Consider the following 57,671-nt stretch of genomic DNA (forward strand, 5'->3'; position numbering starts at 1 on the left):
AGGACACCCTTGTCTTAGGCTATGTACTTTCCGCTACTTGGACGTACTCGGGACTTTAACCCGTTAGATAATACCCATGCCGGGCGCACATAAAAAGACAATGACCTTTTAGTCATTGTCTTTTTATTTCCTTGAAATAGGATAAGTCATTGCGACATGATCGATGCCAGCATCTTTAAACACTTCTCCATAAGAAGTAAAGCCTAAACTTTCATAAAATTTAACAGCTGTCAATTGTGCATCTAGTTGAATCTCTTTAGCAGTGGTCTGTCCTTTGATGTAACTCATGGCCTCTAACATCAGATTTTTTCCAAAACCTTTTTTACGTGCCTCTTTTAAAACAGCCACACGTCCAATTTTAGCAATATCTTTATTTTTAATAATCACCCTAGCTGTTCCCAAAGCCTTTTCATCCTCATAGGCAATAAAAATAGGAACAAAACAATCATAGTCATCAATTTCCTCCTGGACTGGGACGGATTGTTCTCCAATAAATACAGTCGTACGAATTCTAAAAGCATCTGCAAAATGTTTCTGATTCGTGGCTAAAATAACATTCATGTGATGATACTATTAGGACTTGATGCCCTAATAGTCCCCTCCTCTCCTGATTTAATCTCTTATTTTTTAATTACTTGATATAGGTTTCATAATAGTTAGTATAACTTGTATTAAAAGTTACTAATGCTTCTTGATGTAATAAAGAAATGGCATTAGCTTCATCGATAGCTAAATTAATAGCCGTTACTAACTCATCTAATCTCGCTACCGGGGTTGATGGAGTAATTTCACGATAAAAAACGTTTTGTGCTTCATTTAAAGCCAATAAGGCTTCAACATACTTAATTAAACTTGTCTCATAGTTTACATATTGAGAAATTAAAGTGTTCGTTTCTGTTTTTGATTGATCATTTTTATTTTCTTGATTCTGTTTTTCTAATTCTGACTGATTCAAACGCGCTCTTAGAATACAGGCTTGATACGTTTCAAGATAAGTCCTACTTTCTTGAACAGTTGTTTTTCCCTCTTCAATTAATGGTTGAACTTGATCAAAAGGATCTAAACCTTTTTCAATAATGTCATTGTATATCGTCGTTTCCTTGCTAATCAAATCAGTCAATGTTTGATTATTGACGTTACATTTATTTTGACTAGAAATATGCTCATTTAAAGCATTAAAAATCTTCGCTTCATGTTGACTACGGCATCCACTTAAAACGACTAAAAGACCTAGTGATAGTAATATTAACCATTGCTTCACAAGTGCCACTCCTTTAAAATTTGGATATCCTTTAGTTTATCACTTTCTAACATATTCATACGTCATGAAATTGAATATATTGTAAATATTTAACTAGTACTCAAAATTTTAAAGCAAGTGATATAGATGTAAGCGCCATAGGACACTATCTCAATCATCGATTTTTATAAATAAGTAAACAAATCCATCGATTTGAGATAACACTACTCTTTTTTTGACATAAATATATAATAGGTTGATTACCTATACCAACGGTAAGTATCATCTCAAAGGGGGATTTTCATGCGTCAAGCCTTTTCACCACCTCCACCCCCTCCGCCAGCTTCTCCTTTTTTCGATGAAGGTGATATTGATGAGGGACTAGGACAAACCGAACAAAATATATCTGCAGAAGACCGAGTACCACCTGAATGCCCTCCATTTTTACCCTTTCTCCTCTCACTAGATCCTTACACCTTTGTAACACTTGGTTATATCATTGCTGTCCTGATTTCAATGGAAGCACAACGTCCAGAGGAACAAGAGGCTATCGGAAACTTTTTAGAGGTTATTGCAACTAATATTGAATATATTGCTGAGCAAGGATTTTATTTACAAGAGCTCGACGAGCGACGTCAAGACAAAATTGAGGCAATTGAAAAACAAGAACTTCGAGACGAGATTAATGAACTTAAACAAACCATTGCTGAACTTCAAGATCAAATTATTGCCTGTTGTCCAGGGGCAGCAGCCTCGTTAAGTGAAACAAATGAGGCGAGTTCAGAATAGTAAAAGGCTCAAAGAACTAAATTTCTTTAAGCCTTTTTGTTATGATTTGAAGTTGGTTAATCATTGCAATCAACACCATGGCAAGTGCTCCCCCTGAGGTATCAATTAAAACATCAGTAAATGCACAAGCACGTCCAGGAACAAAAGCCTGGTGAAGTTCATCCGTACAAGCGTATAAAAAGACACCCAATAATGCATAAAATAATACTCGTCTAAATGAAAGATAATCAATTATAACATTAAATATTAGTACATACAAAATCAGATATTCAGTAAAATGCGCACCTTTTCGAATGATGAGCTGTAATTCTATTCCAAACAGTTGGTGTGGTATAAATGGAAAAAGTGACAGCAATTGTTCTACTAAACCACTGCTTTCTGAAGATTGCTCCCCAGTCTGTGCAGAAAATAAAAAGATGACCAACATCCATACTAATAAAACTAACCATTTGATTTTACGTTGCATTTCTCATCCCTAATTTCAATCACCCCTAACCATGAGGTTAGGGGCAAATTTTTTAGTTATAATTTAAAATCGTTTCACGAATCTCATCCCAACGGAAGGCATCACGAATTCCATCTTCAATTGAGTATTTAGCTTCCCAATCAATTAAGTTTTTAGCTCGTTCACAGCTTGCATAAGCACCTGCCACATCTCCTGGACGTGGTTCAGTCTCTGCTTTATTGACTTCACGACCTAATACAGATTCAAAAATAGACACTAATTCTTTAACCGTTACACCATTTCCTGTTCCTAAGTTAATGACTAAGTAAGGATTTGATGGATCTTCAGAGCGTGCAAAGGCTTGATCAAAGTTTTCAATGGCTTTAACGTGTGCCATCGCTAAATCCCAAACATGAATATAATCACGGATTCCTGAACCATCGCGTGTTGGCCAGTTCACTCCTGTGATATTAAAGATCGCTTCCTCACTTGAAGCAGCTTCTAATAATTTAGCTAAAACGTGTGATGGGAACTGAACGTGTGCTCCAGAACGTAATTTTGGGTCCGCTCCAATTGGATTAAAGTAGCGAAGTGCAATTCCATGCATCCCATACGCGTGACAGAAATCTTGTAAAATCATTTCCATCATGTATTTTGTACGAGCATATGGACTTGATGGTTTTAATGGTGCTGATTCAGTTACTTTGAACCCTGGTACGACATCATATAATGAAGCTGATGATGAGAATACAACATTTTTGCATCCTAATTCATTTAAGTTTTTAAATAACTCTAACGATTTAGAAACATTTTCTGTGTAATATTCATATGGATTTGAGACTGAATCAGGCACCACGATTAATGCTGCAAAGTGAATACAGTGCTTGATTTCAGGATGATCAGTAAATATTTTTTCTAAAACTTGGCGATCTGCGATATCTCCTTGGTAAAAGATTTTCCCTTCCGTAAATTCTTTACGACCTGTGACTAACGAATCTAAAATGATTGGTGTATGTCCATGATCTTCTAAGGCTGATACAACGGTACGTCCAATATATCCTGCCCCTCCAGTGACTAATACTTTCATGAGTTTCATCCTTTCTTATATAAAAGTTTCATTTATTCATAGTCTACCCTAAAAAATAATTAATTGACACTCATTCAATAAATCTATTAATTAAAAGAGGATTTGACCTCTAAATTTTATCATAATTTGCCTATCAAAAAAACTAGTATTCCGTTTTTTCGCTACTATCTTTAAAAATGTGTACTTAAAGCGGTACAAGCGCACTCCTTAAATCACTCACGTTTGAATAAAATATCATGTAATACAAAACAAGTGAGGTGATCAACAAATGGCTAATTATTATGACCGTGATACTGAATCACAATCCGCTGATACAAGTATTGATGTGTTACAATCAGAATTTCAAGGAATCTTTATCAAAGATTCTAACCAAATCCGAATCAATCAAACTGAGGCTCAAGCATTGATTATCCTTCAAATTGCTTTACAAGCTGCTCTTGACGTACTTCTAATCGCATTTGACTTGGATGATAATGACGATGATGTTCGCGAATTACAATCAATTATTCAATCGATTAAAGCTGCTCAATTGCAATGTCAAAAAATTATTATTAAAGATTGCAATGATATTACATTGAATCAACAACAAATTCAAATTGATGCTTTAATACAAGTGGCACTCCAACTTCTTGCAAAACTTGAAGCAAAATTTATTGAAATTTAATGAACTTGTTATATAAAAAAGAGGATATCTAAGTGAGGTGAATTACTATGAAGTCAAACTGTTACTATTCTGAATATCAATGTCCAGACCATTATAAACAAGATGTTGATCAGACAGAAGATATGAAAATGAATGGTATTCAAAAACAAAGTCAAACTTTAGTTATTAAAAAAAGCCATGGTGTTACTATTAATCAACAAGAAGCACAGGCTTTAATAGCTCTTCAAGCTTCACTACAGGCTGCTATTGAAGCTGCTATCACGGTCTTTGATGCTCAAGATAATGCTGACACCAGTGATCTTCAACGATTAGATCAACAATTGAAAGTTCTACAACTACAAAAAGAAGTCATCGCTATTCAATGCTCTGATGATATTATTATCAATCAACAACAAATTCAGATTGATCTTGTTATTCAAGCTGTTATTCAATTATTAGCAAAAATTTCTGCAAAAATTGTAGAGATTTAATTCAAAACGTCTCATTTCATTCTGTATAACTGATTGACTGAATCATATAATAAAACACACGATCGATAAATCCAGCTCAGGAAACAGTTGATCGTGTGTTTTTTAGTACGACACTATAGTATATGCCCACTATTCAATTTGGTGATTATCTGATGCTAACGCCATTTCAATTAAAATAAACTGTGACTGTTCATGAGTTTTAATCTCAATTCGATCTTCATAAATCTCCATACCATCTCTTGAGGCCATTTCCTCATCATTAATCACAGAGCTTCCCTCTAATTGAATTAAATAAGCTTGACGGCCTTTTTTTATATCAAATTGAGTTTGTTTAAACGCTTCAAGTTCAATTAACCAGATATACGCCTCTTGATAGATTGTGATAGGCGTTGTCTCAGTGGGGGAAGCAATTAAGTGCCATTGGTTTTTGGCATGATTACTATTAAAGCTTGCATATTGAACATTTGGAGTTAATCCTTTTTCATTCGGTTTGATCCATATTTGAATCATTCGAACGGAAGTATCGCCCCAATTAAATTCACCATGGTCAATCCCGCCTCCAGCACTCATGTAATAAAGATCCCCTCGATGCAGGGTCTTTATCTCATGCTGCCTCGGGGTATGTGTTAAATCGCCTTCTAATATATAAGTTAAAATTTCTACGTCTTTATGTTTATGTAAATCATGTCCGCTCCCCGCATGTAAAATATCATCATTGATGACACGTAAGACTCCAAATGTATTTGAGGGTTGATGATAGTTTGTATGTGAAAAATGAAATAGACTTTGAATCCATGTATGATAAGCTGTTCCTAATTGTTTTTTCTCAATCTTTTTAATCATAGCTACTAACTTCTCCTTCCCTTTCTCTACCCTCTCCTTTTCATTCCCTTTAGTTCATACCTTCTTCATTGTATCATATATTCCTTTCGTTAACGCCTGTCAATTCAATACATAAATTCCAACTATTTTTGATAAAAAAAGTAATAGCATTTACACTATCACTTTTTGGGTAATTTATTAATAGACGGATTAATTGATTAAGTACTCTTTATATCGAATCAGCAACGTCCGTAACTTTCTCATCGCTTTTGCTTCAATTTGACGGATTCGTTCACGTGTGACCCCTTCAATTGCTCCTATTTCTTCTAATGTTTTCTTTTCTGCTCCATTTAGTCCAAAACGGTGAGTAATCACAAACTGTTCCCGAGGATTTAAACTTAAAATCATTTTATCCATATAGGCTTTTAAATCTTCATCCATGGCTTTTTTTTCAGGATTGTCATACATGCGTGAACCGCCTTCAGTCAGCAATTCATTTTCATTAGAAATTAAATCTTGAAGCTCAGTATCCTCATCTTCCTTTGAAACAAATCCGTTTAATGAAGTAGGTTTTAACATATAAGTCTGAACACGTTTAACTGCTTCATACTTCTCCATTGGAATATTTAATTCTCCACATAAATTAGACACATCAATCGGTTCATTTCCTTGATCTGCTTTTTGCTCATATCTCATCACTTGATTAATAGATTCAAACATATGGACTGGAATTCGGATAGTAAATCCTTCATCCGCAATCGTTCGTGTTACAGCCTGTTTCACCCAATAGGTGGCATACGTTGAGAAGTTGTTATCGTAAGTGAAGTCAAATTTTTCAATGGCTTTCATCAGCCCTTCTAATCCAACCGAGAATAAATCATCGTAATCTAACTTATGATGATAAAATTTTGTATATCGCCCAATAATCTTATGTACGAGGTTTGTATTATTAAAAATTAACCACTCTAGAGCAGACTCATCATTTTCTAAACGATATTTCTTTAAATACTCTAAATTATGCTGATAATCATTTGAATGCTTTCTCATCAATAGGTTATGTGCACTCCCTGATACAGGACTTACTGTGGATTTCGTATTTTCCATACTCATTTTGCTATTAACCTCTCCCCTCATTGAGTTATTCAGACTAGCTTTCGTCTTTCGACGATTGCTTTCTTTTCGGTTAGCAACTTCCATATGATTCATTCGATATCCCCTCTCTCTCATCGAACTTTATTCACTTATCCTATTACTCTCGTTTTTTATAATGACATTCAACCAATTGACGACTTCTCATTCTGCAACACCTTTTATTTTCCACATTTACCCTATACTTAATCCGTAACAAGTATGAATTAAACCAATCAATTGGTCTTCATTATAATATTGAAAAAAAGCGTTCATCTTCAATAACTGTTCCAATGGCTTCTTTTACTGAGAAGTAGATGATACCTTCTGATTTTAAAATCAATTTATATCTCAAATAGATGACATCTCTTTCATCAGAACCTTTCATAACGAATCACACACCTAAACTGCATCGAATTGGTTCCCAAATGCAAGTTCATGCAATCACGAATAAATAACCGGTTGTCCCAGTCATGCACTTGCATATGTCACAGGTTCTTTGACATCATCGACAGCTATCACTTAATTCCTCTATCATGCTAAAAATAAGCTATCTCGACCTGGTCAATAGCCTAAATCCAAAAGCCATCCCTCCTTTTTTACATACGGAAAAAAACATTTGGTAAATATCGTTTAAGTGTGTTTTAACCATAAAAAAAATACTCCTTTGCTCGTTGTTCATAAAAACTTAACGGCATTTTAACACCATTTCCCTTCTGATTATATTAATTTTTCTCTATAATTATCACTTTTTTCTCACATAATAATATTAAAATTCCAACACTAGATTTGGAATTTTGAAAGGAGTAATCAACAATGGGTAAAAACGAAATGGGATCTCCAATGAATGCCTCTATGCAAAGTATTAAAGATAAATCTGATGTTGAGTTCGGAACAGGAAATGTACCAGATACACGTCTTGAAGTCAAAAAATCATTACCTGAAGCCAAACGTTTTACTCAATCAGCAAAAGACCGTCGTAACACTGAACAGTTTTTAAAACGATAAATCCAATCGTCCTATCCGTTAAAGGGATAGGACCTTTTCATTTTAATCGTATAATCTTCCCTAATTTAATCCATAATAAGGTAAAAGTATAAATTGGAGGAATAAATGATGTCATCGAAATCATTAAAATCAGCACGTCAACGTATGACGTTCTTCTTTTATTGTTCGTTATTATTATCTGTCTTTTTTCTCATACAAATTCGATATACCCTAAGTTTAAGCTTCACTCATTGGAGCGCAACTCAATATACGCTGCTCTTTTTATTATTCTCTTTCATTGTGATTTGTTGTCTAAAATATTACTCCTATTACCGTGATTTAAAATCTGATTGTCAGTTCATTGACCTCGAAGAAAAAAAATTAAAGCTTAAAAAAAATACAATTCGTCAACAAGTTGCCTCAATGAATCCTTATGATTTTGGTGAACTAGTCGCCGATTTATTTCGAATGAAAGGATTTAAGCGAATCTTTTTAACCCCTCGAATGAATAAACATTTTTATGATATCGAAATGTATCTAGATGACCAAAAAGTTTTAGTCTCTTGTTTATTAAATGCACTGGATTATCCTGTTCCACAATCTTACTTAGATCGGCTTCATTTAATGATGCGAAATAATCAAATCGATCAAGGCGTTTTTGTCACACTCGGACACTTTTCAGATGACTGCTACCTCTTCTCAGAAGATAAACCTATCCACTTAATTAACGGTGAGCAACTCATTGATACCTTAATTGAAAGTTCCAATCTTTAAATTTCTTTCGTTTTAAAATAAGACTCGCAAAAAAGGCACCATTTGATTTGATACGCTTCATTCGTAATAATAGGTAAATCACGAATGTTAAACTTTTGTTCCTTCTGGCAAAAGTAAACAAAATCATCGATATAGGGTTCATACTCACCTAAATAAACATAAATTTCACTAAATCCCAATAATTCAGCTGCTTTTAGTCGAGTATGTCCATCAATTGAGATCCATTGATTTCCTTCTTCAATGATTGGAATAATAATATCTTCTGGTTTTTGAATCCACGTCAATAAGCGATTTAATTTCGCTTCATTAATATATAATTGGCTCGGTTGAATGTTTAATAATGGGACTTTCATGACTTTCTTTTTCGGTTGATGATAAATAATGGTTCCCTCTAATGTTTCAATATGATTAATAAAACCGCTATAAAATAAAAATTCTTCAATGACTTCTTGAGGACACTCATTTCCATCAGTATGTAAGATAGCTTTTTGATGATTAACAATCTCAAAATCATATTGAGTCGATTGTTTTAAGTCTGTCACTCTAAAAGATGTGTTATGATTTTGAATTCCTACATGATGATTTACTCTCTCCTCTTCACAACGCTCAATTTTCATCTTATTCCCTCCTCGTAGCGATAGTAAGTTTACTTCATTCTAGCTCCTTTTATAAAATCCTCAATTCTATTTCTTTTAAACATAATTGGTATCACACACTAATTATACTGCAATACTTTGTTGAGATTTCGACATTTTTCGTCACCATAATCGGAAATTTTATTGACTTCATTTTGTTTTTCTGATACTATAATAAACCCAATTACCTCTCATATTAAAGGAGGGACATATGATGTTCGAAGATTTAATTTTAAAAGCTACAGAAGTTCTAAACCCTCGTCAACTCTCTTCTGCTGCAGAAGCGGGAAGTGTCGCTGCTGCTCTTTTAACAAATAGTGGTCAAATATACACAGGTATTTGTATTGAAACAAAATGTTCAATGGGATTTTGTGCCGAACATGCAGCTGCAGCTGCTATGATCACTGCTGGTGAAAGTCACGTCGTTAAAATGGTAGCTATTAATAAACGTGGAAATGTCCTTCCACCTTGTGGTCGTTGCCGAGAATTTATCAGTCAACTCAATGATAAAAACATTGAAGCTGAGGTACTCATTAATCGAAAAAAATCAATGAAATTAAAAGAGCTGCTTCCCTATGATTGGCGTGAAGCAAAAATGTCCGAAATCGACTAAATGTCTTCGGACATTTTTTTATAAAATGATTTTTAAAATCTTTACTCTATAAAAAAAACAATTCAACTCGTCAGTCATCACTGACTAGTTGAATTGTTATTAAATGAGCTTTTGCATATCCGTTGGCAATGGAACCGTAATTTCTAATAGCTCCTTTGTTATGGGATGAGTCATTTCAATACGTGAAGAATGAAGGGCTTGTCGCTTAAGTGGTCCAACTTTTGCAACACCTCCATATAGGACATCTCCAAGCAATGGATGGCCTAAGTGACTCATATGAACCCGAATTTGATGTGTTCGTCCGGTTTTCAATTCTAATTCCACTAAGGCATAGTTTTTAAATTGTTTTTTTAATTGATAAAAAGTAATCGCCTGATCACCATTTTTAGCGACACGTCGTCGTGCACTATGATGACGATCTTTACCAATTGGAGCGTCAATTTTCCCTTTTTTTGTTTTTAATCTTCCCATCACTAAAGCTAAATACCAACGTCTAATTTTTTTCTCTGATAGCCAATAATCCATTAAGCTATGCGCTAGATAATGTTTTGCAAAAATAATCCCACCACTTGTATCCGTGTCTAATCGATGAATGTATCGAACTCGATGAGAGATTCCTTTTTCTTGATAATAATGAGCCACTCCATTGACTAAAGTATCCCTTCCATTCTTTTGGTCAGGGTGTACCATTAATCCTGCTGGCTTATTAATAATCAACAAATGATCGTCTTCATAAACAATATCTAACTTCATCTTTTGTGGGTGAAAATCAATTTCTTCGGCTTCAAAAACAGGAATCGATAGTTGATCTCCTACTTGAAGTTGCTCATTAAAATTTGTTCCTTCTCCATTTAACGTCACTTTTTTATCCATATATAATTCATGGATTTTCTTTCGTGATAAATGATAATTTTGCAAAAACTCACGAATGGTTTGATTCGCTTGTTCCTTTTCTATCATAAATACTAATTGCTCATTTTCGCGAGTTACTTTCATGTTACCACCACGTTACTTTCTAAATTGCTTGACCACTCCAACAACATCTTCCTTAATTCTAATTAAGCCTAATGAAGGGGAGCGTGAATCTAAGCTATGATTTCGATTGTCCCCCATGACAAAAAGGTGTCCTTCTTCCACGATTAAATCAATTTTAGGATGTCGTTTCATCGGCTCGTTAATGTAAGGTTCCTCTAGTAAAATGCCATTAATATAGACCCTTCCATCCTCCACCAAAACATGTTCATTCGGTAAACCGATGACACGCTTTAAAAAAAATTTATGTTGATTTTTTTGATGAGCTCTAAAAGCTACTAAATCATGACGTTTAGGTTCACCTCGATGATAGGCTCGACAATCTAAAATAATGGGTTGGTTATTCTTGATTGTTGGCACCATTGATTGTCCCCGTGCTAATGCAAGACGAACAAAGCGAGAAATAACATAACCCACGAGTAAACTAGCTCCCACTTCAACTACATCATCTAAAAACGTATTCTCTTCCTTCCCCACCTCAAACGACCTCCTCTACTACTAATCCTTTTCTTTTTCTATTATAACATAATGACTCCTCCCTTACATACAACCTTTAAAATGTGAACTAAATTCACTTAAAACACCCCATCATTCATTATATTATTTATGAATTCATGGTAAAATATACATAATTTAAAGTGAAGAGCACATACTAAATTGAATCATTATTGGAGGGCTTATTTATGAAAACTGTTATGGATCGTTTCTTAAACTATGTTACCTATGATACAAAATCAAATCCTGAATCACTAACAACACCTTCGACTGAATCACAGCTACTCTTTGGTGATATCTTAATTGAAGAGTTACATGAATTAGGATTAACTGAAATTGAAAAAGATGAAAATGGCTATATCTATGCGACATTACCAGGAAATGTTGAACATGATGTTCCTGTGATTGCTTTCATCTCACATATGGATACCAGTCCAGACTTTAGCGGCACAAATGTAAACCCACAAGTCGTTGACTATGCGGGAGGAGATATTGTTTTAAATAAAGAAAAAAATATCGTTTTATCTCCAACTGACTTTCCTTCTTTAAATCAATACGTAGGTCAAACGTTAATTACAACAGATGGAACAACATTACTTGGAGCTGATGATAAAGCGGGAATTGCTGAAATTATGACAGCAATTGATTATTTGAAACAACATCCTGAGATTAAACATGGCTGTATTAAAGTTGCTTTTACACCCGATGAAGAAATTGGACGCGGAGCCGATCACTTCCAAGTTGAAAAATTCGGTGCCAACTTTGCTTATACTGTGGATGGTGGAATTTTAGGAGAATTACAATATGAATCATTCAATGCTGCAGGAGCTAAAATTACAGTTCACGGAAAAAGCGTTCATCCGGGAGATGCCAAAAACAAAATGATTAATGCTGGTTTAATTGCCACTGAAATTGCGAGCATGTTCCCACGTCTTGAAACCCCACAACATACGGAACATTATGAAGGATTCTATCACTTAACAGATATTTCAGGACATTGCGAAGAAGCTTATCTAAATTTAATCATTCGTGACTTTGATACCGAACGTTTTAACTCACGCAAACAATTTGTTGAAGATTTAGTAAAAGAATTTAATCAAAAATATCCATCTAATACGGTTGAACTTGATATGCGCGATCAATACTATAATATGCGCCTTCAAATTGAAGATAAAATGCACATTGTTGAGTTAGCAAAACAAGCATTTGTAGAAGTTGGAGTGGAACCTTTAATTATTCCGGTTCGAGGAGGAACGGATGGATCTAAATTATCCTTCATGGGCCTTCCAACACCAAATCTTTTCACAGGTGGGCATAACTTCCACGGTAAATTTGAATATATTCCAGTTCCATCAATGGAAAAGGCTGTTAGCGTCATCGTTAAAATTGCTGAATTAGCCGCAAAATAAAAAGCTAGTCAAAACTAGCTTTTTTTCATTGTCGAATCAATAACAAAATCAAGCTTTTGCAAATAATCTTTATATCAAACCATATGCTTTGATGTTCAATGTAGTATACATCTAAAATAAACTTCTCCTCCCAGGTTAGGTTTTGTTGACTATGAATTTGACTCCACCCTGTCATTCCAGGACGAATAGAATGACATTTCATGTATCGTCGATTTCTCGAAGGAATGGAGCGAATCAAAACTGGTCTAGGACCAACTAAACTCATATCTCCAATTAAGACATTATAAAACTCTGGAAGATGCTGTAAATGATAGCTTTTTAAAAAACGTCCCAATTTTGTTAGACGTTGTTCCGGTGATAATAAGTTCCCTTGCTTATCTCGGGATTCATTCATTGTTTTGAATCGATACAAAGTAAATAGTTTTTGATTTAGTCCTGGATATCGCTGCTTATAAATGACTGGCCAACCTAAATCAAAAAAGACTAAGATTCCAATCAATAAATAGATGGGTGATAAGACAGTCAACATTAAAAAAGAAATCATGATATCCATCATCCGCTTCATCATTTCGCCCCCTTTTTCAATGGAGTTGTGAAATTCCCCCTTTATTTCAAGCTTAATTATGAACCCTTTCACTTTTTCTTACTATCTTATTTTCGTGGAAACTTCTACTACTACTATATGCCCTAACTAAGCTTCTGTTCAAATTAGTAAAACAATCCATTAGTTTACCTAATGGATTGTTTTTTTACTGTCTAAATTGACTATTATATAAATTAGCATAAAAACCATCGATTGCTAGTAATGTTTCATGATTTCCTTGTTCAATGATTTCTCCTTGATTTAAGACCAAAATTTGATCAGCATTACGAATCGTACTTAAACGATGCGCAATCACAAAGGTTGTCTTACCTTCCATTAAACGAAGCATTGCTTTTTGAATTTCAACTTCTGTTCGCGTATCAATCGACGATGTTGCCTCATCTAAAATTAAAATAGAAGCTTGTGATAATACGGCACGCGCAATTGCTAGTAATTGTCGTTGTCCTTGAGATAAATTACTTCCATTATCCGATAAAACCGTATCATAGCCATCCGGTAACTGCATAATGAACTTATGGGCATTCGCCATTTTAGCAGCCTGGATAACTTCTTCATCACTTGCATCTAAACGACCATAACGGATGTTTTCACGAACCGTTTCTGAGAATAAATACGTATCTTGTAAGACCATTGAAATACTACGTCTTAAACTTCCACGAGTAATTTGATCAATATTTTCACCATCGATTAAAATTTCACCCGAATCGATATCATAAAACTTTGTTAATAAGTTAATAATCGTCGTTTTTCCTGCACCTGTTGGTCCCACAATGGCAACTGTTTCTCCTCGACGCGCATGAATACATGCATCTTTTAAAATTGTTTTTCCTGTATCATACGAGAACTTAACATGATTTAAAATGACATCCCCGTCTAATTTCTCAACATCATGAGCACCTTCTCGATCTGTTTCTGGTGTTTCATCCATAATCTCAAATACACGTTCTGCTCCTGCTAATGCAGATTGAACCGTATTAAAAATATTTAAAATCTCATTGATTGGACGTGTAAAGTTTCTCATATATAAGATAAACACAAAAATATTTCCAACTGTAATACTCGTTGTTGTAAGAGCTAAAACACCACCAACAACAGCCACTAACAAGAAAGTAAGGTTATTAATAAAGTTATTCACTGGTCCCATGAATCCTGATAAAGCCTGCGCCATAATTGCACTTTTTGTTAAACGGCGGTTAATCTTTCCAAACTCCTTCTCAACTTCCTCCTCTTGTGAGAATAACAATACCGCTTTTTGTCCCGAAACAATCTCTTCAATATAACCATTGAGACTTCCTAAATCTTGTTGTTGTTTAATAAAGAAAGGCTGTGTTTTTTTCACTAAAAAACGTGACGTTAAAAACATCAATGGTGTCGTTAATAATCCTACGACTGTTAGTGTTGGACTTAAAACAATCATGGCAATCAGCATCCCAATGATCGTAATAATACCTGAAAACATTTGAGTAATACTTTGAGACAATGTCATATTAATATTATCGACATCATTCGTTAAACGACTCATTAAGTCACCACTTGAATGTGTATCAAAAAAGCGAAGTGGTAGCTTTTGCATGCTATTAAATAATTGACGACGAATTTCTGCCGTTGTTTCTTGAGATAACTTAATCATAATTAAGTTTTGAATGTAAGTGGCAATGACACTAATTAAGTAAATCAACCCGATAAAGATACAGATTGTTTTTAGCCCTGATAAATCACCGGGTACAATATAATCATCAATGATGCTTCCATAATAGTTTGTGGCTAAAACACTGACAATCGTTGAAATAATACATAAAATAAACACAATAATCAAAGCATAGACTTTATGACTCATATAAGCCAGTAATCGTTTAATAGTTGATTTTGGATTTTTTAACTTCTCAGCTTTGTGAAAACGTCCACCAGGTCCTGGTCCACCTGGTCCTGGTCCCATCGGTCTACTCATGGTTGACAGCCTCCTCCCCTAATTGTGAAATCGCAATACTACGATAGATTTCATTTGTTTTTAATAATTCCTCATGAGTTCCAATTCCTGAAATCTCACCTTGATCTAACACAATAATCTGATCGGCATCCATCACTGCTGAAATACGTTGCGCAATCATAATAACCGTACTCTCTTTCATACGCTCTTTAATGGCTCGTTGCAACTTACTTTCGGTTGCCATATCTAGTGCACTTGATGAATCATCTAAAATTAAAATTTTAGGATCACGAATTAATGTTCTTGCAATCGAAACACGTTGTTTCTGTCCACCTGATAAGTTCTTTCCACGTTGTTCAACGACTGTTTCATAACCATCTTCTTTCGCCTGGATAAACTCCATTGCCTGAGCATCTTTTGCAGCATCATCTAACTCATCTTGAGTCGCCTCATGGTAACCAAATTTAAAGTTTGAAGCAATCGTTCCTGAGAATAAAATACTTTCTTGTAAAACAACTCCAATCTTATCTCTTAACTCACTCAGGCTTAATGTTTTAACATTTTGACCACCAATTAAGACTTCCCCTTCGCTGACATCATAAAGACGTGGAATTAAATTGACTAATGAACTTTTCCCCGATCCAGTTCCACCAATAATTCCGACTTGATTGCCTTGCTTAATCTTAAAGGAAATATCTTTTAATACTTCTTCACTGTGCTCATGATACTTAAATGAAACATTTTTAAATTCGATGTCATAGTTTGTTAATTCAGCTGTTTTTTCATTTTCTTGAATACTTGAATTTGTGGCAAACACTTCATTGATACGATCAGCTGATGCTTTTGCACGTGAGAAATTCATCGAAATCATGATCACCATCATCATAGACATCATAATTTGTGTTAAATAATTAATAAAGGCCATGATTTTACCCGTTTCAAGTAAGCCATCTTGAACTAAATATCCCCCATACCACAACACACCAATGACACTAAAGTTAACCAGTAACATGACGACTGGATTTAAAATAATCATAATTTTTTGTGCACGAATACTTTGACTCATTAAATCATCATTCGCCTCATTAAAGCGATCACGTTGTTTATGCTCCATGGTGAATGCTTTAATGACACGAACTCCTAATAAGTTTTCACGCATCACATTGTTCACTTTATCAATTTTTTCTTGCATCGTTTTAAATAACGGGAAAGATTTTGACATCACGATTGCAACAAAAATTAAAATAATTGGAATCGTAATTACAAACACAATGGATAAGCTTTGACTTAATCGGTAGGCCATCCATAATCCCCCGATACAAAGTAACGGCGCACGAACTAAAATACGAAGTCCCATCATCACCATCGTTTGAACTTGAGTAATATCATTTGTTAAACGTGTAATTAATGATGATGTTTTAAAATGATCTAATTCTAAAAATGAAAGGGACTGAATTTTAGCGAATAATCCATCACGTAAATTTTGCCCTAAATTTACTGCCGCAATAGTTGAAAAAATAGAGCATCCCACTCCTCCAATTAACCCTAAAAAGGCAAATAGAATCATCTTTGCACCTGCAGTCAACACATAATTAATATCACTATTAGCAATTCCAATGTCTACAATGTTCGATAACATGGTTGGCAAGGTTAAATCCATCGCAACCTCTAGCAACATCAAAATAGGTGCCAAAATGGCATAAAAAATAGCTGGCCCCTTTAAATATCTTAATAATTTAAACATCCTATTAACTCTCCCTTCTCTTTAAATTTTCATACATTCGGTTCAGGTAACCAAGGACTTCTTCTCTTTCCTCTTTTGTAAATCCTACAAAACAACACTCATCAATTTCACAAAATGTTTGTTTCACCTGTTTTTGGGCTTCAAATCCAGTCTCCGTTAAAAAGACATTCGTAATTCGACGATCCTCTTGATTTGCTTCACGATAAATTAATCCACTTCTTTCTAAATGACTTAATAAACTCGTGGCAGTGGCCGGTTGAATATGACAATGCTTGGCCAAATCTTTTTGTGAACATCCATTATGATGATGTAAATAATCTAAAACTTTAGGTTGCCCCTCTGTCAATCCTAATTCTTGAAATCGATGTTGGCAAACTTTTCGGTGCATCTTTGATGTCCGAATAAACGCACGATGCAATGATTTTGACCTACTATCATCTAATTTTCCTTTCATGTTATCCCTCCTTTTCTTTTAAATAGTTAGATATCAAATCTTTAGATATCTAAATAATTACCATATTCACAAATAAAAGTCAATGAGTCTAAACTAAAACATAAAAACAGAGCCGTAGCTCTGTCTTTAGTCGTGACGATTATTTTAAAAACTTTGCATGTTGCCATTCATAAGGAAAGAGTGATAAATACGTGGGTTCAATATAACGTTCATCAATCATAATCACAACGCCTTTATCCTCTTCTGTTCGAATCACACGTCCCACTGCTTGCATCACCTTATTAAACCCAGGATAAAGATAGGCATATAAATATCCCTTCTTAAAAGCTTCTTCAAAATAAAGTCGACGCTGTTCAGTCAAAGGATTAATTTGAGGAAGTCCAACCCCAACAATAATAGAACCGATCAGTCGATTTCCAATAAGGTCAATCCCTTCACTAAAAACACCACCTAAAACAGCAAATGCCACCAAAGTTTCACTAGAATTGGCTTGGAATGAATCTAAAAAGGCTTCACGAGCTGACTCATCCATCTCACGCTCTTGTTTTAATAAACGTTGCTCATCGTCTATTAATTCTTTATACGCCTCATACACCATCTCTAGATATTGATACGATGGAAAGAATACAAGATAATTCCCCTGCTGGTTTCTAGTTACTTGATAAATTGTTGAAATCAGGGGGGCAAGCGTTTGATCCCGCTGCTTATACTTCGTTGAAATGCCATGATGGACATATAAATCTAAATGCTCGCGATCAAAAGGTGAGGGTAAAAAGATTTGCTCACACTCCTCATCATGAAGTAAGACAGTATGATAATAGCTCAGTGGATGTAAGGTCGCTGAAAATAAAATACTTGATCGAACTCGCTCCATTTTTTCACTTAAATAAAGGCTTGGATTTAAACAAATCAGACTTATCTTGACTTCAATCCCCGATCGTTCATAACGAACGCGAAAACTGTCATTGTAATAATCAGAAATTCGCAAAAATTGATGACAATCAAAATATAAATTCATTAATTGGGGTTTATATTCAGTCTCAGGGTGCCGATATAAATATTTTTCCAACGCCTCAAGAAGAGATTGAATCTTTGTTAAAAAAACTTTATCTATATCATCTTTAAATAAATCATAAACTTTCTTTTCTTCAAGTTCATGACGATACTCAATAAATTTCAAATTCAAAGCCCCTAATACCTTTGCTAATGGTTTATGCCGGTCTTTAAATAAACGTTTCAGCTCTTGAATCGGCGCCTTAGTTAAGGAAGCACTATACATGTCGCAAGCTCGATCATATAAATTATGTGCCTCGTCAATTAAGGCAATATGGGGTGACGGCTCATCAAAAAAGCGACGGAGGTAAGCACGTGGATCAAACATGTAGTTATAATCTCCAATCACGGCATCGCTAATCGACGCCATTGCCAACGAATACTCAAATGGACAGACGCTGTGCTTTTTAGCATAACTCACGATTCGATCACGATTAAACAGTTGTTCTGACTCAAATAGATCTTTAGTTGCTTCGTTAATTCGATCAAAATAACCTTTAGCATAAGAACAATAGCTTGGATCGCATTTTACTTCATCCATTAAACAAATTTTCTCTTTTGCCGTAATCGTTGTCACTTTGGCTTGCCATCCATTGGCTAAGCAAGTATCAAAGGCTTTTTCTGCCACGCTACGGCCAATCGTTTTAGCAGTTAAATAAAAGATTTTTTGTTCATGTTCTGTTAAGGCTTTGATGCTTGGAAAAATAGTTCCCATTGTCTTGCCAATCCCTGTTGGAGCTCGTAATAAAAGTCGTTTCTTTTGTTTAACACATTGATAAACCGCCCCTGATAATTCTCGTTGATAAGCTCGAAAATCTCCAAATGGAAACTGTAAGGTTTTAGCTGTTTTTAATTTTAACTCCATCGAACGTAATAAAATCAAGTACCAATCCAAGTAAATACGTAACGTTTCTTGAACAAACGGTTCTAACATTTCTTTCGTATATATTTGATCAAAACAACGTTGATTAATGCCCTCTAAATCGCAATAGATCAATCGAACCGTTATTTCTTCCCAGTCTAAATGCTGACATAATAGTAAATAAGCATACATCTTGGCTTGAGCATAATGAGCTGGTCGATCATTCTCTTCAATTACTTCTAGCTTGCGTGTCGTTGATTTAATTTCTCCAACAATCCATCTTCCATCTCTCTCTAGTAATAAATCCATTCGACCACTTAAATGAATCTCATGTTCATCTAATGATAAAATATGTTCTAAATAAACTTCACACTCTTCATCTAAATATTGATCTTGGATGACTTGATGAACCTCTGTTCCATACTGCGCACGATTCGCTTGAAAATATTCTAAATTTAAATCGCCTTGCTGATATACGTAACTAACGACTTCTTTGATTCCTTTACGAATAATCATCATTTCACCAAATTTCTATATAAAAGCAGATAAATATTTAACATTTCCCTGTCAATGTTAACCTCTTAAACCATCATAAGCAAAAGCTAACACTCAAAATTGATTCTTATCTATTTATCCTTTTTACCATCATAACACTTTTTATTCCTCTACTCCTAGATGATAATCCTTCCAGTTATCAACTAGCAGATAAAAACGTCTCAAAAGGAATATTCCCTCTGAGACGTTTCATTTAAACCGCTGGTTGAATTGAACCGAATTGTTTCGCACGAGATAAAATACGATAAACATAATCCTGTTCTTCAGCTAAGTGTAATTTTCCGCAAAATTCTTCATGTAACTGATAAAATTCTTCGACAATCGATTTTAAAACCTCTTCTAACTCTTTAATCGATGGACTAAATCCCCATTGTTTTAATTTGTTTTGTTGTTCTAATTTTAAAACGGATTCACTTCCCTCCATATGTGACCAATCTAAATAAACATTTGGTTTATTCCCATCTTGAATCATCCACATCGTTGCAACTAACCAACGCATAACATTTAAACAATGTCTCGCCTTATAAGATTCATCAACGTAAAAACTTCGATAAAATTCATAATAATTTGAGAAAAACTTTGTGCGCCAACTATCTAAATCCTCGAAGCTTAAGGTATACTGTAGATTTTTCGACTCTTCAGACACATAGGTCATAATCCCATACGGATCATCAACAATGATAATCTTCTTATAATCAATCGATGGTTGTATCTCTTTCACATCATGGAATGTGACGAAGACTTTCACTAGACTTTCATAATGGACAATTATTGTGCTTTGTTGCTTCATATCTTCCTCAAAAAAGAGGACTTTCCCAAAAGTCGAAGCAATAGCACGTTTATGTTGTAATGTCTCTTTATAAAATGCTGGTTGAACGACAAGATTTAAATGAAGGTCTAACTCCGAGGACCCTTCAATCAAGTCACTATAGAAAACAGAAATAATATGGGGATTTTTCTTTAACTCCTGTTTAATTATTTTTAATAAATCTTCACGTTCTAGTTCTCGGTGTACTTCATTTACATAGTATAACTCTCCCTTTTTCATCCGCTACCCTCCAGAACAACATTTATTGTCAATTTTTTACATTATATCACATTTTCAAACATTTGACCATATGCGTTCTGTTTTAAGCAATCTTCAATCATCCCTTTACAACTCTTCTCCTTGTTCAACGACTTCATATCCCTTATTTTCACCTCGTTTAATCCTCATCATCCAATGTTCTGTTTGATATTCACACTCTAGGTCATCTATTAAATTTAAATCATAATCAATTTTAACGATAAACTCTTCTATATTTCCCGATATCACTTGAATTTTCTTAATCTCAATGTGCCATTCTAACTGACCATTTTTTATCGGACTCATTCTCTCATTAATCGTATTATTAAAAAGAGAAAGCGCCACTTCCTTCATCAAGTCAACGGATTTCTGACGCCTCCGTTTATAACAAATCCCTCCAATAACCCCGACTCCTAAAACAATACAAATACTCGAGTGAACCCAAATTTTATTCCCTTTTCGTTTGATTCTTATTTTCATAGCTATCCCTCAACTTTTATTCATCTAATTCATTATAAGAGACATTAAATAAAAATATACACCTCAAATCGATCATTAATTCATGTGGTCGGCTATTATGTTCAATTAATATTTTAGACTATTTTCAAACGAGTGAGCCTAGTCTATCTTGGAAATAATTCTCTAGATCAAATTCCTTGCTTTATCTTTTAATCAGTGATCCACCCATCACCTTTATATCATTTCATCCCAAATTAATGATTCGATCTTAATCAATAAGAACGTTATCTTTTTGACATGATGTCGTTAACTTAACTCTATCAAAAAATGCGACCTCCTAACAAGGTCGCATTTTTTCACTTTATACTAAACGAGTCGTCCATTTTTCTCCGTCCCAAATATCTGTCACGACATCGCGATAGAATTCAGGCTCATGGGAAATCAGTAAGACACTTCCTTTATATTCTTTTAAGGCACGTTTTAATTCATCTTTTGCATCCACATCTAAGTGATTCGTTGGCTCATCGAGAATTAAGACATTTGTTTCACGGTTAATTAATTTAGCAAGGCGAACTTTCGCTTGTTCTCCCCCACTTAAAACCATTACTTTACTTTCGATATGTTTCGTTGTTAATCCACACTTAGCTAAAGCGGCACGAGCTTCCCCTTGTGTTAAGTGTGGGAACTCATCCCAGAACTCTTGTAAACATGTTTTATCTTTTCCACCTTTGATTTCTTGCTCAAAGTATCCGATATGTAAATGTTCACCTAATTCAACCGATCCTGAGATTGCAGGAATTTCACCTAAGATACTACGTAATAACGTTGTTTTCCCAATTCCGTTCGCTCCACAAATCGCAATTTTTTGTCCTCGTTCCATTGTTAAATTTAATGGTGCCGATAATGGTTCATTGTACCCAATCACTAAATCTTTTGTTTCAAAGATATAACGTCCTGACGTACGAGCCATCTTGAAGTTGAATTCTGGTTTTGGACGCTCAGCTGCTAACTCAATGATTTCCATTTTGTCTAATTTCTTTTGACGTGACATGGCCATGTTACGTGTAGAAACACGAGCTTTGTTACGAGCCACGAAATCTTTTAAATCAGCAATTTCTTGTTGTTGTTTTTTATAAGCAGATTCTAATTGTGCTTTTTTCGCTTCGTAAATACGAACAAAGTTATCATAATCTCCTACATAACGGTTTAACTCTTGATTTGCCATATGATAAATTAAGTTGATGACACTATTTAAGAATGGGATATCATGTGAAATTAAAATAAAGGCATTTTCGTATTCTTGTAAGTAACGTGTTAACCAAGTAATATGAGCCTCATCTAAGTGGTTTGTCGGCTCATCTAATAATAAGATATCTGGCTTTTCAAGTAATAATTTCGCAAGTAAAACTTTCGAACGTTGCCCTCCACTTAACTCCGTCACGTCACGATCTAATCCGATATCTTGTAATCCTAAACCTTTAGCTACCTCTTCTACTTTGGCATCAATGACATAGAAGTCGTTGTTTGATAAGATGTCTTGAAGGACACCGACTTCTTCTAATAAAGCATCCATTTCTTCTGGATCAACCTCGGCCATTTTCATATATAAATCATTAATTTTTGCTTCCATATCAAATAAATATTGGAATGCCGTTTTTAAGACATCACGAATCGTCATTCCTTCTTGTAATGACACATGCTGATCTAAATAACCAACGCGCACATTACGTGACCATTCAACTTTGCCTTCATCTGGTACTAATTTTCCAGTAATAATATTCATAAATGTTGATTTTCCTTCACCATTGGCTCCGATTAATCCAACATGCTCTCCTTTTAATAAACGGAATGATACATTTTCAAAAATAGCACGATCCCCAAACCCATGACTTAAGTTTGTAACGTTTAAAACACTCATTAATGGCTCTCCTTTCAAACATGAAGTCTCTTCATGTCGATTGAAATTTTTCTTCTTCGATTATATCTAACATTTTAATTAATGAAAAGAAAATTTTCATATTTTTCATCTGTTAATTTTCAACAGCACCATTGATGGATTTTGATTTCAACTGTTCTTGACGAACCGTTGACCATTTTTCATAACGTTTGTTTCGTTCTTCAAGCGTTACAATCCTGTCACTGAGTTGCATTCGTTTAAATTTCATCGGTGATAATCCATACGGACTATAAGACTTCGTATAAGGAATAATTCGAGAGACAGCATAGCTTCCACCTGAGGCATAAAGAGGAATAAAATACGCTTGATCAAGAGCATAGGCCTCAGCATCAGCATAGCGTTCATAACGCTTATCCATATCACGAACCTCTAAATTTGCTGCTTCTTTTAATTCTTTAAAAACATACAGACCGATTTGTTCCTTTAACTCTTTTTCTTCCTGACTCTGAATCGCTGATCGATTCAATCCAAAGCTTTTTAATAAATCTCCATTATCCGGATCTAAAATATCTAAATAACTTTTAGGATCGCCATAATCAGGCGACCATCCTGCTGAAAAGACCAGATCAGTATTGACTAATTCAGCTGTCTTAGAAGCTAATAAATTTTCACGAGAGCTCATAATTAAATTAATTAAAACCTCCCCCTCTAAATGTTGTTCAATACTTTGTTTTAAAGCTTGCGCACTTCGGAAACTTCCGTCACTTTCACTATTTATAATCACATCTAAATAAATGGGAAATGTCACACCTTGTGCTATCAATTCTTGTTTAGCAATTGCTAATTGCTCTTTCGCCTGTTCTGGATTAAAAAATGCCATCTGTCCATCGTCTAAGCTCAGCTGTTTAGAGTATAATACCGGATTTAGTCCCTTCAACGAGTCACTCACTAACTTACCATAACAATCACCATCACTCGTTTGAACGAACGTCGGCTGAGTTAATGTATTTCTTAATGAAATTTTTTTTAGCTCTTCCCCTACCACTTGCATATTGATTGATTCTGTATCAATCGCCCGCATAATCGCTCGACGAAATGAAGTATTTAAAATGGCTGCTTTCGTATCCGCTTTTTGCTGATTGGTTTTTGGGGAAACATCTTGACGGCTATCTAATGGCGAATGATACTGTTGGCGATTAAAGACAAAAGTTACAAACGCCACAGACCCATTAGTATCGGTGACAAAAATAGAATCCCCATACTTTTCTCTCGCACTTTTAACCAGTGGAGGATTATTCACATCTAATGGGGCAGAAACAATTTCTCCACGATCAAAGGCTAAAAATAAAGTCGTCGGATCCGCTTGCTGACAATAAATCAACTTCACATTTGGAATATAAACGGAATCACGGTCCCAATAATTTGGGTTAGCTTCATATTCAATAATTGATTTTGAAGTAAAGTTTTTTAGAAAATAGGCTCCATTATATAAAATGGATTCTGGCTTAGCGACACCAAACTGGCAACTCGAATATTCTGGTTCTCCTAATTTACATCCTAATCCTTTTGATTCTAAAAAACTTTGGTTAACAGGCAACAAAATAGAATAAGTCGTCATGGTTGGAAAATAAGGCGTCGGTTGATTCAACTGATACTCCAGTGTATACTTGTCCACCGCCTTCACCCCGACTTCACTAAACGGAATCTCTCCATTCACATAAGCGTCTAAATTTTTAATGACCGATTGAACGAGATAAAGCGTCTGCGATTGAAAATCGGCCGCATGTTGAAGGCCTGTGACAAAATCTTGAGCCGTCACCTCAGCGTATTCTTCACCTTCATCTGTATACCAATAGACCCCTTGGCGAAGATCAAATCGCCAAATCGTTGAATCTTCATTCCCTTCCCAATGCGTTGCCATCGCACCCACTAAATTTCCATACGTATCATGTTCAAGCAACCCATCAATAAAGTTAGCAAAATGTAAAGAATCCACGGTTTTATAAGTATATAAATAATCAAAGGTTTCTGGATCCATGCCATAAAATCCAACATAATCATGTTCTTGACGATCTTCTTGTTGAGCCTGTACTGGTCTCACGATACCAGCTAAACAGATACTGACTAATAATAAACCTATTAATCCTATGCGTCTCATCACATCACCCGATCCTATCAAAAATAAAAGTAGCCAAATGGCTACTCTTATTTTTCTACATTTTTCATGAGACATACATATTTAATAAGTTTCTACTAATCACTATTTGTCATCTTATCGTATATAGTCAATTTAATCATGATTACTTTATTCATCCATTTATTTAAAATCAACTTGATAAGTTAAACCATCTGTCGTCACAACTATATTCCCCTTTTCATAGGTAACGTAAACCTCATCAGTATAACGGTTTACACGTTCTAATAGTGCTCGATGGGGATGTCCATAACTATTATTTAATCCGGCACTAATGACGACGACTTCAGGTTGAACCTCTTGTAAAAAGTCTATCGAACTTGAAGTCTGTGACCCATGATGACCAGCTTTTAAAATCTCAGCCTCTAAATCACGATATAAGATTTTTTCCTCTGTCTTTGATTCCATATCTCCTGTAAATAAAAAGTCAATCTCTTGATAGCTTAGCTTTGTTAACACTGAATTATTATTTCTATCCCCATTATCATCACCAGTTTCAATGACTTCAAATGTAATCTGATCACTTAATTCAAAGATCATATCAGCATCTTCAAGATAAATAGCACCTTGCTCTTGTTGCTGTTTAACCGCTTCAAAATAAGCCTTATAGGTTTGAGAAGAGTGAGACTCTCCAGAATCAATAATCAAATGAACGCGATATTCTGCCATCACTTCTGCTAAACCTCCGATATGATCAGAATCTGGATGAGTCGCGACTAAAATTTCGATATCATCAACGCCAACTTTTTTCAAATAGTTTAACAATTTTGCTTCAGATCCGTTATTCCCACCATCAATTAAAATATGAAAATCATCATAAACAATTAAAGTGGCATCTCCTTGACCGATATCAATAAAATGGACTTCCAAATTCAAATCATTCGGACGCTTTACTAAATGACTATCTTGATATGTTTCAACCTCTTGATAGTTAGGGTGTGGCATCCATCCTAAATAGATGAAAATAGCTGATAATACAATTGCCCATCCAGTGAGCGAATAACGTATCAACTCTTGTTTTTTCTTCTTTTTAATTCTGCGATTATGTTTAACTAAATAAATACCTAACGGAGGGCATACAAATAACCAGACACAATTATACCAAACCTGACGTTGATTCTTTTTTAAACTTCCTAGTAACCCTAAGACTAAAATAACATAAGCAAGTATGAAAATTAAATAATCAGTCCAATTTGCCTGTTCGATTAATTCAATCACATAATCAATTTGTTCTAAAAACTGATTCAAAAAAATATCCTCCCTACAATTTGAGCTATTGTTTTTTAAAACTTCATTATAACACATCAATTCCCCCTCTTATCCTTTTATTTTAGGATCCGTTTTAAATTCGTGTGGATGACGCATAAAAAATAGGGCTGTCTCAAAATGAGATAGCCCCTTGATTCTTCATTTATTATTCTTCTTCATTTCCTACTAAAAATTCAGCATAAGCAGATTCACCATGCTCAGATAAATCAAGCCCTTGACGTTCTTCTTCTTTTGTGACGCGAAGTCCCATAATACGTTTTAAAGCTATAAAAATAATAAATGATGAAACAAATCCCCAAGTAGCAATCACTAAAGCACCTAATACTTGAATACCGAAGAAGCTTACACCACCACCGTACAGTAATCCATCAGTTGTAGCAAGTAATCCAGTTAAAATAGTACCAACGACTCCACAGAAACCATGAACTGGAATAGCTCCTACAGCATCATCTAATTTAAATTTACGTTCAAGTAAATCAGAACCAACCATCATCACAACACCTGAGACAATCCCAATGATAATTGCTCCAAGTGGTGAGACAAGATCACATCCTGCAGTTACCCCAACTAAACCAGCTAAAGCCCCATTCATGGCAGCTCCAACACTTGGTTTATCTTTAATCCATGAAATAACTAATGTCGTAACCGCTGCGGCTGCTGGTGCTAAATTGGTCGTCATCATAACATGGGCAATCGCTTCTGGATCACTTGCCGTTAACGTTGAACCTGCATTAAATCCAAACCACCCAATCCATAAGACAAAAACCCCCATAGCAGCTAAAGTTAACCCATGACCATGAATGGTATTTGAACTACCATCTGGATTAAATTTACCTTGACGTGCCCCTAATAATTTCACTCCTGCTAAAGCGGCGAATCCACCTAATGCATGAACAACAGATGACCCAGCAAAATCATGGAATCCAAGTTGAGCTAGCCATCCGCCACCCCATACCCAATGACCACTGATTGGATAAATAATAGCCGTCATAATCGCACTAAAGACAAGATACGTTGAAAATTTCATACGTTCTGCAACAGCCCCTGAAACAATCGTTACCGACGTTGAACAGAAAACGGTTTGGAAAAAGACAAATGCTAATAATGGAATAATTAATCCCAATCCACTGTAATCCCCTGAAACGAATAAATCAGGTGTCCCAAATAATCCAAAATTTGATCCATTAAACATGAGTGAGAAACCAAAAACGAAGAAGACTAATGCCCCAATAGAATAATCCATGAAATTCTTCATCATAATATTGGCTGCATTTTTAGACCGTGTAAACCCACTTTCTACTAAAGCAAAACCTGCTTGCATCGAAAATACTAAAACGGAAGCAATAACTACCCATAAAGTATCAATAATTACATTAAGATCAACCGTCATAATCTTTCCCTCCTTAAATTTCACACCAACTGGTGTCAATTCCTTTACTATAAAATAAAAAGTAAATTCGGGCGATGCGCGATTGTCTTTGAGCTCAAAAGAAAATCAAAAAAGGCGAACTTCTTTCGAAGAACGCCATTGTTCACACCAAGTTTTTATTAACTAAGACCTCTTTGTCTATACTTCACTATATTCACATCAACCGGAAAAATAAACCTATTTTCGATATTTTTTTAAACTTTTTTCGACTCAAATTCCTTCCACTGTGGTAAAAGAAATTCAACTAGCTCATAAAAACGATGACTATGGTTAGGCTGTAGCAAATGACTAAGTTCATGCACAACAACATACTCAATAAAAGCATCAGGCTGGTGAATCAGATTCTTATTAAACGTAATCGTTCCTCTTGTTGGACGGCACACACCCCATGTTGAAGTCATTTGACGATACTTAATCTCTACAGAAAGAATGCCCTGCTTTTCAAAATAAGGCCAGTAATACGTTATATAGTCAGTAATCTTCTGTTGTAATTGTTTAAACATCCAATTTTTTGCTGCGACGATTGCTTTTTCATCCGAATAGGCTCTAGGAACACTAAGAAGTAATTGATCCTCTTCTACTTTAATCGCCACCCGTGAGTGAGATAATCGTTTAACTTTTAGTGGAGAACCAAAATATAAAATCTCATCTGTCTCTAATGTTTGACTCGGTGCGCTTAATACCGCCTGTCGCTTCGCCATAATCCATGACCATTTGGCTAATACAAATGATTCAATCATCTCTTGCGTTATATGAGGTGAAGCTGAGATTTCAATATCCCCGCTACGACGCACTCTCAAATACATATTTTTAATGGGTTTACGAATGATGGTTATTTCTAAGTCTTTCATGTTTAATGTTTCTACTGTCATGTTTTGCGCTCCATCTTAATAATATCTTTCATTATAACACAAAAAAAAGACTTCAAATGAAGTCTTTTTCCCATTATCTTTTCATTTCAACAGGTTGAATCCATACGCCTGGATAATTCGAATGAACTAATGCTTGTTGAACTTTTTTCGCCTCATTTAAATCAGAATAAGATCCACAAACCACACGATAATAAGTCTCTGTTTTTAAAGGTTCTGGACGATCAACCACTTCATGTCGCAACTCGCGTTGATAATTCATATTGAATGCTTTACTTAAGGCTACAACAATCGCCTCAACATAAGCATCTTCTTGATTTAAGAAAGTATATAAATCACTTTCATTATCTAGATAAAACATTTCGATAATATCACAAGAAACCCCACCACGCCAAGCTTCTCGAATAATACCATAATAGTCAGTATAATTATAAGTTTGTGTAAATCTTAATGTTTGCGGATCAATATAACGTTCATAAAATTCACCAGTATACGCTCTTGAGAAAATTTCTCGAAAAGCATTCAAGCGACTAAGCTCTTCTCTTAAATAATATTCAAATCGGGCGCTATCTTCTTTAATCGGTACATAAATTTCAGCTCCGCTATATTCACCTGTACCTCCAGCACTATTGACATGAATACTAATCGCTAAGTTAGGCTGTAATTCAGCAATTTGACGACCTCTGGCTGAGGCATTTCCAATATATGTATCATCCGTCCGTAATTGAGTTACCTGAAATCCAATTTGTCTTAATCGATTACTAACTTTTGTTGCCACACGTAAAGTAATATCTTTTTCATTGTATGCACCAAAATGAGCACCTTTATCCCATCCACCATGACCTGCATCTACTACAATATAAGGCATTCTATCACTCCTCACTCCTAATATAAGTCTGCCCTCTTATTGTATATGCCCCAGAAAGGCGGATGGTATAGGCACTTGACATCCTCGGCGTATTCCCTTTATACTTTATAGCTGTTTTGCTCACTTCTCTTGATGATTGAAAAATAGCTTTTTCAATGAGACCTGTTAAAGAGGTATCCATCATTGATCAAGTTCGTCGACTATCACCTATCTTATCGTCAACTTGATTAAGACGTTTTCATCATTAATCCGTGCCGTTTTCACAAACAACTCAAACGATTTATCGTTAATTATCTTTGAAATGATTTGTCTTAAATTCATTCACAGAATCACTTTCACGATGAATCTCTATCCATATTATTTTAAAGGAGATAACTAAAGTTAATATCTCTACTATGAAACGGATAGGTTAAAACTCGTCTAAACTAGAGAAAAAACTGAGTAATCGGTGTAATATTAAGTGTCATAAAAATTAAATCCATTCCTTCAGATAGCCACTCAATTAGATTAAAGCCAATTAAATAATGGAGCACAGTCAAAACGACCATTGATAATAAAATCACGGCTTTTCGTATCAGTCCGTCTAATCCAATCGGGCTATTTAATTCCCCTTTCAAATATGCTTTGACATAGCCCGTTACAAAATCAATTAATACTACTACAGCAATTACACTTAACATTCGATGCATCGACATTGCTCTCCCCCTCCTTTACTATAAACCTCTAGAAAAATAGGAGATTCGATGTGTCCAAATAAAAAAAACGCCAGATAAATCATCATCTGACGTCTGTTTATAAGCTATTTTCCTTCATCTAGTCTAATGCTGATGAAGCACGTGAACTAATCCTTGTTCATATAACATTTTAATATGATCATCATCTAGTGAGTAATAAACAACTTTTCCCTCTTTACGATAATTCACTAAGTGCGCCTGTCTTAAAACACGTAATTGATGTGAAATGGCTGATTGTGTCATTTCAAGTAATGCTGCTAAATCACATACACACATTTCTGAATGAACAAGGGCTGAAAGAATACGAATTCGAGTTAAATCTCCCATGGCTTTATATAAATCAGATAATTTTAATAAATCATCATCGTTTGGCATCTTTATTTTAACTTTTTTAACTACATCATCATGAATGGCTTCTAAGCTACATGCTTCCATTTCTTCACCTCATTTTACCGTTATGTGAAGATTATATGACTAACACGCCTAAAGTGCAAGAGTTTGCCTTAAAAACATCAATTGATACAAAATATCGTTATCTTTCTCGATCAAAAATCCATGATTTAACAATCGCTAAATGTTCTCGCAACTCCCATTTATATCGTTTCGGAATTGGTGATGGGGCTCCTATAATTATATGATCCATCCCAATTCGTTTCGCTAAAAAGGACGTACGAATACTATGAAACTCATTTGTCACAATCGCAATTTTATGGTTAGGTAATAACGGTTTCGACCAGATTAAATTTTCAAACGTATTATGCGCTTGATCTTCCATGATAATTCGTTCTTTTTCAATTCCATACTCTTCGATTAACACTTTTTGCATCAAATGTGCTTCTGGTGGTAAGGTTTCACTTCCTTTACCCCCCGTGACCACAACCATCAGCTGTGGATGCTCTTTCAAAAGCTCTGCGCCTTTTTCCAATCGAGAACGAAGTGTTTGTGTGACATGATTACTTCTTAATGAAGATCCTAAAATTAAAATATAATCAATGTCTGGCGTTAATTTCTGTTTTAGTGATTGATTCATTTGAAGATGCATGCCGACTAAATAAATCACTAAGACTGTCACAACTCCCACCATCCTAATCCCTCCCTCCTTACCTTTCTACTCTCATCCTATGACACCTCTTCTTAAAATGTGTTGTTTTCATTATCAAAAAATTAGTCAAATGCCTATGTTTTTTGCATAGATTATAGTAGAAATGATGTCCTAAACTGTAAGGAAGTGAGCGTATGGAATCAAAAACATTTGCAACAACGACCTACTTAATTCAATCAGATGATACTATCAGGACGATTGCGTCAAAGTTTCAAACCACGCCACAACAATTAATCAAACTTAACGGAAACAAGCCACTCATCATTCAAACGAAACATCAAATCAAAGTTCCTCTTCCTTCAAATTCAAAACTTCATGTCGTTACGGAAGGAGAGTGCATTCGAGATCTTCTCATTCGCTTTAAACTATCACCTGATGAACTTATTTCCTTGAATCAGAATTTATTTTTACAACCTGGCCAACTCATTACCATCGAACGCTAAAAATCACACAGTTAAACTGTGTGATTTTTAATCTTTCAAAAGTATAAGATTCTAATGAATGATATCTCATTTAATTCAATTTTCTATAAAACTCTATGTCCTATCCTCTATTTAAGCTATGAATAGAAAGATTCCATCGCCTCATACTTCTCAAAAAATCTCAGCATATTGATAATCGGTTCATTGATCATTATCCCTTCAAACTTTCCTATAATAACGCCATTGACTTTGAACAATGAAATACTTAAGAGCCTTTAAACGAATGTTTCAAATAGTTTATGCCCTGAACCCTGGACCACAGCACAAAAAAACTCATAAATAGGATCCTTAAGTCTTAGATTCTACTTATGAGTTCATCTTAAAAAATTTGAGCTTTTTGTTGAAGCTCTCCTTGAAGTTTTCCTACTTCGTGAATCAGTTGTTCGTTAGATAATCGATTACGACCAAGCAGTCCCACCACTTCAACTTGAGTGAGACCAATTAAATCAAAAATAGCTTTAATTTGAGATTGATGATGATCTAAAAATTTTCGCTCTCCATCATAGACTTGCCCAGATGAGGTAATATACAGCACCTTCATCTCTGAACAAAGACCAAGCATTTTTCCATCTTGATAAGTAAACGTCACATGACGATAAATAATGTTATCTAAATAAACCTTTAACATCGCAGGAAAACTATGATTCCACACTGGAGCTGCAATGACACATTTATCATAAGATTTAAATTGTTCAGCAATCTGTTTAATCTCTGTTTCTATTCCTTGATTATAACGAGACAATCGTTCATAATCCATGATAGGCATAATCGTTTGATATAAGTCAAGCACCTCTACCTCATCTGTCGGATGAGCTTGTTGGTACGCTTGAATAAAGAAGTCACTTAAGCGATAGGTCAATGATTGATCGCATGGCTTAGGATTAGCTTTAATATATAAAAGACGCGCCATAAATTTCACCTCGCACATTAGTTGTTAAGAATTCAGATACTCTTAACATAATATGATAAGTTAATCGAAATTTATGACGCTATTTGACTATTTTAGCTCATTTTTTTAAATTGTTTAATCATAGCCTCCGCACATTTGATTCCATCGATTCCAGCTGAGACAATTCCACCTGCGAAGCCTGCCCCTTCACCGGATGGATATAGCCCTTTAACAGTTAATGACTGTAACGTTTCACTGTCACGATCCATACGAACAGGTGAGGATGAACGTGATTCTACTCCTGTCATAACAGCATCATCCATGGCAAATCCTTTTAATTTACGATCAAAGGCTTGTAATCCATCTGCCATTGCATCCGTAATATAATCAGGTAATAAACGACGTAAGTTCGTTAATTTAACACCTAAGGCATATGACGGCGTCACTGATCCTAACTTTTTAGAGGCTTGTCCTTTTAAGAAATCACCGACTAATTGGGCTGGGGCTGTATAGTTACTTCCACCTAATCCAAAAGCTTTTTCTTCTAAGCGACGTTGGAACTCCACACCTGCTAACGGGTGATCTGAACCAAAGTCTTCTGGGAATACTTGAACAAGTAACGCACTATTTGCATTGTCTTGATCACGGGCATGTTCACTCATTCCATTCGTTACTAAGCGACCCTTTTCAGAACTTGATGGAACAACTAATCCACCTGGACACATACAGAATGTATACACCCCTCGTCCATTTGATGCTGTATGCGTTAATCGATATTCGGCTGCTCCTAATTTTTCATGTCCAGCAAATTCTTTATACTGTGCCACATCAATTAATGATTGGGGATGCTCCACGCGAACACCAACAGCAAATGGTTTAGCTGTAAAATGAACACCGCTTTCATATAACTCATAGAACGTATCACGTGCACTATGTCCAATCGCGACAATAACATGCTCCGTTTCGATGATTTCGCCACCTTTAATTTTAACCCCTGTGATTTGTCCATCATCGATAATAAACCCTGTGGCTTGTGTATTAAAGCGAACTTCTCCACCTAATGAAATGATTTTTTCACGAATATTTTTAACAATATTACGTAATAAATCAGTTCCAACGTGCGGGTGGGCCATATATAAAATATCTTCTGGTGCACCTGCCTCGACTAAGGCTTCTAACACTTTACGTCCACGTAAATCTTTAACACGTGTCGTTAATTTTCCATCAGAAAATGTCCCAGCCCCACCTTCACCAAACTGAACATTTGAATTAGGATCTAGTTTTCCTTCACTCCAAAACTCAGAAATTGAACGGACACGATCTTCAACCGCTCCTCCACGCTCTAAAACGATTGGACAATAGCCCATCTCAGCTAAAATTAAAGCAGAAAACATTCCTGCTGGACCGAATCCAACAACAACTGGACGATGTTTCATGACTTCAGTTCCCATTTCAGGATATTTATATTCAATATCTGGTGTAATCGAAACATTTGGTAACTTTCTAGCTAAAATTTTCGCTTCATCTTTAACCGCAATATCTACCGTATAAACAAAATCTAACTTTCCACGGCGACGGGCGTCAATCGATTGTTTATAAATTCTATATTCTAATAAGTCACTTTCTTTTAACTTCAATTGTTTTAATAATAACTCTTTTACTTTTTCAATCGGATCATCAATTGAAATCTTGATTTGAGATACTCGAATCATAACATCACTCACTTTCATTTCTCTATTATAGCACAAAGCGACACAAAATATCATTTCGACGTTTTCTAATCAAAAAAAGTACCCATTCTCAGCGAAAGTCGTACTTTTATGACTCAAAAGCAATCTAATAGACTGTATAAACGTTTTTGTATTGATTCGATTTTAAATAACCATTTTTGACATAGTCATAGAAAACAAACATAGACATGGCATATAAAGGTAAACTATAAACAATAGCTAACCCAAAAGTAAACGATCCTAAAATAGCCCATCCGAAGAAACTCGATTGTAAAACTACAAGCTCCCACTTATGCCCCTTCATCATTTCACGACTACGTGTGATCGCTTCATCAATCCCTATTCCAGGGTTATCATTTAAAATAAACATCGCCTGAGAATAAGAATAGGATTTGATAATTCCAGGAACAGCTAATAATAATGACCAAAAGAAAAGATACAATCCTTTAATAAAATAAAGTCCGACAACTGAACCTAATTGATCGGTTGGGAAAAAATCTCTTAGCACAAACTCTTGTCCACGACGGATACGATGCATAACATCAATCGTTCCATACGAAATCATTGACATTCCAAACAAAGGCACTAAAAAAGCAAAGAACGTAAGAAATCTTCCAACAATAACTGTTACAATCATCGTTCCTAAAACAGATACCGTTAAACAAAGAGCAAACTTAATCCAAGCACCTTCTTGAAAATAAGAGCGGGCTTGTTCCTTAATATGGCGTCGCCACTCAATCTTTTGAAATAAGGCGATAATCACAATAATAAGCGGGACACTTCCACTTAAAAAAATCTTCATCTTTCCACATCACTTTCACAAATCATATTTATCCTTATTCTACTTACTTTCTTCAACACTTTCAACTCTTTTATTCTACTTTACTCATCAAAAAAGGACCTGACCTTGATTCGACTCAAATCATTAACCCCAACCGATATCCTATCTGTAAATACGAAACACAAAATTTTCGAGTGAATGAACGTCACTGGTATGAAAGCATTCAAAAACTTGACTATTAACGAAACAATCCAATACTTAGTTATTATCAATGAGACGTGTGACTCGCCTATCTCTATCTTACTAAGTGTATGCAACATAATTAGCTATTTTTAAATGACTTTGCCGTTTCATTTTAGCATCTTATGAGATGCTTTTTTTATGGATGACATCCCCTCGTCATCCATAAAGAAGTGATTTAACATCAAACCAACTGAGTTTAACAATTATTTCCCGGGCTATATTTATAACTCACTACAGACTAACCCATAGAAAAGGTGCCCCTAGGGCTAAAAGAAAAACCTAGTCAAAGTCATCCTTTAACTAGGTTTTCATCAATCAATTATCACCCTAATAAGTCATCATTAAAATTCCAATGCTTTTTGATCGGCTTCGCTTGCTGTTGAAACAGGAGACTCTTCCACAACAATGGAAACTTGTGTTTTAGGATGTAAAACACGAACAATGGTTTTTCGAATTAAATCCACTGGAATAATCGAAACAGCTAAAAGCAAGATTAACCCCCAATGAGTTAATCCCATCGGCGTACAGCTAAACATTTTGCCACCAACGAATGTTAAAACAATTTGCACGATAACAATCATACCCATCACTTTAATGAATCCTGGATTTTGACTCATATGTACAAACAGATTCACGCCTTCACTACGGATATTGAACGCATTAAATACAGCTAATAAAACGAATAATGAGAAATAAGCCGTTGAATGAATATCTTCACTACCAAAAAACTGTTTAAAGAATGGTAATGTTAAGAAAATTAAACTTAAAATAGTAACATAAGTTCCCGCGACCAAGATTTGTCCCATCATTTTTCGTGACACAATGCTTTCTGTACGAGATTTAGGTTTTTCATTCATATACGCTTTTAGAGCCGGTTCTGATCCTAAAGCTAACGCTCCTAACCCATCCATAATTAAGTTAATCCATAAAATATGAGTGACACCTAATGGTTGTTCCATTCCTAAGAATGGCGCAATCGCACAAATTCCGACAGCTGCTACATTGATCGTTAATTGGAACTTAATAAATTTTTGAATATTATTATAAATCGTACGTCCATATAAAATCGCACTTTCAATTGATTTAAAATTATCATCTAAAATAACAATATCCCCAACTTCTTTTGCTACATCTGTTCCTGATCCCATCGCAAAGCCAACATCGGCACGTTTTAAAGCTGGTGCATCATTCACACCATCCCCCGTCATTCCACAAACTAAATTTAATTCTTGGGCTAAACGGACCATGCGTGATTTATCCGTTGGTAAGGCACGTGCAATAACACGGATATTCGGTAACATCTCTTTCACTGTTTCATCTGATAATTGATTTAATTCATCTGATGTTAAAGCAACCTCACTCGCTTTTTTTATTAACCCACAATCTTTTGCAATCGCAACCGCTGTTTCTTTACGGTCACCGGTAATCATCACAACTTGAACACCCGCTTGCTGAACTTCACCAATGGCATGACGAGCTTCTGGTCGAACATCATCACGAATCCCAACAAAACCAATGATCACTAAGTCAGTAGGTAAAGTATCTTCAACTAATGGTGAATTACTATAAGCAAAAGATAAAACACGCATTGATTTTTCAGCTAATTGGTCAATTTTTTGATTGATCACTGCTAGATCTAATGGCACGACATTTCCTTCATGATCTAAGTAATATTTGGCACGTGACAATAAACGCTCTGGGGCTCCTTTGTAATAAGTTGTTCCATCTAACTCTGCTGCTGAGTATTTATTAGCTGAGTTAAATTGTTGTGATTTAAATACTTTAATCCCTTGAACTGCCTCATAATTTTCTTTAGTTAAAAACGATAGCAACGCTTTGTCGGTTGCATTTCCACCAATAATCTCTCCAGCTTCATCAAACATGGCTCCTGTATTTTTTCCAATACAAAGTAGCATTTGTTCTTTGATCATGATTGATGCTTCATAGCTATCTTCTAAAGTGCCATCGAAAAATTCAACAACCTCTAGCTTTCCTTTTGTAATCGTTCCCGTTTTATCACTAAATAAAATATTTAATGACCCAGCTGTTTCAATCCCAATCGGCTTACGAACTAAGACTTGGCTATCTAATAGTTTTTTCGTATTTTGCATTAACACAATAGCAATCATTAATGGTAATCCTTCAGGAACAGCCATCACGATAATCACAACGGCTAACATCACCACTTCTAAAATTTGTTTGAAAATTAAAATAAGCTCTTGTGAAAAGTAAGCACCAAATCCACCCATAGCCATTACTTTAGAGAACAACAATGCCACCATGATGAGGACAGCTCCAATGTAACCAAAGGTTGAAATTTTATGGGCTAAATCTGATAATTTCACTTTTAACGGACTATCGACTTCATCATCAGCCATCTCTTTCGCCATTTCACCCATCACTGTGGCCATTCCAACACGAACGACTTTCATCACAGCACTTCCATCCACCGTCACTGCCCCACGGAACACAGAGGTTTCATCGACGAATGTATCCCCTGTAATCGATGTGTTCCACGTCGACAATTCAACGCTATTTGGATCTTCATGTGCAAACTTCTTACATTCTTCTGACTCACCATTTAAACTCGAATTATCCACTTTAATGAAGCCATCCACTAAAAATCCATCAGCCGGAATTTTATCTCCAGATTGTAAAATAATACAATCTCCTACCACGATATCATCAATCTCGAGTTCAACGACTTTTCCTTGACGATACACTTTACATGTCTCTTTTTTAACACCACTTTTTAATTTACGATATTCACTATCTGAAGCTAGTTCAGTTCGAGCAGAAATAAGCGTAACTAAAGCCACTGAGAAAACAATTCCCGCTACCTCTAACCAATCTCCATGACCAATCACAGCAAGCATTCCCATAATAACGGCAATCGCGATTAATAATTTAATCATCGGATCCCCTAGCTGTCCTTTCACTTTATCTAAAAATGTTTCTGGCTCAGCCTCTTCAATCACATTACTTCCATACTTTAAGCGGCTCTCTTGAACCTGCTCATCTGTTAAACCCTTTAACATACACTCTTTCTATTACGAACCCTTCTTTTGGCAAGATGAACCTTCATCATTTCAAGTATCCAACTTCCATGATTAATCACTTACCACTCTCGTAATAGGCCTCCTTTCTTTTTTATAATGATGCTATCCTTCTAAATACAAATGAATTTAGGTTCTATAGCTTCAAATATTTTTTATCTGACGAATGGTCAATACAAATGCGACAGTTTGTTATGAAATAGCTCGAATGAAGATTTCTTCTTTGGACAACCTAATCGACGTTGTTCAGCTAATTAGTCTGCTAACTCACCCTGATACGTGTCTTAAGTATTTCGTTTCACCTTTATATCTGTTTGGAAATATTTTATTAAATCCATGGCCATTCCACCACTCTAACTAAAAATGACCTCTTTATTGTAACTTATTCCCCTAACGTTGTGCAAATATTTCCTTTATATTCACCAAAACTCACAATTAAGATAAAAGAGACTGTAAAATTTCCTCCATTGTAATTCTATTACTAGTGACTTGAGCCTGTTTAAAACAGGTGTTTCTACTAAAAAAACTCTTGCTTCATTTATAATAAAGTTTTGATTAAACAAATAAAGTCTTGATTCTTTACAATCCTACATCCCAATAGTGTTTTTACTTATAAAAAGAAAAAACTGAGAAGGTATTCAGAATACTCTCAGTCTCTAAATTAGCTATATATTCAGTTCTATTTATTCTTCTTCATTAACCCAAGTTGATTCTTCTCTAAAAGACTAAGAACAAGGTTGGAATAATGTTGGATAAACTAAATTCCTTTAAATGTTGGGAAAAGAGTTGGATTAAATGTGGTGTATATATTTCGTTCTCACCTGGATGGCAGCGGGAGTTTCTTTGATGACGACATCGTAATGTTAAGTGATAATAAAGTTCTGCTTTTTCAGCAGTAACCCGCGTTTTCCCTAATTTTTCAGAAGCAAAACTTTATTATCACAGAAACCGCAGAAAACGTGGATGTTCTTGGGCTGATGGGTATTTTAGTAGGAAGCAGGACTTTATTATTACTCAACAACAGGCATGTGCACATCTATTGCTCATCCTCTTCCCTATCTACACCTACTAGAATGTATTACTAACAAAACTGATTAATTAAATAGCACCATTCGTTAATCCAGAATAAGCATGTAGTATCTAACAGTTGTCATTTTATTTGAAGTCTCAAATTCTCCTTTTAAAAAATAAAATTATTTTATCGATTAGTCATTCATAACTTAATAAAATTTATGATAAAGACCATTAAACTAAAAATAGAAAAAAATGTATAACAATTCTGAATTTTTAAAAGGAATCTTCACTTTCTTGACGTATAGCATGTCAGGAGGTGATCATTATGCCAGTCAAAACGAAGCTCGTCTCTATCATCCAACGAGCTGAAACCTTAAAGGCAAGTGATATTCATTTCATCTTAAAAGAGAATAAAATACTCGTTCAATTCCGTGTTGGAGCTTTTATGATTCCTCATGAAGCCATTCCCATTTCTTTATATGAGCAGTTGCTCGCCTATATTAAATTTCAAGCCTCACTCACTCTCACGCATCCTCGTCAACCTCAATCTGGATTATTACAGCTTCAGACTGACTCGACCATCTATTATACGAGAGTCTCCATTCTCCCCACCTCACACTACCAAAGTCTTGTCCTACGCCTCATTAATCATCAACAACAAAAAACACTCGATGACATCCCTTACTTTATTCAAAATGTCGATATTTTAAAAGATATGGCGAAGATGCAGGCTGGACTGATTTTAATTAGCGGCCCAACGGGAAGCGGGAAAACAACAACAACCTATGCCTTCATTGATTACCTTAAACATCACTTAGGAAAAAGCATCGTCACAATTGAAGATCCGGTTGAATATCAACAACCTGATATCGTCCAAATGCAAGTGAATGAAAGCCTGGGAATGACTTATGACGTTGGGATTAAAGAAATTTTACGCCATGATCCAGATGTTATTATTATCGGTGAAATCCGAGATAATCAAACAGCCCATCAAGCACTACGAGCTGCTTTTACAGGTCATCTAGTCATCTCAACGGTACATGCCAAAAATGTCATGGGAACGATAACTCGCTTACTCGATTTAGGTATTTCTTTGCAAGAACTCGAACAGGCACTCGTAGGCGTTGTTAATCAACGACTGATACAAAAGGAAGATGAACGAAAAGCCATCTTTGAACTTTGCTTCGGTGAGCAGCTCGACCACTTATTCTCACAAATCCAACAAGGAAATCTTTGCTCACTTCCGTATAAAACACTAGATGAGGAGTTATTTGAATGTCAACATCACGTCAGCTAAATCACTATTGGACACTCCCTACTCAACAAAAGTTTCTTTCCCGCTTCAGTCAATTACTTGAACAGGGATTTTCTATTGCGCAGGCCCTTGATGTCATGACCTCACTCTTTAAAAAAGAAGCCGTTGATTTTATGTTAAACTGCTGTGCCAGTGGTCAATCTTTTGCCACTACCTTAGAAGCTTGTCACTTTGAAAAAAGAATCGTCTATATCGTCAGGTGTAGTGAAGAAGCAGGATCCTTATTACAAGGATTACAAAAGTCGGCCCAATATAGTGACTATCATCTTCAAAGCAAAACTGAGCTGAATAAGAAGCTCCGTTATCCTGTCTCTTTATTTGCTTTAATGATTGTGATTTTGGCCAGTGTTTATTTCTTTTTCTTTCCTCAACTTGATAGCTTTTACAATAGTTTTAATATCGAAGGTGATCAAAGCCTATTAAACACCATTCTTCTCATTTTGGGGATCGTACTCGCTTTCTTTGTTCTCATCGGATGTTTTGCATTCCTTACCTTAAAGTGGCATGGTAAAAGATTTCAACTGAAGATGAAATACATCTTATTTCACTGTCCACTACTGAGACAACTATTTCAAAAAGTATTTTCTTATTACTTTAGCAGTCAATGGCTCGTCTTCTTAAACTGTGGCCTTCCCCTCAAAGAAAGTCTCTTGATGATGAGAAACTTCGAAACCATCCCCATGATTCAACTCATCATTTATGAATTTCAGACTCAGCTAGAAGCAGGTGTTTCACTTGAAGACGTCTTTCATCAAAGTCCTTACTTTACGCCTTACTTCAAACTCATCATGAAACACGCCTTACAAATCGGACAAGTTCATACTGAACTTGGTTACTATACAAAATCCGAGCTCCAAATGCTGACCAACATGCTAAATAACACGTTTAAAATTATTCAATTTACTTTCTTGATGCTTATTGGTTTCATCATCATTCTTATCTATCTGAGCCTGCTACACCCCGTCTTTCAAATGGCTCAACTCATCTAATAAAATCTAGGAGGAATAAATTTATGAAAAAATTAATCAACAAAAATCAAAAAGGATTTACATTAATTGAAATGATGTAAGCGAAATAAAATAATAACTTCTTATAAATGTCCTTAAAAATAACACTAATCGTTGATATTACGATATTCATAAAGTGTGATTATATCTAAAATGTTTCTTTTATGTTTATAGATGTTCTCGCACCGTATTTTTTATATTGGTGGCAAGATGGTGGCAAATAAAGAAAATGGAGAGATGAAAATATGAGTAACGATATTATCAACGAATGGTTATCAAAACACCAGCTCCCGCTACAAGAATTAGCGATTAAATGTGACGTCCCTTTTGAAGAGATCGTTGAAATTGCAGAGCTTTATTTGCTGATTAATTGTACCATAGATATGAGGTATCTCTATGATCAGTTAGAATGGTATGGCAACAAAGAATTGCAAAAAGAAATCAGCGATCTAGTTTGTGATACATTTTAAGTAAAAGAAAGAGGGAACGTCTTATGATGAACCCTCTTTTTTCTCTTTTAAATTCAATATCACTGTTCTTCGTTATCATGCTTTTCAGCTGAAAAATTCGCTTGATGAATCATTCTAGCTCCTTCGTCTAGTCTAACCTTCATATTACCAAAATTACTTACTTCTGCTTTTTCAACTCCAGCTATAGATCCTATATCTTTTTTCATTAGTTTAGAAATATCAACAACCGCTTCTTTAGGATTATTACTCATATCATCACCTCCTTAACATGGAATAGCTAAATATAAAACTGTAAAAAGCATCATCACCGAAACACCATATACTGCATTACGGAAATTTTTCGCTCTTTCTTCATTTAGCGTACGGTGTTGAATTATTATATCTCTATACGTAAAAATAATTTTACACAATGCAATAATTCGAGGTTCCACCAGAAGAACCTCATTTATATCTTTCACCTCAAAATTATCATGCTTCTTTACGTTAATAACCTTAAATATATTAATCAGTGTCACTGCGATTCCTATATAAACAACTACTCCTGATATTATCTTAATTCCTCCGAAAAACACTACAGTACTATTCATCAAGCTCAAAACTTCAACAATTTTTACATTTTCTAAAATAAAAGCACAGAAAGCTGCTATTAATGCCAAAAGAAGGCCTGCCCGATTTTCAAAACTTTGTTTCTTATTACGCTCATTGTCATATTCACTCTTCACAATGTCAAAATACTCTTCTATAGCCGTTTGATTTTGATTTACTAAATCTTGCTCATTCTCCATTCTAACCACTCTCCTTACTTTCATTATCATTCATTACTTATAACAAAATTTAAACATTATCTCAATGTTTCCATAAGTTGCATAATCTTCTGTTCGTTTTTGTGATTACAATCTTTTAAAAATTGTTCATACGAAGCTCCCATGCGTACTCCGTTAATCTTTGCTTCTACTAGATCAAAAAAATTCAACTTTTCTTTAGAAATCTTTTCAAAATCATTCATATTAAATTCAATTATGCAAAAATTTGTATTATTTCTTAACTTTTCAATCAGATGAAATGTTCTTAAAAGCCCCTTAGCTTCTATCCAATATTCATCATCCCCTGTTATCCCTTCTGTTGTAAATAAAATTCCAAAATTACTTGAACAAGCAGTTAAAAGACCATAAAACTTGCCTATCCATGTAACACCAACTCTATCTTTATAATTTTTACATTCACAAATAAACATATCTATCGGAATTGGGATAATTCCCCTAGCGATCTTCGCATCCTCTAATATTTGTTTCCCACGCTTTGAAAATATCACAACTTGATCTACTTCATTTGTATCAGTTCGTATATTTCCGTGCATCTCAAAAAATGAAGTACTCTCGATAATAAATCGAACTACATTTTCTAATGCATCTCCCTTTTCTTTAGTTGTAACTCCAGTGGGATTATTCTTTCCTTTTATACCTCTATCATTTACCTTCCGTAATTCATCCAATACATTTTCGAAAGCTTCAAACTCAGCTTCAGACCACTGTATTATTTCTTTGTATGTTTCTACTGCTTTAGCACTTTCGCGAGAGTAATATTCTCTTGGGGTCATTCCTTTATTCTCAATCACTATTAATCACCATAAAAATCCGAATCGTATTATCCATAAAATTCAATTCTTTATTACAAATATCACAAACACTATACTTTTCAAATTCTCTTATATTTCTAATTATAATCCCCTCTTGATGACACCTTGAACACTTTATCTCGTAAACGACCTCTAAATATCCCATAGCCTTTATCAATTCCAGTATCTCGTATGCTTGTTCCATTTTCACATTTAATAACGACTTCCAATGACCGGGATAAATAATTTTATTATTTTTTAATAATTTTAGTTGAGTTGATAATACATTTAATTGATAATCAGTCAATTCATGTTCTTGCTTCAAGTTCTCTATAATACTTGTCCAAACACGCTTTTGCATACTCTATCAACTCCCTGTCATCAGATAAATTACCATCAATTTTAAATACAGAATACTCATAATTTTTATACGCATGTGTCATTTCTAAATGAAATCCTTTGTCTCTGAATCGAATTTGTACTTTAGGATAATCAGAGGTTTGCTCAATTTCCTCTATAAAATTACTCAATTCCTCTTTTATTCTCCTAGTTTCCTCGTTTACTTCAAATAAATAATCCCTTTCTCTTAGCCATTCTTTTAACTCACCTAATATAGGTATAGTAGGCTCTTCCTCACTATCCTTCTTAGCTTCTAAATAAGAAACAGTTCCATCTCTCTTCATTTTTTGAGCAGAAACTTTTATATTTTCCGAAAGGTGGACATTGTTATTCTGCAAATACTGAATATAATAAATAATAGCTTTAAAATCAATAGTCAATAAATTTATACCAATTAACTTTTCAAAATTCCTTTTAATAGTATCTAACATTACTGCATAAAAATCTTTTACAGGATTCTTATACTCTGATGCTACTGAATCAAAGTAAATACTGACTCGCTTTGAATTTAGCTCCATTACCACTAATACTACATATTTAATTTTATCTCCCTCTCTATTATCTAACGTGACTGAATACTTAAATAAAACTCTATCTTTCTCTAGATTAACTGTCGGAATCCAGCTTCCAGTCCTCCACATACAATCATACTTGTCGTTATCATGATAATATAATTGTATATGTGATGAATCGAATGAACTAATCATATCGATATCAAGATCTTCCTTATACTCAAAAATACATGCGTAACGATAGCCTTTAACAAATTCAAATTCCTCTACATATTTATATATTTTTGCATATAACCCCTCTTCCGCATGATCTAACAGATGACATAGTTTATTTCCTACTCCCTCTATCCCAGTTACATCAATACTTAATAAAGAGCCTTGCCCAGGTTTTATCTTACGTCTATCATTTATGACTCTATCATCCTTAGTCATATACTTTAATAATTTAGATTGAAGATAGACAGGATAGTGTTCTAAAACAGTATTAATCAACATTTTCTTATACTCTTGTAACTCCATAATCATTTCCCTTCCTAAAATATCTATACTAAGAATAAATTAATATGATATAATAAGAAGGTATTACTTAAAACTTACTATATCACTAAAGAAATCATCCATTTTGTCGAAGTATGATGATTTCTTTTATTTTACAATAAAATGTTTATTTTTACAAAAAAAGGTTTTATTTCTTTAAAAAGACGCTTTTAAACGTTCTCAAATATATGTTCGATACTATCATATAAAACTGATTTCCTAACTTTATAAAAAATAGAATAGTAAAGTCATAAATCTAGCAAATCCTTTTGGGATTTCAATGTTAAGTTATTGCATTTTGCACTAGTTTTTTTATATAAATTCCTTTATGAATTTTCATTTTGACAACTTTCGGCACCAAAAGTCTATTCTTGTTAATCTACTAAATTCTGTATTTTCTATGGGGAAGATCTCCCCTCTTTCATTCCACTCTCTTTCTCTCTCTAAGACGTTTTTTATTGCTCCCCTTAAAATTGTACTAATTAATCTAAAACAACTCATATAAGCGAGCTTTTGGCGATTTTTTTTATAAGGTATGCCTTTTAATAACTCACACATTAACTCTAAACACATACTCCCAATGTCTAATCAACTCTTTTGCCTCACTTTTAAAAAGGAAGCGGGAATTAAACTTCAATTTAGGTATCACGATGAACGATACTGAATCAATATCATTAAAGCTCGCCTTTAAAAGCGAGCTTTTTGAATATCAACGAAGCTGAAATTGACTTACTTAGGTTTTCCCCTTTAAAGAGGTAAACTCGCAAAAAGTCTTCCAGTAGTTCTCCACTCACCACAATTTTGTGGTCAGTTAATGATGTAGATCATGTCACATACTTTTAAAGTCGGTAATCTCGACAATAGGCATAGTGGCTTTAAACACAAAAAAGACCTGCAGTAACAGGTCTTAAAAATATATGAACGCTCTAATCAACTCAATTATAACATAAAATGGATGAGAGCAAACACACAATCAGATTTCCGGTAAAAGGACATACGAACACCTCTTCTAATAATTCCAGTTTAGAATTATTCAGCCGCTACAGGGTTCCGCTTGCTATGTCGCTATACGCCGCACGTATAACCGTTTTGTGTGGTGATTGTCACTCATCACCTTTTGGAGATCAAGTGTTTATATTTCAGCTGCGTAAAATATGCATATGCGAAATTCTAATGTCGATTTCGCCGACTTTAGAGAGATATAATCATTCAAAACGACCTCTTCAAAAGGGTCGTGATATACGAATTGGATTTATATATCCCTCAAAAGGACACCCGATTTCGGCTGTATACTCTACATACATCTGAATTTTTGGCTATAACCAGGAGTTAGAACTGAGTTTCAAATGTGCATGTTTTGCATAATTGAGTTGCCCTTTTTATGGGCATCTAAATGTTCGCTTCCCTTTTAAAAGGGGAGCTTTTTTTATTAACCACTCACGTTTATTTTTACGTCAGTTAGAATAAATACGTCTGATTTAGGGAGGGGGGGGGCTCGTGCGCGAGGCGTGTGTGTTACGAAACTCTCACACCAACGGTCTCTAAAAGCGTGTGTAATGTTTTCCTATGGGGGGAGTGCCTAAAAGTCGCTGATCTATACAACTTGGTGTCATTCCGGTCGATCCCTCACTTCGTTTCCGCCCTAAAAAAGCCTATTAGGGTAAAAATCTCATTTTCGGGAAAAAATTTACTTAAATCTCTCCCTTTTACACTGGTTACCCCTCTACTAAAAAAAGAGGATTACCCTCCCCATAATATACAAATCGCATTTTACGATTTCTAATATGAGTGCGATATAACCCCCTCGTGTTTCACGACCCCTTCACCCTAACGTTTCGTTAGCCCATATTCTTTTCCTTACACACTACCAAGGGCACAAACATTACTTGCTACCTTTTCTTAGACCTAAATTACATACTATGTAAATCAGCTTTAGATATCCTATTGAATTTTTAGCGACAGATTGCTATCATCCACCTGTTTTAGAAAACACATTCTTCGCGTGAATATGTTTCATCGGTAATTTTACTGCAACCTTTTGCAATGCAACCCCCTTATTTATGAACATCTTTTTGCATCCCCGGTTGCACCTCTATAAAATGGATATAAACACTGATACCACTTATATTTAGCGCCTCATTATTAAAAGAATAAAACTGCAACCTTTTAGGAAAGGCTCTGTTAGATTTCTGTGTTGTTATTATATATAAAAAAGACTTTAGAATACCTAAAGTCTTTTTTATAGTCTTTTAACCCCCATAATCTGCGGTTTTTATCTTCATTTGACCATCTTCATCTTCTAAGTAAAGATTCAATCTTGTTTGAAAGAGAACAGTATCTTTTTCTTTAGATGTAACATCTACATTTACCTCTGTCTTATACATACCTTCCACTAATTCTACTTTTGTCACGTCCCCCACATAGACTAATACTTCTTTCTGTCTCTCAGGTAAAGAAACCATAAAATACTCAACTAAACCTTCTTTAACATCACTATCTAATGTAAAATACGATTGTAAACTCTCCACCTGTGGATTATCAGTGAGTTCAATGTTACTTGTGTCACTAAAAAAACCAGATACAACTTTTTCAATAGAATTTACAGCATCTTTGTTCACATTCGAACACCCTGTTATTAATAGTGATAACATGGCAATAAACAAGAATATCTTTTTCATTATAAACCCACTCCCTATATTTGTTAATATTTAACATATTATCACAGAAAAATATATTTGTAAAATTTCACCACAAGGCGATAAAGTGTGTATGCATTTGAATTAATATCTTGAATAACTTCCTACTGTATCTGAAAGCGGAAATTTCCGTTCTCTAAAGCAAAATGTAAGGTTTTGTAAGGTTCTAAGTGAGGTTTTGTGAGGTAGTTTAACGTGGAATAGCTTGTCTAACCTCTCCGATCATCAACTACAATCCCGCTTCATAAATAGTTAGAGTCATAACCGAATCTTTGGTTTTGATACTGATGACCTTCAGCCTCCGAGCTTAGCGTCAACGGTGCGTATCGTTCGTGGTCGGTATTACCGACTGCGGATTTCCCCATAACCTTAGCATTCCTTAGTATTTCTCAATGTGTGATGTTAGCATTTGTTAGCATATAGCATTGAAAAATGCTACAATCCAAGCGATCTCTAACATGTTAAATATCTAGTTTTGTCTAGCTTCTCTTTGCAAATCATTCATCCCAATACTACATTAATGACTAGGTTTTACTAGGTTCGCACCTTTCCTTTCCCACTGCGATTTATAACGCTCTATCCCTTGTTTTTACCGTATTATTCGTTGCATACTTTTTAGTATTTTGTATGCACACAAAAAGCTCAAAAAGGGTGCATTAATAGTGCAAATAAAGTGCATGGATTCTCGCCAACAGTCGGCAATAACGACCATATAACTCCCAATAAAACTCTGATAAAATCTTAGGCTTCCTTAGGCAGTAATATCAACGTTTATAGGCATTCCACCTCACTAAAATCGGCAACATTTTGCAACATGCACCTTAACATTTCTTAACATGTTAAATGTCTATTCTGCGTAGCTTCTAACCTCTGTAATTCCTTGCTATTTCGGTACATATTTAGTTTGTATTTGGTTTATTTCCAACAATTTCTCACCCTTGATTCGTCGCTATTTTAAGCACACTAACACCATTGGAGTACTCCGTATTTTTATTGCAGTACTCCGTTAAAGTACTACATTGAAAAGACGCGTATTTCACAGTCATATCATCGTGTTCATACCATTTTTAATGTTAGGTTTTGCTAGGTTCTTGCGCTCCTTTTTACTCTAGCATTTCCTAGCATGTTCCTATAAAAAGATGACAACAATTTACCACACTCTCCCTTGCGTTTTAACCCGTTAAATCAACAGTTTTAGATTAAAGATACGTCATTTTTCCGTACCCATTCAAAGGGAGCGCTCCAATGGTGCGTTACCATTAAACAAAGGTAACGTTACTAATGAAAATTTCTTGATTCATTTGTCAATAAAAGAAGATTTTAGTATAATGTCCTCTGAAAATATTGGAGGTACGAGTCATGATTAAACTAATAACGATCATAAAAAAATATTTCTTTCTGATTACGATTATCTGTGTTTATATCTTAACAGAATTTTCACTTATTAGCCTAAACGCTTGGAAAGAGATCTCTCCCTCATTGCTTTGGAATATCCCTATTTTTCTAACTTACATCTTAGGCTATGGTGTCATGGGTGCTTGTTTTGGAGTGGATCATCTATTATCTGAAAGAAAAAAATCAGGAATGTGGCAAGTAAAGAAATACTCATTCTTTTTATTAGCCTTACCCACTTTTCTAATCGCAAATCTCCCTTGGGGACTTTGGTCTCCCTATCTAGGGACTGAACGCCATTGTGTGATTTTTAATATGCTGTTTGGATATCTGGCCACGAAATCTCTCTATAAAGTAAATGACTAATAAAAACACACTTCCTGTATCGATGGGAAGTGTGTTTTATTATATTTCTGTGAACCATTATAAAATTAAGTCACATTACTTTTAATCCATTGATAGGCCAATTCAAAATCCCTAAAAGTTCGTACCTTAATACTAAATCCTATTAAAATCCCGGCAATCCATTCTTGATTTCTAAACTCTATTGTAGCAACTTGGTCATCATCAACATATACTTTATACCCTGTTGGGAGTCCATTTTTCAACTCATAAACACTTAATTGAATCCCATCATTATAGGGATTGAAATATTTTTTTCTATTATGTGAAGTAGATAAATAAGTATCCATTTTATCCCCTCCTATAGAAACACTTCTTACAAATTTACCTATTTCACACTATTTGATAGCATATTTCTGCGAAAAAAATTGTCGTATTTTGTCTTGGTATTATAAAGATATGACAGAAAAGAACTCTATCCTATACCTATAAAGATTATTCTATTTCTATCACCCCTCAATACTTTACTTCGCCAAATAACATAGTAATTCTTCTGTTTCTTTCATCACCCTTCTAATCTTGCTATCAGACACTCCAAAATCACGTGCAATCTTACTGATACTATGTTTCTCAAGATAACGCCTCTTTAAATAAGAGATTCGATAGCGATCTTTATCCCCGATATGACTCATGAGAATCTCCGCACTTTCAATCTCAAACTTAGTCCATTGGATCTCATTATTGAGTCTTGCTCTCATCTCTTCACGATTATACATTCGTTCATCTAAACGATTATGCAAAGTTGTTTGTACCTTGTCTTGTCTAAAGTAGCTGGTATGAATGATATCATCATCTAATCGTGCAAATTGATATTCTAGCTCTTTTAACTTCTCTTGATTTCGCACGTACTTTTGAAAAAACATCTCTGCTGTCATTTCTTTGCCTCGTCTATCTCTCACCATGCTGCATCTTCATCTCCTTTTGTTGCTTAAGTCGTTGTTCAATTCTTGAACTTAATCTCACGATTTTCTGCTGCTTCATTCGCTCCACGACATGATGGCACTTATAAATATGTTTTAATTGCTCTAACATGACCTCCACATCTGCAATTTCCTCAGCTATGTTATCTTTACTGCCAAACCCACGCTTATCCTTTGAAATGGCTTGAGCCAATTCTCCCGCTTCCTCAAAATACATGAGAAGTTGAGTCTCTTTTCCAAACACCTCAACCGCTCGCTTACAAATATAACTTGCTTCTCCTTGCATCTCTCCTGACTCCTTACACTTGCCTAGATAACCTTTCATTCGCTTGAATTTTTAGACTCCAGAATCCAACCGCTAATAAAAACATCAAAAACCCTTGATGAATATCTTGAATCCAAACATAATAGAATCCCATCATTGTCAATAAACTCTGTCCGATTGTTCCTAATTTCGTTAATATAGTTAATCCTACTGTATGATGATTCTTCACTATCACTCGACTCCTTTATTCAGAAAGAGTGTAGTTTCCTACACCCCTTCGTTGCTCTTTTTATTTCTTTTGTAATTGTTCAGCAGTCGCACTCATGACTTTAGCAACTTTCCCTAAACCACCCGATACAATCCATAAAACCAAAGCTACACTCAAACAAACTAAAACGCCTAACTGATATCCAAAACAGTCGAAAATCCATCCTACTAAAGTCACTGATATCACTGAACTTAAAATATTTCTAGGCTTAACCATCAGCACCTACGCTCCCTTCTTGTGTTCGAATAAGAACTTCTTTAAAAAATATTGTTGTCCTTTCGGTGTTACCATGGTCACTTTATTAATCACCGGATTCCCATGATAATCCTTAGCGGGATCTTCTATCATTTTCAAAACCCCTAAATCAATCGCCCGTTGAGTGGGGAGATTACGACGTGGGCCGTTTTGTTTCACTAAATAACCATTAGCTCTTAACCAATCAAATAAACGATTTCTTCCTATATCCACTCCATTTTGACTAATAAGAGTTGCTAATTCTGCAATCGAAATGAGTGTCGAACATTCTCCAACTGCTTCTGCAAAAGCAACTTTAGGAGCCTGTTCTTCTATTTGCTCTTGCAGCTCCTTCGTTTCAATTTTAACCAACTGCTTACTAGCAGATACCCCCAGTTGTCCACCTTCGTAAATAGCAAGTAGCAAACTAGCTTTTTCATCGCGTTCTTGGATTGCTTTCTCCATTTGATTAAATCTTTCTACATACTTGGCTGTAAACAATATTCCTTTTTCACCTTGTTGCTTATTGCCCAATAATTCACAACCCATTTTGGTTACTAAGTAACATTTATATTCTCTTGTACCTGCTTTATAAGTTGATGGTATGAAATAATTTTGAGAGTGCAAGTTTGCACTTTCCAAAGTTGGGATTATTCCTACTACTTCATCTGTGCCTTCTATATCCCTTAACACATACTTATGTTCCTTTCCTAACATTTCAGCAACTTCTGTTGATGAGATTGTTTTGATCTCTGTTCGTTCGTGCCTTTGCGAGTAGAACGATGTCATGTTTAAATTATTCATTTCTTGCTCCTTTACTTTTCCTCACCTTGATACTTTAACTGTTGGTATTTCTCCACCGCTTCTTTTGTCATCATCCAACCATCCACTAAGTCAGACATAATCCCATACGATTCGTAGGTTACCACCTCTTCTAGGTTAATATCATCTAGCCATGTTACTTCTCCACTTGGATCCACATGATAAACCTCAATCGTTGCTTCACGATACCCTTCTACCTCTAGGACTCGTTGTTGGAACTTTAAATCCTTTCCTACCGCCATTGTCAATTTCCCATCTTCCATAAAAATGCACTTCACTTTATCGACATCCACACGACTTCGATACCAATTCAATGCAAAAGATTCTAAATCCTCAATCGATGTGAACTCTTTTTCAATTCCAAGACTCTCAATAAACACTTTTCCATCTCCACTCTCATGATAAACTTGCACGTCACATCCGATATCTACCGTATAGTCAAAAATAAACCCTTCGTGTGCTACTGTTAATGTTTGATATGTCATCATTATTTTCATTTCTCCTATCTCTCTTGAATTCATTTCTTTAATACTGTTTATTCCTCTATCACACTAGACACGCTTTGCGAGGCACTCATTAATTGCTATCAGAAAGCTTCTAATTTTAAGCAAGGTTCTCATATCATCTATCGATTGAACGAGTTCCACTAACTCTCGTTTGATTTCCTCCACGCTAACTCTCCTTTCTTTTTTGGAAATCAAGTCACCTTTTCACGAAATGAATTGCCATCCATTTGCCTATCCTGTATAATAGTAGATGACTCATTTCCAATATTTTAAAATCACTATTTGAGCATAAACATCCCGCTGTTTATGCTCTTTTTCTATGCACATTTTTCTGTGACATAATATTGTTTCAAAGACTCTCTCAATTTTTTCAATCGCCGACTTCCCGTCACTTGAGCGACTCCGTAGCGTTCACCTAATCGAACCAGTGCTTCTCCTGTTGTTAAGTGAAGATAAATGATTTTCTGTACTTCGGGTTCAAAATTCAATCGCTTCATTTCATCTTGAACAAACTCAAAAAACTCTTGATCCTCAACATCTCTAAAAGCATCATATCCTATCACTTCACTGATATTGGCTCCTGCTTCTGTTTCATCATCTAAACTAAAGGCAATCACCCCACATCTTTTTCTCCTCAAACGTTTTCGATACTCATGGCTCACACCAAACTTAACCGTATTGTAGAGATACGTGGTGAACGCATACCCTTTCGAAGCATCAAATTCCATAGCAGCTTTATATAACGAAAACTGGCATAAATTCATTAACTCATCCGGTTCTAAAAGATGGGTTTCAAAGACTTTCTTTTCCCTAACCATCTTCCAATAACAATCGTTAATCAATGATTTCATTGGATGAAGCAATTCTTCAAAACTAATCTGTCCCGCTTGATAATCTAACACTAACTGTTTCGTCTCTTGACTACTTAAACTCATTTCCACGCTCTCCAATCTTTAAACAATTTCATATGATCCTTTAATTTCTCTTCCACCAAACACTCGGTGATTCAACACATTCAAGTAATACCACTCCACCGCAAAACGCTCTAAATCGCCTTGACTCTTTAATCTCACGCTTGAGTCTACCTTCACCGTTTGTTTGATTTCTCCCTTCCATGCGATTTCCACAAAAGGTGTCACTAAATCACTCGTAAATAACACACCATTTACCATCGTTCTCACTAACAGAACACTCTCAATCTGAATACTTCCCACACTTAACCTCTCCTTTTTTATCTCACATAGTCTTAAAATCAATTCTTTCCTATCTTTTCCGAGTTTTAACTCCATTCAAGTGTTATGATAACCCCTCATCTCTAAATCCCCTTAAATCGACGAAAAATGCACATTTAAACTCCTAGTGTTAATTGTTGATCTTTAAGGCGATAATTTTTCCCTTCACCACGTTCAATCTCAAATAGATATTGTTCTGTTGCCCGTTGGTAAATTCGACTCGCCATCGCTTCATCTAATTGTGCTAAATCGCTCATATACCATTCACTTGAAATAATCGTGACTAGATTGTGATTATAACGATGGTTAATAATCTGAAACCCAATATCTCGCTCATAATCGGTAATTTTGCCTTTGAATAGATCATCAATATAAAGAACCTCAGCGTTTAAATAAGCGGTGTAGTATTCATTTCGTTGTTCGTCGTATTTCATATGTCTCAACACGTTCATAAACTCGCCCCAAATGAGATACTTCACCACATGACCCGTTTTTAAGAGTTGATTACAAATCGCACTACATAGCATTGTTTTCCCGCTACCCGATTGTCCTAATAAGGCAAACCACTCTTTTTTAGCATGATACAAGTAATGAGCGGTCATGTCTTTCATGGCTTTTTGATAGTCCGTTTCTGCTTTAAAATCTTTCACTCGATAGTTCAGTAATGCACCTAGTCCACTCTTTTCCACGTTGGCTAGGTTCTTTTTATTTTCTAAACAACTACAAGCCTTCCACCAAACTTGACGTGTTTCTTTTTTGTAGGTTGCGATTCCGCCTTTATTCCCACAAATCGGACAATCATAAGCACCACTTGGTTTATACGTTCGCTGAGCATCAATCTCAATCAACACTTCGTCTGCGGTCTTTCCACCGTAAATATCTCCATTTGGACTATTTAACTTTGCCATACGCTCGACATACTCTAATGCTTCTTTATCACTGGCTAGTTGTTCAGCAACTTCGATAAACTTTCCCATCGTTACCCCCTTCTAACATTTCCAAAACGAGGAGTCACTTCTGACTTAATCAGGGTGGAAGCGGGAAACTGATGTCGTCTTCGTTGATACTCTGACTCTAGAGCCTGAACTTGTTCAAGCGTTCTAATGTTTTTGTTGTACCACTCTCGCATAATGGTTTCTGCATAAGAGAAACTTCTCGATCCATTCATCAGTGTTTTAGTTAAGGCTTCTTTGACTAACTCCTCTCCTAAATCTTTCACCCATCCACCTAACTTCTCACCAACCAAAGGACTTAAGACTCCAAAATTTTGTTGATAAAACTGATAGATGTTATCTACTACTGTTTGACTTTTTTCGCCCCTATTACTCATGTTATTTAGAGTATCTTGTAGTAGTAGACTATTATCACTTGTATTATTAAATGTATTATTAAACTCTGTATTATTATCCTTGGTGTTTTCACCAATAGGGGTATTGGTATTTTCAACGGGAGGATTTGGTGTTTTCACCGATAAGGTATTGGTATTTTCAACGATAGGGTGCCTATATCCAATGAGTGTATTTAGCACTCGTTTATCAATTTCTTTCGAACCTTCTTTATAAGTCATAGTCGATGTTAAGTAACCTTTTTTACATAACCCGCTGATTAACCTAGACACTCTATCTTTACTAATTTTTAAGAACTTAGCGAAATACTCATTACTCGCAAAACATCCTGATTCATTATCTAAGCTATCAATTTCCACTAACAATACCTTTTCAGTAATACTTAAATCTTCATTCAACCAAATCTCTCTTGGAATCCAAATTCCTTTAAAATCACGATTCATACTCCCACCACCTATAAACTACGACATTGAATGATTTTCTTTAATAACCATACACAAGATTCTGAATCACCTTGTTCAAGTAACTCGTTGGCGATTAGTCCTACAACTTCTGTTAAGTGTTTGTTTTCTTCTCTAATCGCACTCGGAAGTAATAACGTATAATCTGAACTTTTTCTTAATCCTACTTCATAGCCATAACGATAAGCATTCTCCCGCATTTCTTCTAACTCTCGAATACGTTGCTCTAAAGGATTAGTACGGTGATTAGCAAAATCAATTACAAATTTCTTAAAAGAAGTTTCTGTCACCACCAACTCATCTGAAGCCACCCACATTAACTGACGACCTTTTGTTAATTTCATAAATCCTTGATTGAATAATTCTTTTAATCGACTCATTTCTCTTATCCTCCCGCTACTAAGCTAATACTTTCTTTACAGTTTCTAATTTATTTTTTAACACTTGGTTATCTTGCTTTAAGCGTTGAACCAGTTCGTCATAGTCATTTTCAATGTTTGCCACTTCTAAACTCTGTAGATCAATCCGCTTAAACATAAAATTACGTGTAAATTCATCTAAGGCCCAACGAGGATAACAACGTTTACTACCTAACTCCAAATAACAGATATATCCCGCTTGAGTTAAGGCAATCAGGGTATTTCTACCGATTCCTAATAACTCTCTTGCTTCCTCAAATGTCAACATCAGCTTATCCGCTACTAATACCCTTTGTTGACGTTTCACTTCTTCATTTAAATCAATCGTTGGCACGTTCGTTCACTTCCTTCGGTTTTTGATTCGATAATCTCATGATTAAATCTTTAACCACCTCATAGACTGTAGGTTGTGTTTGTTTCAATTCATAAATGGTATTGATGATTTCTTTTTTCTGTTCAAAGCTTAATTGACTCATTTCCCTACCTCTTTTCCTCTTTTTTCGCTTTTAATCTATGTTTCGACATTCGTATAGCCACTCATAGCAAAACATCTTATAGGCGATAAAAACACACTTAAAAGCCATTAGTCTTTTTATGGATGGTGACAGAACCCCCACTTTTTAACTTCATAACTTTCCCATGACGTTCATATTTACTTTGGATATCCTCCTCAAATGTCATAACGACTCCATGCTCCGTTTGTAGCGGGACTAATTTCTTCCCGTTTTCCTTTGCGTGTTCTTCTAAAACCTCCGTCATAAGACATCTTCCTGTCTGTTCTTCGTAATCATGCGTTCTACGGATCATTTCCTCCATACACGCTTGAAAGACAGGCATTTCCCAAATCTCACAATCAATCCACCATTCTGCCCTTTGTTTGTTCCACTGATACTCCGTATGATGCATGACAAGATCAATAAACCTTACCTCTTCGATTGATGAAAGTTTCTCCATTTCCATTAGAGTTTTAATAATTTCTCGT

The 57,671-nt window shown here is 35.1% G+C and carries 64 protein-coding genes (1 of these 64 running past the window's edge); 13 read left to right on the forward strand and 51 right to left on the reverse strand.

Annotation, left to right across the window (positions count from 1 at the left end; translation table 11 throughout):
* Positions 1-123: 123 nt before the first annotated feature.
* Together NEH74_RS04570 and NEH74_RS04575 are read right to left on the reverse strand one after the other, a co-directional pair.
* Positions 124-561 (reverse strand): GNAT family N-acetyltransferase, encoded by a 438-nt coding sequence (locus NEH74_RS04570; RefSeq protein ID WP_055276303.1) that lies wholly within the window; start codon positions 559-561, stop codon positions 124-126.
* 70 nt (positions 562-631) lie between these two features.
* Positions 632-1,261 carry a YkyA family protein gene (locus NEH74_RS04575; protein WP_055242647.1) on the reverse strand — a complete coding sequence of 210 codons (630 nt, stop codon included), beginning with the start codon at positions 1,259-1,261 and terminating at the stop codon, positions 632-634.
* A gap of 282 nt (positions 1,262-1,543) precedes the next feature.
* Here NEH74_RS04575 and NEH74_RS04580 point away from each other — a divergent pair, with 282 nt between their 5' ends.
* Complete coding sequence (locus NEH74_RS04580; RefSeq protein WP_055242645.1) at positions 1,544-2,029, forward strand: hypothetical protein; 486 nt, start codon at positions 1,544-1,546, stop codon at positions 2,027-2,029.
* Between the two features lie 16 nt (positions 2,030-2,045).
* On the opposite strand, the gene NEH74_RS04585 is transcribed toward NEH74_RS04580, so the two are convergent.
* Together NEH74_RS04585 and galE are read right to left on the reverse strand one after the other, a co-directional pair.
* Positions 2,046-2,495: a VanZ family protein gene (locus NEH74_RS04585; protein ID WP_055242643.1), complete on the reverse strand. Its 450-nt coding sequence runs from the start codon at positions 2,493-2,495 to the stop codon at positions 2,046-2,048.
* A 52-nt stretch (positions 2,496-2,547) separates the two neighbouring features.
* The gene (gene galE / locus NEH74_RS04590; protein ID WP_055242642.1) at positions 2,548-3,561 is read right to left on the reverse strand and encodes a UDP-glucose 4-epimerase GalE; all 1,014 of its coding nucleotides are present in this window, start codon (positions 3,559-3,561) and stop codon (positions 2,548-2,550) included.
* A 268-nt stretch (positions 3,562-3,829) separates the two neighbouring features.
* On the opposite strand from galE, the gene NEH74_RS04595 reads away from it, so the two are divergent.
* Entirely contained in the window at positions 3,830-4,225 is a 396-nt protein-coding gene (locus NEH74_RS04595) for a spore coat protein (protein ID WP_055242640.1), read from the forward strand.
* 47 nt (positions 4,226-4,272) lie between these two features.
* Complete coding sequence (locus NEH74_RS04600; RefSeq protein ID WP_055276299.1) at positions 4,273-4,695, forward strand: spore coat protein; 423 nt, start codon at positions 4,273-4,275, stop codon at positions 4,693-4,695.
* 129 nt (positions 4,696-4,824) lie between these two features.
* On the opposite strand, the gene NEH74_RS04605 is transcribed toward NEH74_RS04600, so the two are convergent.
* The 3 genes from NEH74_RS04605 to NEH74_RS04615 all read right to left on the reverse strand — a co-directional run bounded on the left by NEH74_RS04605 (position 4,825) and on the right by NEH74_RS04615 (position 7,033).
* Complete coding sequence (locus NEH74_RS04605) at positions 4,825-5,538, reverse strand: pirin family protein (RefSeq protein ID WP_055305975.1); 714 nt, start codon at positions 5,536-5,538, stop codon at positions 4,825-4,827.
* Between the two features lie 189 nt (positions 5,539-5,727).
* A complete protein-coding gene (locus tag NEH74_RS04610; RefSeq protein ID WP_055276295.1) occupies positions 5,728-6,723 on the reverse strand; it encodes an RNA polymerase sigma factor RpoD/SigA in 996 nt (331 codons plus the stop codon).
* Positions 6,724-6,895: 172 nt separating this feature from the next.
* Positions 6,896-7,033 (reverse strand): hypothetical protein, encoded by a 138-nt coding sequence (locus NEH74_RS04615; protein WP_156344121.1) that lies wholly within the window; start codon positions 7,031-7,033, stop codon positions 6,896-6,898.
* A gap of 428 nt (positions 7,034-7,461) precedes the next feature.
* On the opposite strand from NEH74_RS04615, the gene NEH74_RS04620 reads away from it, so the two are divergent.
* Positions 7,462-7,653, forward strand: a complete 192-nt coding sequence (locus NEH74_RS04620; protein ID WP_055242630.1) for a hypothetical protein — start codon at positions 7,462-7,464, stop codon at positions 7,651-7,653.
* Between the two features lie 108 nt (positions 7,654-7,761).
* Positions 7,762-8,406 (forward strand): restriction endonuclease, encoded by a 645-nt coding sequence (locus tag NEH74_RS04625; protein WP_055305976.1) that lies wholly within the window; start codon positions 7,762-7,764, stop codon positions 8,404-8,406.
* On the opposite strand, the gene NEH74_RS04630 is transcribed toward NEH74_RS04625, so the two are convergent.
* Positions 8,403-9,023 carry a hypothetical protein gene (locus NEH74_RS04630; RefSeq protein WP_055305977.1) on the reverse strand — a complete coding sequence of 207 codons (621 nt, stop codon included), beginning with the start codon at positions 9,021-9,023 and terminating at the stop codon, positions 8,403-8,405. The genes NEH74_RS04625 and NEH74_RS04630 overlap by 4 nt on opposite strands.
* Before the next feature lie 232 nt (positions 9,024-9,255).
* Between NEH74_RS04630 and NEH74_RS04635 the strand changes: the two genes are divergently transcribed.
* Positions 9,256-9,654 carry a cytidine deaminase family protein gene (locus NEH74_RS04635; protein WP_262941124.1) on the forward strand — a complete coding sequence of 133 codons (399 nt, stop codon included), beginning with the start codon at positions 9,256-9,258 and terminating at the stop codon, positions 9,652-9,654.
* A 99-nt stretch (positions 9,655-9,753) separates the two neighbouring features.
* On the opposite strand, the gene NEH74_RS04640 is transcribed toward NEH74_RS04635, so the two are convergent.
* Positions 9,754-10,650 carry an RluA family pseudouridine synthase gene (locus NEH74_RS04640; RefSeq protein WP_055242623.1) on the reverse strand — a complete coding sequence of 299 codons (897 nt, stop codon included), beginning with the start codon at positions 10,648-10,650 and terminating at the stop codon, positions 9,754-9,756.
* 12 nt (positions 10,651-10,662) lie between these two features.
* Complete coding sequence (lepB, locus tag NEH74_RS04645; RefSeq protein ID WP_055242621.1) at positions 10,663-11,163, reverse strand: signal peptidase I; 501 nt, start codon at positions 11,161-11,163, stop codon at positions 10,663-10,665.
* 206 nt (positions 11,164-11,369) lie between these two features.
* On the opposite strand from lepB, the gene pepT reads away from it, so the two are divergent.
* Positions 11,370-12,590 (forward strand): peptidase T, encoded by a 1,221-nt coding sequence (pepT, locus tag NEH74_RS04650; RefSeq protein ID WP_055242618.1) that lies wholly within the window; start codon positions 11,370-11,372, stop codon positions 12,588-12,590.
* 25 nt (positions 12,591-12,615) lie between these two features.
* On the opposite strand, the gene NEH74_RS04655 is transcribed toward pepT, so the two are convergent.
* The 16 genes from NEH74_RS04655 to NEH74_RS04730 form a co-directional block, all read right to left on the reverse strand.
* A complete protein-coding gene (locus NEH74_RS04655; RefSeq protein ID WP_055242616.1) occupies positions 12,616-13,155 on the reverse strand; it encodes a sugar transferase in 540 nt (179 codons plus the stop codon).
* A 184-nt stretch (positions 13,156-13,339) separates the two neighbouring features.
* Positions 13,340-15,142, reverse strand: a complete 1,803-nt coding sequence (locus NEH74_RS04660) for an ABC transporter ATP-binding protein (protein ID WP_055305681.1) — start codon at positions 15,140-15,142, stop codon at positions 13,340-13,342.
* Entirely contained in the window at positions 15,135-16,865 is a 1,731-nt protein-coding gene (locus tag NEH74_RS04665) for an ABC transporter ATP-binding protein (protein ID WP_055305682.1), read from the reverse strand. Before NEH74_RS04665 ends, NEH74_RS04660 begins: the two co-directional genes overlap by 8 nt.
* Before the next feature lie 4 nt (positions 16,866-16,869).
* On the reverse strand, positions 16,870-17,319 hold the full coding sequence (locus tag NEH74_RS04670; protein ID WP_055305683.1) for a MarR family winged helix-turn-helix transcriptional regulator: 450 nt from the start codon (positions 17,317-17,319) through the stop codon (positions 16,870-16,872).
* Between the two features lie 139 nt (positions 17,320-17,458).
* On the reverse strand, positions 17,459-19,750 hold the full coding sequence (locus NEH74_RS04675; protein ID WP_055305684.1) for an ATP-dependent DNA helicase: 2,292 nt from the start codon (positions 19,748-19,750) through the stop codon (positions 17,459-17,461).
* A 232-nt stretch (positions 19,751-19,982) separates the two neighbouring features.
* The gene (locus NEH74_RS04680) at positions 19,983-20,837 is read right to left on the reverse strand and encodes a hypothetical protein (RefSeq protein ID WP_055305685.1); all 855 of its coding nucleotides are present in this window, start codon (positions 20,835-20,837) and stop codon (positions 19,983-19,985) included.
* A 105-nt stretch (positions 20,838-20,942) separates the two neighbouring features.
* Positions 20,943-21,335, reverse strand: coding sequence for a hypothetical protein (locus NEH74_RS04685; protein WP_055305686.1), 393 nt, complete (start codon positions 21,333-21,335; stop codon positions 20,943-20,945).
* Between the two features lie 340 nt (positions 21,336-21,675).
* Positions 21,676-23,232 carry an ABC-F family ATP-binding cassette domain-containing protein gene (locus tag NEH74_RS04690; protein WP_055242602.1) on the reverse strand — a complete coding sequence of 519 codons (1,557 nt, stop codon included), beginning with the start codon at positions 23,230-23,232 and terminating at the stop codon, positions 21,676-21,678.
* A 112-nt stretch (positions 23,233-23,344) separates the two neighbouring features.
* Positions 23,345-25,369 carry a peptide ABC transporter substrate-binding protein gene (locus NEH74_RS04695; RefSeq protein WP_055242600.1) on the reverse strand — a complete coding sequence of 675 codons (2,025 nt, stop codon included), beginning with the start codon at positions 25,367-25,369 and terminating at the stop codon, positions 23,345-23,347.
* A gap of 159 nt (positions 25,370-25,528) precedes the next feature.
* Complete coding sequence (locus NEH74_RS04700) at positions 25,529-26,653, reverse strand: ComEC/Rec2 family competence protein (RefSeq protein ID WP_055305697.1); 1,125 nt, start codon at positions 26,651-26,653, stop codon at positions 25,529-25,531.
* Positions 26,654-26,819: 166 nt separating this feature from the next.
* Positions 26,820-28,064 (reverse strand): ammonium transporter, encoded by a 1,245-nt coding sequence (locus NEH74_RS04705; protein WP_055305687.1) that lies wholly within the window; start codon positions 28,062-28,064, stop codon positions 26,820-26,822.
* A gap of 233 nt (positions 28,065-28,297) precedes the next feature.
* Entirely contained in the window at positions 28,298-28,975 is a 678-nt protein-coding gene (locus tag NEH74_RS04710) for a M48 family metallopeptidase (protein ID WP_237297095.1), read from the reverse strand.
* Between the two features lie 73 nt (positions 28,976-29,048).
* Positions 29,049-29,840: an N-acetylmuramoyl-L-alanine amidase gene (locus NEH74_RS04715; protein WP_055242596.1), complete on the reverse strand. Its 792-nt coding sequence runs from the start codon at positions 29,838-29,840 to the stop codon at positions 29,049-29,051.
* Between the two features lie 425 nt (positions 29,841-30,265).
* The gene (locus NEH74_RS04720) at positions 30,266-30,535 is read right to left on the reverse strand and encodes a phage holin family protein (RefSeq protein WP_055305688.1); all 270 of its coding nucleotides are present in this window, start codon (positions 30,533-30,535) and stop codon (positions 30,266-30,268) included.
* Between the two features lie 123 nt (positions 30,536-30,658).
* A complete protein-coding gene (locus NEH74_RS04725; protein WP_055242593.1) occupies positions 30,659-31,009 on the reverse strand; it encodes an ArsR/SmtB family transcription factor in 351 nt (116 codons plus the stop codon).
* A gap of 97 nt (positions 31,010-31,106) precedes the next feature.
* Positions 31,107-31,658: a YdcF family protein gene (locus NEH74_RS04730; protein ID WP_055242591.1), complete on the reverse strand. Its 552-nt coding sequence runs from the start codon at positions 31,656-31,658 to the stop codon at positions 31,107-31,109.
* Positions 31,659-31,810: 152 nt separating this feature from the next.
* Here NEH74_RS04730 and NEH74_RS04735 point away from each other — a divergent pair, with 152 nt between their 5' ends.
* Positions 31,811-32,119 carry a LysM peptidoglycan-binding domain-containing protein gene (locus tag NEH74_RS04735; RefSeq protein WP_055242589.1) on the forward strand — a complete coding sequence of 103 codons (309 nt, stop codon included), beginning with the start codon at positions 31,811-31,813 and terminating at the stop codon, positions 32,117-32,119.
* A 358-nt stretch (positions 32,120-32,477) separates the two neighbouring features.
* Here the strand turns inward: NEH74_RS04735 and NEH74_RS04740 are convergent, their stop codons facing one another.
* The 4 genes from NEH74_RS04740 to NEH74_RS04755 all read right to left on the reverse strand — a co-directional run bounded on the left by NEH74_RS04740 (position 32,478) and on the right by NEH74_RS04755 (position 38,839).
* Complete coding sequence (locus tag NEH74_RS04740; protein WP_055305689.1) at positions 32,478-33,068, reverse strand: FMN-dependent NADH-azoreductase; 591 nt, start codon at positions 33,066-33,068, stop codon at positions 32,478-32,480.
* 92 nt (positions 33,069-33,160) lie between these two features.
* Positions 33,161-34,759: an NAD(P)/FAD-dependent oxidoreductase gene (locus tag NEH74_RS04745; RefSeq protein WP_055242653.1), complete on the reverse strand. Its 1,599-nt coding sequence runs from the start codon at positions 34,757-34,759 to the stop codon at positions 33,161-33,163.
* Positions 34,760-34,883: 124 nt separating this feature from the next.
* Positions 34,884-35,579, reverse strand: coding sequence for a DUF975 family protein (locus NEH74_RS04750; protein WP_055242585.1), 696 nt, complete (start codon positions 35,577-35,579; stop codon positions 34,884-34,886).
* Between the two features lie 563 nt (positions 35,580-36,142).
* Entirely contained in the window at positions 36,143-38,839 is a 2,697-nt protein-coding gene (locus NEH74_RS04755) for a cation-translocating P-type ATPase (RefSeq protein WP_070099799.1), read from the reverse strand.
* A 1,357-nt stretch (positions 38,840-40,196) separates the two neighbouring features.
* On the opposite strand from NEH74_RS04755, the gene comGA reads away from it, so the two are divergent.
* The 4 genes from comGA to NEH74_RS04770 all read left to right on the forward strand — a co-directional run bounded on the left by comGA (position 40,197) and on the right by NEH74_RS04770 (position 42,663).
* A complete protein-coding gene (comGA, locus tag NEH74_RS04760) occupies positions 40,197-41,168 on the forward strand; it encodes a competence type IV pilus ATPase ComGA (protein WP_055305690.1) in 972 nt (323 codons plus the stop codon).
* Positions 41,147-42,175: a type II secretion system F family protein gene (locus NEH74_RS04765; RefSeq protein WP_055305691.1), complete on the forward strand. Its 1,029-nt coding sequence runs from the start codon at positions 41,147-41,149 to the stop codon at positions 42,173-42,175. Before comGA ends, NEH74_RS04765 begins: the two co-directional genes overlap by 22 nt.
* Positions 42,176-42,198: 23 nt before the next feature.
* On the forward strand, positions 42,199-42,255 hold the full coding sequence (locus NEH74_RS13690) for a prepilin-type N-terminal cleavage/methylation domain-containing protein (protein ID WP_411040422.1): 57 nt from the start codon (positions 42,199-42,201) through the stop codon (positions 42,253-42,255).
* 183 nt (positions 42,256-42,438) lie between these two features.
* Positions 42,439-42,663, forward strand: a complete 225-nt coding sequence (locus tag NEH74_RS04770) for a hypothetical protein (RefSeq protein ID WP_262941128.1) — start codon at positions 42,439-42,441, stop codon at positions 42,661-42,663.
* Positions 42,664-42,722: 59 nt separating this feature from the next.
* Here NEH74_RS04770 and NEH74_RS04775 read toward each other — a convergent pair whose 3' ends face one another.
* The 6 genes from NEH74_RS04775 to NEH74_RS04800 all read right to left on the reverse strand — a co-directional run bounded on the left by NEH74_RS04775 (position 42,723) and on the right by NEH74_RS04800 (position 48,404).
* Entirely contained in the window at positions 42,723-42,914 is a 192-nt protein-coding gene (locus tag NEH74_RS04775; protein WP_262941129.1) for a hypothetical protein, read from the reverse strand.
* 12 nt (positions 42,915-42,926) lie between these two features.
* The gene (locus NEH74_RS04780) at positions 42,927-43,448 is read right to left on the reverse strand and encodes a hypothetical protein (protein WP_262941130.1); all 522 of its coding nucleotides are present in this window, start codon (positions 43,446-43,448) and stop codon (positions 42,927-42,929) included.
* A gap of 56 nt (positions 43,449-43,504) precedes the next feature.
* Positions 43,505-44,278, reverse strand: coding sequence for a hypothetical protein (locus tag NEH74_RS04785; protein ID WP_262941131.1), 774 nt, complete (start codon positions 44,276-44,278; stop codon positions 43,505-43,507).
* The gene (locus NEH74_RS04790; RefSeq protein ID WP_262941132.1) at positions 44,271-44,639 is read right to left on the reverse strand and encodes a hypothetical protein; all 369 of its coding nucleotides are present in this window, start codon (positions 44,637-44,639) and stop codon (positions 44,271-44,273) included. The genes NEH74_RS04785 and NEH74_RS04790 overlap by 8 nt, the downstream gene beginning before the upstream one ends.
* A complete protein-coding gene (locus NEH74_RS04795; RefSeq protein WP_262941133.1) occupies positions 44,587-45,708 on the reverse strand; it encodes a hypothetical protein in 1,122 nt (373 codons plus the stop codon). The genes NEH74_RS04790 and NEH74_RS04795 overlap by 53 nt, the downstream gene beginning before the upstream one ends.
* Before the next feature lie 2,267 nt (positions 45,709-47,975).
* On the reverse strand, positions 47,976-48,404 hold the full coding sequence (locus tag NEH74_RS04800) for a hypothetical protein (RefSeq protein WP_262941135.1): 429 nt from the start codon (positions 48,402-48,404) through the stop codon (positions 47,976-47,978).
* Positions 48,405-49,781: 1,377 nt separating this feature from the next.
* Between NEH74_RS04800 and NEH74_RS04805 the strand changes: the two genes are divergently transcribed.
* Positions 49,782-50,180 (forward strand): hypothetical protein, encoded by a 399-nt coding sequence (locus NEH74_RS04805; RefSeq protein WP_262941136.1) that lies wholly within the window; start codon positions 49,782-49,784, stop codon positions 50,178-50,180.
* Between the two features lie 65 nt (positions 50,181-50,245).
* On the opposite strand, the gene NEH74_RS04810 is transcribed toward NEH74_RS04805, so the two are convergent.
* From NEH74_RS04810 to NEH74_RS04880, 15 genes are all read right to left on the reverse strand, one after another.
* Positions 50,246-50,506: a hypothetical protein gene (locus NEH74_RS04810; protein WP_262941137.1), complete on the reverse strand. Its 261-nt coding sequence runs from the start codon at positions 50,504-50,506 to the stop codon at positions 50,246-50,248.
* Between the two features lie 174 nt (positions 50,507-50,680).
* Positions 50,681-51,115 (reverse strand): hypothetical protein, encoded by a 435-nt coding sequence (locus NEH74_RS04815; RefSeq protein WP_262941138.1) that lies wholly within the window; start codon positions 51,113-51,115, stop codon positions 50,681-50,683.
* Positions 51,105-51,422 (reverse strand): MazG nucleotide pyrophosphohydrolase domain-containing protein, encoded by a 318-nt coding sequence (locus NEH74_RS04820; protein ID WP_262941139.1) that lies wholly within the window; start codon positions 51,420-51,422, stop codon positions 51,105-51,107. The genes NEH74_RS04815 and NEH74_RS04820 overlap by 11 nt, the downstream gene beginning before the upstream one ends.
* A gap of 13 nt (positions 51,423-51,435) precedes the next feature.
* The gene (locus tag NEH74_RS04825) at positions 51,436-51,630 is read right to left on the reverse strand and encodes a hypothetical protein (protein ID WP_262941140.1); all 195 of its coding nucleotides are present in this window, start codon (positions 51,628-51,630) and stop codon (positions 51,436-51,438) included.
* A gap of 60 nt (positions 51,631-51,690) precedes the next feature.
* Positions 51,691-51,885 carry a hypothetical protein gene (locus NEH74_RS04830; RefSeq protein ID WP_262941141.1) on the reverse strand — a complete coding sequence of 65 codons (195 nt, stop codon included), beginning with the start codon at positions 51,883-51,885 and terminating at the stop codon, positions 51,691-51,693.
* Positions 51,886-51,891: 6 nt separating this feature from the next.
* On the reverse strand, positions 51,892-52,707 hold the full coding sequence (locus NEH74_RS04835) for a phage regulatory protein/antirepressor Ant (protein WP_262941142.1): 816 nt from the start codon (positions 52,705-52,707) through the stop codon (positions 51,892-51,894).
* 11 nt (positions 52,708-52,718) lie between these two features.
* A complete protein-coding gene (locus tag NEH74_RS04840; protein WP_262941143.1) occupies positions 52,719-53,213 on the reverse strand; it encodes a hypothetical protein in 495 nt (164 codons plus the stop codon).
* Between the two features lie 335 nt (positions 53,214-53,548).
* Complete coding sequence (locus NEH74_RS04845) at positions 53,549-54,166, reverse strand: sigma factor (RefSeq protein ID WP_262941144.1); 618 nt, start codon at positions 54,164-54,166, stop codon at positions 53,549-53,551.
* 18 nt (positions 54,167-54,184) lie between these two features.
* Positions 54,185-54,445, reverse strand: coding sequence for a hypothetical protein (locus NEH74_RS04850; RefSeq protein WP_262941145.1), 261 nt, complete (start codon positions 54,443-54,445; stop codon positions 54,185-54,187).
* A gap of 134 nt (positions 54,446-54,579) precedes the next feature.
* Entirely contained in the window at positions 54,580-55,440 is an 861-nt protein-coding gene (locus NEH74_RS04855) for an ATP-binding protein (protein WP_262941146.1), read from the reverse strand.
* A gap of 2 nt (positions 55,441-55,442) precedes the next feature.
* Positions 55,443-56,252: a DnaD domain protein gene (locus NEH74_RS04860; protein WP_262941147.1), complete on the reverse strand. Its 810-nt coding sequence runs from the start codon at positions 56,250-56,252 to the stop codon at positions 55,443-55,445.
* An 11-nt stretch (positions 56,253-56,263) separates the two neighbouring features.
* On the reverse strand, positions 56,264-56,650 hold the full coding sequence (locus tag NEH74_RS04865) for a hypothetical protein (RefSeq protein ID WP_262941148.1): 387 nt from the start codon (positions 56,648-56,650) through the stop codon (positions 56,264-56,266).
* Positions 56,651-56,669: 19 nt separating this feature from the next.
* Positions 56,670-57,023 (reverse strand): helix-turn-helix domain-containing protein, encoded by a 354-nt coding sequence (locus tag NEH74_RS04870; RefSeq protein ID WP_262941149.1) that lies wholly within the window; start codon positions 57,021-57,023, stop codon positions 56,670-56,672.
* Positions 57,010-57,165, reverse strand: a complete 156-nt coding sequence (locus tag NEH74_RS04875) for a hypothetical protein (protein ID WP_262941150.1) — start codon at positions 57,163-57,165, stop codon at positions 57,010-57,012. The genes NEH74_RS04870 and NEH74_RS04875 overlap by 14 nt, the downstream gene beginning before the upstream one ends.
* 97 nt (positions 57,166-57,262) lie before the next feature.
* Positions 57,263-57,671, reverse strand: partial view of a hypothetical protein gene (locus NEH74_RS04880; protein WP_262941151.1) — the 3' end only. Its footprint extends 425 nt past the window's final position; 409 of the gene's 834 nt are visible here — the last part of the coding sequence; its start codon lies off the right edge, out of view — the gene reads right to left on this strand; it ends in the stop codon at positions 57,263-57,265.

The organism is Turicibacter sp. GALT-G1, from assembly GCF_025594995.1.
Taxonomy (GTDB): Bacteria; Bacillota_I; Bacilli_A; order MOL361; family Turicibacteraceae; genus Turicibacter; species Turicibacter bilis.

What these genes read in the sequence shown, in the direction of transcription:
- NEH74_RS04800 (WP_262941135.1), bottom strand. Translation starts at nt 48,404, where the DNA reads ATGAAAAAGATATTCTTGTTTATTGCCATGTTATCACTATTAATAACA.
- NEH74_RS04715 (WP_055242596.1), bottom strand. Translation starts at nt 29,840, where the DNA reads ATGCCTTATATTGTAGTAGATGCAGGTCATGGTGGATGGGATAAAGGT.
- NEH74_RS04600 (WP_055276299.1), top strand. Translation starts at nt 4,273, where the DNA reads ATGAAGTCAAACTGTTACTATTCTGAATATCAATGTCCAGACCATTAT.
- comGA (WP_055305690.1), top strand. Translation starts at nt 40,197, where the DNA reads ATGCCAGTCAAAACGAAGCTCGTCTCTATCATCCAACGAGCTGAAACC.
- NEH74_RS04830 (WP_262941141.1), bottom strand. Translation starts at nt 51,885, where the DNA reads ATGGTTAAGCCTAGAAATATTTTAAGTTCAGTGATATCAGTGACTTTA.
- NEH74_RS04860 (WP_262941147.1), bottom strand. Translation starts at nt 56,252, where the DNA reads ATGAATCGTGATTTTAAAGGAATTTGGATTCCAAGAGAGATTTGGTTG.
- NEH74_RS04745 (WP_055242653.1), bottom strand. Translation starts at nt 34,759, where the DNA reads ATGATTCGAGTATCTCAAATCAAGATTTCAATTGATGATCCGATTGAA.
- NEH74_RS04765 (WP_055305691.1), top strand. Translation starts at nt 41,147, where the DNA reads ATGTCAACATCACGTCAGCTAAATCACTATTGGACACTCCCTACTCAA.
- NEH74_RS04865 (WP_262941148.1), bottom strand. Translation starts at nt 56,650, where the DNA reads ATGAGTCGATTAAAAGAATTATTCAATCAAGGATTTATGAAATTAACA.
- NEH74_RS04655 (WP_055242616.1), bottom strand. Translation starts at nt 13,155, where the DNA reads ATGAAGCGGATGATGGATATCATGATTTCTTTTTTAATGTTGACTGTC.
- NEH74_RS04615 (WP_156344121.1), bottom strand. Translation starts at nt 7,033, where the DNA reads ATGAAAGGTTCTGATGAAAGAGATGTCATCTATTTGAGATATAAATTG.
- NEH74_RS04665 (WP_055305682.1), bottom strand. Translation starts at nt 16,865, where the DNA reads ATGTTTAAATTATTAAGATATTTAAAGGGGCCAGCTATTTTTTATGCC.
- NEH74_RS04840 (WP_262941143.1), bottom strand. Translation starts at nt 53,213, where the DNA reads ATGATGACATATCAAACATTAACAGTAGCACACGAAGGGTTTATTTTT.
- NEH74_RS04660 (WP_055305681.1), bottom strand. Translation starts at nt 15,142, where the DNA reads ATGAGTAGACCGATGGGACCAGGACCAGGTGGACCAGGACCTGGTGGA.
- NEH74_RS04875 (WP_262941150.1), bottom strand. Translation starts at nt 57,165, where the DNA reads ATGAGTCAATTAAGCTTTGAACAGAAAAAAGAAATCATCAATACCATT.
- NEH74_RS04595 (WP_055242640.1), top strand. Translation starts at nt 3,830, where the DNA reads ATGGCTAATTATTATGACCGTGATACTGAATCACAATCCGCTGATACA.
- NEH74_RS04735 (WP_055242589.1), top strand. Translation starts at nt 31,811, where the DNA reads ATGGAATCAAAAACATTTGCAACAACGACCTACTTAATTCAATCAGAT.
- NEH74_RS04845 (WP_262941144.1), bottom strand. Translation starts at nt 54,166, where the DNA reads ATGAGTTTAAGTAGTCAAGAGACGAAACAGTTAGTGTTAGATTATCAA.
- pepT (WP_055242618.1), top strand. Translation starts at nt 11,370, where the DNA reads ATGAAAACTGTTATGGATCGTTTCTTAAACTATGTTACCTATGATACA.
- NEH74_RS04750 (WP_055242585.1), bottom strand. Translation starts at nt 35,579, where the DNA reads ATGAAGATTTTTTTAAGTGGAAGTGTCCCGCTTATTATTGTGATTATC.
- NEH74_RS04620 (WP_055242630.1), top strand. Translation starts at nt 7,462, where the DNA reads ATGGGTAAAAACGAAATGGGATCTCCAATGAATGCCTCTATGCAAAGT.
- NEH74_RS04775 (WP_262941129.1), bottom strand. Translation starts at nt 42,914, where the DNA reads ATGAGTAATAATCCTAAAGAAGCGGTTGTTGATATTTCTAAACTAATG.
- NEH74_RS04705 (WP_055305687.1), bottom strand. Translation starts at nt 28,064, where the DNA reads ATGACGGTTGATCTTAATGTAATTATTGATACTTTATGGGTAGTTATT.
- NEH74_RS04835 (WP_262941142.1), bottom strand. Translation starts at nt 52,707, where the DNA reads ATGAATAATTTAAACATGACATCGTTCTACTCGCAAAGGCACGAACGA.
- NEH74_RS04625 (WP_055305976.1), top strand. Translation starts at nt 7,762, where the DNA reads ATGTCATCGAAATCATTAAAATCAGCACGTCAACGTATGACGTTCTTC.
- NEH74_RS04755 (WP_070099799.1), bottom strand. Translation starts at nt 38,839, where the DNA reads ATGTTAAAGGGTTTAACAGATGAGCAGGTTCAAGAGAGCCGCTTAAAG.
- NEH74_RS04820 (WP_262941139.1), bottom strand. Translation starts at nt 51,422, where the DNA reads ATGCAAGGAGAAGCAAGTTATATTTGTAAGCGAGCGGTTGAGGTGTTT.
- NEH74_RS04710 (WP_237297095.1), bottom strand. Translation starts at nt 28,975, where the DNA reads ATGACAGTAGAAACATTAAACATGAAAGACTTAGAAATAACCATCATT.
- NEH74_RS04685 (WP_055305686.1), bottom strand. Translation starts at nt 21,335, where the DNA reads ATGAAAATAAGAATCAAACGAAAAGGGAATAAAATTTGGGTTCACTCG.
- NEH74_RS04640 (WP_055242623.1), bottom strand. Translation starts at nt 10,650, where the DNA reads ATGAAAGTAACTCGCGAAAATGAGCAATTAGTATTTATGATAGAAAAG.
- NEH74_RS04630 (WP_055305977.1), bottom strand. Translation starts at nt 9,023, where the DNA reads ATGAAAATTGAGCGTTGTGAAGAGGAGAGAGTAAATCATCATGTAGGA.
- NEH74_RS04795 (WP_262941133.1), bottom strand. Translation starts at nt 45,708, where the DNA reads ATGGAGTTACAAGAGTATAAGAAAATGTTGATTAATACTGTTTTAGAA.
- NEH74_RS04570 (WP_055276303.1), bottom strand. Translation starts at nt 561, where the DNA reads ATGAATGTTATTTTAGCCACGAATCAGAAACATTTTGCAGATGCTTTT.
- NEH74_RS04810 (WP_262941137.1), bottom strand. Translation starts at nt 50,506, where the DNA reads ATGGATACTTATTTATCTACTTCACATAATAGAAAAAAATATTTCAAT.
- NEH74_RS04580 (WP_055242645.1), top strand. Translation starts at nt 1,544, where the DNA reads ATGCGTCAAGCCTTTTCACCACCTCCACCCCCTCCGCCAGCTTCTCCT.
- NEH74_RS04740 (WP_055305689.1), bottom strand. Translation starts at nt 33,068, where the DNA reads ATGGCGCGTCTTTTATATATTAAAGCTAATCCTAAGCCATGCGATCAA.
- NEH74_RS04690 (WP_055242602.1), bottom strand. Translation starts at nt 23,232, where the DNA reads ATGAGTGTTTTAAACGTTACAAACTTAAGTCATGGGTTTGGGGATCGT.
- galE (WP_055242642.1), bottom strand. Translation starts at nt 3,561, where the DNA reads ATGAAAGTATTAGTCACTGGAGGGGCAGGATATATTGGACGTACCGTT.
- NEH74_RS04635 (WP_262941124.1), top strand. Translation starts at nt 9,256, where the DNA reads ATGTTCGAAGATTTAATTTTAAAAGCTACAGAAGTTCTAAACCCTCGT.
- NEH74_RS04695 (WP_055242600.1), bottom strand. Translation starts at nt 25,369, where the DNA reads ATGAGACGCATAGGATTAATAGGTTTATTATTAGTCAGTATCTGTTTA.
- NEH74_RS04610 (WP_055276295.1), bottom strand. Translation starts at nt 6,723, where the DNA reads ATGAATCATATGGAAGTTGCTAACCGAAAAGAAAGCAATCGTCGAAAG.
- NEH74_RS04605 (WP_055305975.1), bottom strand. Translation starts at nt 5,538, where the DNA reads ATGATTAAAAAGATTGAGAAAAAACAATTAGGAACAGCTTATCATACA.
- NEH74_RS04805 (WP_262941136.1), top strand. Translation starts at nt 49,782, where the DNA reads ATGATTAAACTAATAACGATCATAAAAAAATATTTCTTTCTGATTACG.
- NEH74_RS04725 (WP_055242593.1), bottom strand. Translation starts at nt 31,009, where the DNA reads ATGGAAGCATGTAGCTTAGAAGCCATTCATGATGATGTAGTTAAAAAA.
- NEH74_RS04720 (WP_055305688.1), bottom strand. Translation starts at nt 30,535, where the DNA reads ATGTCGATGCATCGAATGTTAAGTGTAATTGCTGTAGTAGTATTAATT.
- NEH74_RS04730 (WP_055242591.1), bottom strand. Translation starts at nt 31,658, where the DNA reads ATGGTGGGAGTTGTGACAGTCTTAGTGATTTATTTAGTCGGCATGCAT.
- NEH74_RS04790 (WP_262941132.1), bottom strand. Translation starts at nt 44,639, where the DNA reads ATGCAAAAGCGTGTTTGGACAAGTATTATAGAGAACTTGAAGCAAGAA.
- NEH74_RS04780 (WP_262941130.1), bottom strand. Translation starts at nt 43,448, where the DNA reads ATGGAGAATGAGCAAGATTTAGTAAATCAAAATCAAACGGCTATAGAA.
- NEH74_RS04770 (WP_262941128.1), top strand. Translation starts at nt 42,439, where the DNA reads ATGAGTAACGATATTATCAACGAATGGTTATCAAAACACCAGCTCCCG.
- NEH74_RS04670 (WP_055305683.1), bottom strand. Translation starts at nt 17,319, where the DNA reads ATGAAAGGAAAATTAGATGATAGTAGGTCAAAATCATTGCATCGTGCG.
- NEH74_RS04855 (WP_262941146.1), bottom strand. Translation starts at nt 55,440, where the DNA reads ATGGGAAAGTTTATCGAAGTTGCTGAACAACTAGCCAGTGATAAAGAA.
- NEH74_RS04585 (WP_055242643.1), bottom strand. Translation starts at nt 2,495, where the DNA reads ATGCAACGTAAAATCAAATGGTTAGTTTTATTAGTATGGATGTTGGTC.
- NEH74_RS04680 (WP_055305685.1), bottom strand. Translation starts at nt 20,837, where the DNA reads ATGAAAAAGGGAGAGTTATACTATGTAAATGAAGTACACCGAGAACTA.
- NEH74_RS04675 (WP_055305684.1), bottom strand. Translation starts at nt 19,750, where the DNA reads ATGATTATTCGTAAAGGAATCAAAGAAGTCGTTAGTTACGTATATCAG.